Here is a 57,671-nt window from a genome sequence, read left to right as displayed (position 1 = left end):
TTCGCGGAGAACTTGGCGGGCTTCCAAACGACGAAATTTGGTTGGGTACAGAGTTATGGCTCTCGCTGTGTGAAACCAGCCATTGTGGTTGCCGACATTGAGCGTGAAAAGCCGATTACGGTGGAATGGTCGACGTACGCACAATCGCTAACCAGCAAGCAGATGAAAGGTATGCTGACGGGCCCGGTAACGATTTTATGTTGGACATTCCCGCGTGAAGACATTACTCGTCAAGAAATCGCCCAGCAACTGGCACTGGCACTGCGTGATGAGGTTTCTGATCTGCAAGATGCAGGCATCAATATCATTCAAATCGATGAGCCTGCGATTCGTGAAGGTCTGCCGTTGAAAAAGCGCGATCACAAAGCGTATTTAGAATGGGCGGTGGATGCATTTAAGATCTCGGCAGCGGGTGCAAAACCAGAGACTCAGATTCACACTCACATGTGTTACAGCGAGTTCAATGAAATCATCGATTCAGTCGCGGCGCTCGATGCGGATGTGATTACCATTGAAACGTCACGCTCAAATATGGAACTGCTTAAAGCGTTTGAAGAGTTCAATTACCCGAATGAAATCGGTCCAGGTGTTTATGACATTCACTCACCAAACATTCCGACGGAAGAGTGGATTGAAGGCTTAATCAAGAAAGCGGCAGAAAAGATTCCGGTACAACGTTTGTGGGTGAACCCAGACTGTGGTCTGAAAACACGTAACTGGGCAGAGACGGAAGCGGCATTGGCGAACCTCGTGTCAGCGGCGAAGAAACTTCGTGCTGAGCTTGCGTAAGGCACCTTTTTAGCAAATAAAAACGGAGACCGTGGTCTCCGTTTTTCTATTCTTAGCCGTTCATTTTCGTCGTTATACTATCCCGCAATAGCGGATGAATTGCTCGTATCGAAAACAACGCACTCACTGTGACTATTTCATTTGAGTACAAGTTTGCGCGGAAACCAACTCATCTGCCATCAACTGACCGCGAGAGTTACGCACTTTAATACGGTACATTAAGCCCATATCAATTTGCTTACGAATTTCCGGGTTACTGCAATAGGTGTAGATACTGGTATTCAGTACTTGATTTAACGGCTTTGCACCGAGTGCGTCATCGTTATAAATCATCATCATTTCAACAACATTTTTGTTGGATGAGACACGCATTATCTGCAGTGGACCGTATTCCAAAGGGAGACCTGCGGACAAGACTCCCGCTCGGTTTGATGCCAATAGCTCAAGCTGGCGTTGATTATCATCGGTAGATGAACAGCCCGCTAACGCACCAAATGCCAAGAAAAGACACAGTAATTTTTTCATAAATTAAAACACTTTTTTGAACGGTTTCACGATTACATTATCGTAAACACCAGCCGCTACGTAAGGATCGGCTTCTGCCCACGCTTTAGCGTCTTCTAGAGAGGCGAACTCAGCGATGACAGTCGAGCCCGTAAATCCAGCTTCTCCTGGGTTGTCAGAGTCTATCGCAGGCATAGGGCCAGCAGTAAGAAGGCGACCTTCGTCTTGAAGCTTTTGTAAGCGCTCCAAGTGTTGCGGGCGAACGCTCATGCGTTTTTCCAGCGAGTTCTCGACGTCCTGAGAAAAGATGACATACCACATAGCATAGTTCCTTAATTGGTAGGGTAAAGTGTTAATTTAACGCCTTTTTTGTGTCTATCACAAGTGAACAACAGAAAATGTGAGATCCTTTCTAACAGTTAGCGCTGTAGGTTGACTAATTCTGAACCGGGCGTGGTTTGCCTTCACTGTCAATGGCTACGTAGTTGAAAGTCGCATCACAAACCATGAAGCGCTCGCCGACACCGTGTGCTTTTACCGGCTTGACCCATACTTCCAGATCGACACTCATTGAGGTGCGACCAATCTTAGTGCATTCGCCATAGCAGCAAACGACATCGCCAACACCTACAGGCTTCTTGAAGGTAATGCTGGACACTGAAACGGTAACAACGCGACCAGAAGAGATCTCTTTGGCCAGAATCGCACCTGCTAGGTCGAGCTGAGACATAATCCAACCACCAAAAATATCGCCATTGGCATTAGTATCGGCAGGCATTGCAAGGGTACGAAGCAGCAGTTGACCTCTCGGAGAGCTAATTTCTTGACTCATTGTGACATCCTAAATCTTAAAGGCGCTCAAACTAAGCGCCAACATAGTAAATACCTAGAACCAAAGGTCCTTAAAAAAAACGCAGACACCGGACCAGAGAAAGTTGGTTTACAGCAGCAAGAATGGTCTGAATCCGGTATGTCGTTTGATCGGTTTAGTGATACATGGAGCAAAACAGCGACCCGAAGGTCGCTGCAAAGTGCGCGGATTATAGCAAAACTGAGTTTTTAATCATCAGTCGACACATCGGATGAGTTATTTTTTTGTTCTTTTGGCATGTGTTTGTAAATGTAGAAGCCAGTCGCAATCATGTAGGCAAATGTCGCAATCAACATTCCGAATACTTTGAAGTTGACCCAAACATCCAGTGGTAGCTCGTAAGCGATATAAATGTTCAGACCAGCAAAGAATGAGAAGAAGCCGACCCAAGCCCAGTTGATCTTCGCCCAAATAGCATCAGGTAGTGAAATTTCTTTGCCCAACATGCCTTTAATGGCCGATTTCCCCATTGCGTGACTCGCTGCTAAACCGATAGCTAGAATCACATAAATGATGGTGACTTTCCATTTTATGAAATTGTCGTCGTGGAAGAAAAGGGTCATGCTGCCAAATATCGTCACGATAACGAACGTAATTAGCTGCATTTTCTCGACTTTTTTATACAGAGCATAGGTGACGACAAGCTGAATTGCCGTTGCAACGATCAGCGCTCCTGTTGCTGCGTAGATGTCGTACATCTTGTACAAAGCGAAGAAGACGATGAGTGGGATAAAATCTAGGATTTGCTTCATGGTGGCAAAATCTACCTAATTAGTGAATTGAAGACAGTCTAACGGAATCTGACAAGATGTGAATACCGTCAAGGTTAGAGGTAAGAGAAGTAATCCCCTGACTGAATGATACAACAAGCAACATTTCGCAAAGATGAAGTAGCAAATCGAAGGCATAAAAATTGCCGCGATAAAGCGGCAATTGAGTTGATAGAATTTAAGATTCAAGCAACACGTTGATATTGAGAAATAAGCGTTTTGACATCTTCTAAATAGCCTTCACGTAACAGGTTATCAACGGTTGCTTCAAGCTCTTCGAGAGACATCGTAAAGCAAGTGGATTTGCCGGTCATTAGGCTCAAATACTGATGGTATTCTTCTTCTGTATAGTGGCCTAAGCGATCGAGTAGTAGTGCTTTGATTCCATGATGAATCAAGCCGTAGTATGTGTGTCGATGAAGTAACATGGCGATCTCCTTATCAAGCTCATCCGCTAACCATTTGCAGCTTGCTTGACCCTCTGGATAATTCGATTTACTTCAGTAATGCACATCTAGTGCCAGTTTTATCTTCGCAAATTAGAAAGTGTTGGAAGTAGCAAAACTCTCATGTTGCAACCAGCGCTTGATGACGGTTTGGAGCGCATTTAACGTGGTTGGCTTTTCAAGTCTGTCATCCATGAGTTTCGCAATGAGCTCCAGCTCTTTAGCTCCAGACTCTCCAGATAGTGCGATGATAGGAACGGAAGACGCAATTTGCTTAATTCGTTGGCTTGCGTCAAATCCATTCATCACTGGCATCTGTACATCCATAAGCACCAAATCAATCTTGTGCGACTGAAATAGCTCCACCGCAGAAGCGCCATTATTTGCTTGTAAGCTGTTGACTCCCAGCCTTTTTAAGTACATTTGAACCAAAGTACGCTGCACCTCTTTGTCATCAACAATGAGCACTGTTGGTGCATCGTTACTTACTTGTACGTGTTGGTCTGTGCGAGGTTCAGAATGTGGTGCATTTACTTTCCAGCCATTGAAGTCTGGTGTTCTCAACGTCTCTGGTTTGGGTGCGTTTGGGACGACCGGGAAATACAAGTAGAACTCAGTAAATTCGCCCAATTCAGACTGGCACTCAATTCGTCCGCCAAAAGAGCGCATAACGCGTTGACAGTAGCCCAAGCCAAGGCCGCTGCCGCCACTTTTTTGATACGAGAAGAAGTCGTCAAATATCTTGTGTAAGATACTGCTATCTATGCCAGGGCCACTATCTCGGAAGACCAGAATGTTTTCGTATGCCCCCGTTTGGCTACGAATCTCAATTTGACTATCGGGATAAGAATCAAAATAGTAGATAGCATTGCGAATCAAATTGAAAATGACAAAGTTAAATAGAGTTTCGTTTAATTTCGCGACAAAATCGTGCTCTTGGGGCAGATTGATCCTTTCAATTATTTGATCGTTTTCAAAGCCATAACGACTGACCGCTTGATCGACAGCTTTATGTATAGACGTAATAGTTAAGGGTTCGTGCTCAGGTGAGCTGTCGCTGACTTCTCGCAAAATAATGTCGATAAGTTGGCGACCACGCTGAATCGCTGCTTCTCCTTTATCAATCTCACTCTTTAACGTCTCAAGTGAAGCGTTTGATTCGATATGCTGTTTTAAAGCTTCAAATCGTAATTGCACTTGAGCGAGAGGGTTACGCATTTCATGCGCAATAGAGTTAGCGAGCGCACGGCTTTGGCGTACTTTTCTATCGGCCTCTATGGTGCTCTGGATGCGAACTAATAAGGTTTGCAATGCTGAAATTTCTTCATTAGAAAACAGCTTATTATCCATTTTGTGTGAAGAAATCAGTAAGTGCGTAACGGACTTTCCACGACCAAAAAGAGGCATTACGAGCGCCGTATTGCTGGATCGCATACGTTCGTAGAGCTTGCGCATTGAGCCTTTAGACGAGGAGGCATAATCAATTTCTTCAGACAGTTCATCAAGCACGAGAACAGACTTGCTTGACGGCAGATAATCTTCATAAAACGTTTCGGTGTAACTGCTGGTGACGAGCTGCAATTTATTATTTGGTATATTCAGTAACGCTGCTAACTGGCGCATTGCATCATCTATTGAGCGTTTAAATTCCTCTTCTAATCCAAGAATTTGTTGAACGGGTGTATGTCGTTTCCCATAAATAAAATAGGACGCGAAACGACTGACGCGTTTGTAAAGCAAGTGCCAAGTGATACCGATGAGTGCGCATAAAGGCACCGCTACAAGCCATTGGTTATCTTCCGAGATAGGAATAAATATTGCGCCCAGCGGGAGGACGAAAATGGCACAGACAAACAGCGCGCTAACGGTTAAGTATGTGAGGTATTTAGCGCTATAAAAGCGAGAGGTAAGCAGGGCATAGCCTACAAACAACATTTCACTAATTGAAAGTGCTGGTGGTAACCAGGTTAAGGAAAAGTCACCAAGGAAGTAAGTCATTCCAAGGTGTATCACTGCAGTTGATAACATGAAGACCAAAATGCCGGCTATCATATAGTTACTTTTTGCCAGCGTGAGTTTGCTGCTGTTCGCTCGCATGGTAATCAAGTTCAGCAGGGTTAATACCACAAATGTCAGCAAACTAATAAAGAAATATGAGGTATGGGGACCAAACTCGATCACGAACTGGCTTGGACCGCTAATGGTGACATTTTCGACAGTAAGGTTTGGCACTAAGTTGATGTAAAGCGAGTACGTTGCTAGTGCCACAAAGATGATTTTTTGCCAGGCTTTGACCGCAGTTTTTTTGATATCAGCCGCTAGCTGGCAAGAAAAATAGAACGCGAATGCAAAGGCAAAGAATGACGCCAAGTTCGCCAACTTAGCCATAAAAATACCGCCAGCGGAGCCCAACTCCGGCAATAAATCGGTATGGAAGTATGCATTGCTGCTGATCCAAACGATGATGCAACTAGAATAAGCAATATACGGCGCATGATGCGAGCCTAAAATCGTTTCACTCTTCTGTTTTAGGCGATAGCAGTAATATAACAACCAAGCGAACACCACCAGTACAGTAGCGTATAGCGTCATTGCTTTTGGATAAAAAAGGCCGTGAAGATGAATATCAAGCATGTTCATTCACCTTTTCATCAATTCTTTTTGTCCGTACGCGGTGTTTGTAGTCGCGAAACTGTATGTCTTGAAATGCTTCAACCATCATACCTAAATTCCAGAAACCGCGGTATGTCTTGGTACCGTCACCGTTAATGTCGCGGTATCCTGAGTGAAAGTAGGCCTCTAAATCAATAGATTGATAGAAATTTAACATAAATATTTGTTCAATAATGGTAAAGCTGAGCTTATAGCCTGCTTTATATAGCTCACTCATCAATGCTTTTTGTGCCAAATACAAAAAGTACAGTTTTTGTTGGATGTTGCCACCCACTGTTAGACGCAGCACTTCGCAAACCGCTTCAGTGTTTTTCAAGTGAGATTGGAACTGCGCATCAAATTCAGTAAGAGTCCGTTGGCGAGTTAGAGCGTTACCTCCCCAAAGGCCTAATTGATTAAGAGTAATGTAGCCATAATCAGGAAGGCAAAACTGCCATTGCTCACTACTAAATGGTAATGAATAGCTGAGCCAGGTATTTCTTTGGTGCCAGTTTTGCACCAAAGCGGAGGAGACCATGATTGGTGTAGATGACTGCTTGAACAATAGCACAAAGTGTTGACCTTTCTGCGAGAGTGATAGTAGAGGCAATATCTCAAACCATTGTTCAGTTTGGACGAAGAGCTCAAGGTTGCTCAGTGTGATTGCTTCGAAAATCGGCATTAATGCAGCGTGATTCGGCAGTGTTACCTTTAGGTCACATTCGGCAATATCTTCGATCAATATGCTTGAATAGTCGCGGTCGTCAAACGAGAGCTGAGTTGGTCTTGTCGCTTCATTTAAAGGGTGCTTTTGCTTGATCGCAGCAATCTCACATTCACACCAGAAAACCATCCAATGCGGGTAACAATCTGCGGCAATTTGTTCAATTAAGAGCGCCTCTTCGGAGAAAGGCGTTGGATACTGCTGTACTAAATCTCGATAATCTATTAATTCAAACAGTACGGACAGACTCTTAGATGCGTATTTAGGAAAGAGGGATTTAAGAAGCTTTATTCTATACAAAGCAACTTGTTGAAAAAGAGAAGACCTTTCTTGCGGTGTAAGAGTAAGAAGAACCGTGTCAACCAGCGCCTGTTGTTTTGACTCGATCGGCAAATCTGTACTGGCGAGGGGCTCCAAAGACAGCTTAAGACTCATGATATAACCTAGTTCTGACGTTTTTTATATTTTGTAATGGTTTATATCATTTTGATAAATTTATGCTATTGGTTTCTATTTATATAGTTACGTAATGCAAGAAAAGACAAAAAAACCGCTCATAGTGAGCGGTTTTTAGTTCATTCGAGAAAGGACTAAGCTTCTTGCTTTTTAAGCTCAGCTTCTGCCGCTTCCTCTTCAATTAGCGCATCAACGATAACTGCACATGCTGCATCACCTGTGATGTTTAGTGCTGTACGAATCATATCGAAAATACGGTCAAGAGCGAATAGCAGTGGTAAACCTTCGATTGGAATACCAGCGGCAAGAAGCACGGCAACCACTAGGAAAGAAGGACCAGGAACACCCGCTTGACCAACCGCACCCAATGTAGACGTTACGATAATTGCAATGTAAGCGCCCATACCTAAATCGATATTGAACAGTTGAGCAAAGAAGATAGCAACCAAGCCATAGTAAATCGCATTACCTGACATGTTGATCGTTGCGCCTAGAGGCAGAACAAATGACGCGGTTGAATTTTTTACGCCCAGTTCTTTTTCACAGGTGTCCATTGTGACAGGCAGTGTTGCCATAGAAGAGGCCGTTGAAAGCGCAACAGCTTGTGGTTTTTTCATTGAAGACAGGAACTTCTTCGCTGATGTCTTGGTGAAAATATGCACCATTGCTGGGTAAACAACGAAACCGAAGATTAGGATTGCGGCAACGTAAACAACGAACAGTTTGAATACCACCATTAGTGCGCCAAAACCGAATGTACCGACTGCTTCTGCCATCAGGCCGAACACACCGATAGGGGCAATGATCATCACTTTGTTGATCATCCAAACCATTGCGTCAACGATGCAGTTAACACCATTAATGATTGGCTCACGACGCTCTTTTGCTTGCTTAGAAATTGCAATACCAAAGAACATACAGAAAACGAGGATCTGTAGGATGTTTGCTTCATTTAGTGATTGGAAAACGTTGGTTGGGATCATACCAGTGATGGTTGCCCAGAAAGTAGGTAGTTCACCTTTTGAAGCGTATTCTGCTGAGAACATGCCTTCAACGCCAGAGACGTCGATCCCCATGCCTGGTTGGAATACTTCACCCATAAATAGTGCAAGCGCAACGGCTAGGGCGGATGTTAAACCAAAATAACCTAGAGTGACGATGCCAACTTTACCTGCTGACTGGCTGTTCCCAAGACCAGCTGCACCAGAAATCAAGGCTACAGCGACCAAAGGAATAACCAACATTTTGATTAAGTTGATAAAGATAGCACCTAAAGGAGCGAACACTGTCGCATCATGACCCATCATGGCACCAACGGCTGTGCCCACGATCATGGCGATTACGACTTGTACGCCAATGTTGTTTAGCAAACTCTTTTCTTTTAACACTTCCATAACCTCTGTGCTAATAAAATGTAAAATCCTAAAATTACCCACTAACCATAAATGGTTTTATGGATAATTATCTCGCCTTGCTTTTTACACTTATCGTTTACAATTGGCAATATGCAGCAAGGTATTATTGATGGATTAATCGATATTTTATTGATGAACGATAAAGTTTTGTTCAATAGCAAACGTTTGCTATTGATTTTTGTTATGCCTATTAGCTGTGTAATTGTTTTTATTTATTTCTTTTTCTTGTTTACTTTTTGTTAACTGAGATGGATTTTGTGTTTGCGTGCGTAGTCTGCGTCTTGCGTGACTTGGATTGATATTTATAACAATTAATTTCTTTCAAGCTCACACTTTTACCAATTAGCTTTGTGAAATGTTAATTGTTTTACATTCTTAGTTTTGATTGCATTGTAAACATAATGTTAATCAGAAATGGGCGAGACAAATATTAAGTACCAACATTTTAGTGTCGAGGAGTGCTCTCTCTGTTAATGCTCCCGAGCCGATAAAACGAAAATCAACAAGTAAGAGGTGAAGCGATTATGATGAATCTTGCTGCTGCATTACAAAGAAATGCTGCGAGTAAACCAGATAAGACGGCGTTGATATGTGGTGATGTCGAGATAACTTATGCGCAGTTTGATGCGATTACCGGAAAGATCGCGGCATCTTTGATCAACAAAGGGGTCGTTCCGGGCGATCGTATTGCGCTCTCATGCCCAAACATTCCTTTTTTCGCGTTTGTTTATTATGCGATACAAAAAGCTGGCGCGGTTGCTGTCCCATTAAATGTGCTTTTGAAAGCGCGAGAAATTAAGTATCACTTAGAAGATTCAAAAGCGAAGTTTTACTTCTGTTTTGAAGGGACAGCTGAACTGCCAATGGCAAAAGAGGGGGTTAAAGCGTTTGAGCAGGCTGATATATGTGAAAATATGGTCGTGATGACTCAATCTCAAAGTGAAAACGAATGGAATGGTGTGCCAACTCTCAATGCTTTTATAGCGAATGCAGAACCATTGTCAGATTATGTACCGCGTAATGCAGATGATACTTGTGTTATTTTGTATACATCAGGGACGACGGGCTTACCAAAAGGAGCTGAACTGACGCAGCAGAACATCATAATGAATGCTCTGGTGGCACAAAACATTATGGGCAGCCAGGCCGATGATGTTCACTTAGTAACTTTGCCCTTATTTCATACCTTTGGTCAAACCGTCCACTTAAATGCTAGTGTTTTGGGCGGGGCAACCTTGGTGTTAGTGCCTAGGTTTGAGCCTAAACATGTTCTTGAGCTGATGGAAAAACACAAAGTGACGTTGTTTGCTGGGGTGCCAACGATGTATATCGGTTTGCTTCATGTCCAGCACCAATTTGATACATCCTCACTACGTGTTGCTATCAGCGGTGGAGCCCCGTTGCCAACCGAAATCTTTAGATCCTTTGAGGAACAATTTAATGTCCCAATTCTTGAAGGATACGGGTTATCAGAAACAAGTCCTATTGCATGTTTTAATCATTTAGATCAGGAACGTATACCAGGATCGGTAGGTCAACCGATTCAAGGCGTTGAAGTAAAAGTTGTCGACATTGAAGGCAATGCGCTACCGATCGGTGAAGAAGGTGAGATTGTTGTGCGTGGGCATAATGTTATGAAGGGATACCTTGACCGCCCGGAAGTCACTGAATCCGCGCTACAAAATGGCTGGTTCCATACTGGTGATGTTGGCCGTTTTAACAGTACAGGTAATCTATTTATCGTCGATAGAATAAAAGATCTGATCATTCGAGGTGGATTTAACGTTTACCCTAGAGAAATTGAAGAAGTGTTTATGACTCATCCTGCAATCTCAATGGTAGCGGTGATAGGGATTCCAAATGAAGAGTATGGCGAAGAGATAAAGGCTTACGTTGTGCTTAAACCGGGAGAGTACATTGACGCGGAAACATTACAAAAGTGGGGCAAAGAGCAGTTAGCCTCTTTTAAATATCCTCGTTATGTTGAAATTCGTGAGCATCTCCCGATGAGTGCAACAGGAAAGATTTTAAAGCGTGAATTGAAATCTGAATTGAATGTGGCTTAGTCAATTCAATGAACTTCGGGTCACAGCGCCACTTGTTTGGAGCGAGTGGTGTTGTGCACGTTACTCAAGAATAGAAGATGGCAATCTCTCGCTAGCGTGTACACATGAACTATCTGTTTACTCTATTGTTCGAGTTGTTTTATGTGCGCTTCTAAGCGTTTTGGATTAGTAATGGTCACTGAACCATATTTCAGTTCTAGCATCCCAATACTCTCTAAGTTTTTTAGTACTTTATGAACACTTTGACGAGTTAGCCCCATCATGTTGGCGATATGTTCTCTAGTCACTCTCACGACACACGGCTGAGTATTGATAGCTTGGTTGTGTTGGTATTCAGCAAGCAACAGCAACCTTCTTGCAATCCGCTCTTCGATTCCTCTAATCGCATCATCTTCGATAACAGAAATGGCAGACCATAAGCGGCGGCTAAGTAAGTCGAGAATCGTAGGATAACTTTGAGGATATTTGGCGAGTAATTGGCGAAACTTATCACCAGGTAGTTCCAGTAAGGTCACGCCCGAATGCGCGGTTGCGCCAAAAATACGGGGCATGCCGGGAGAAAAAACATTGTCTCCAAACCAGCCTCCTGCCTCGAAAATCATTAATGTGACTTCTTTGCCTTTTGAACTCATCGAATTAATTCGTACGGCACCCTGTGCAATGACAATAAGAGAAGATTGAGGTTCCCCTTTATTGCAAATCAGTGCTTTTTCGTCGAAACAGCGAACTTTAGCTATTTGTGCTGCTTCACTAAGTCCTTTCTCGGGCAGCCCTGATAATACAGGACATTTGGCTAATAATGCTTTGACTTCTTCCATGTGCAACCTTACTGCATCCTGCTCTAGTTATTATTTGTGCTGGTTAAGTGGCAAAGTTTATCACTCTTTGATTGCTCTGCTTTAGATTGGTTTAGAAAGTGCGGGCGTTGAATAAAAAATGATATGGTATAAACGCCATACAAGAAAACGCCCGCTAAACAGAATGTTAAGCGGGCGCTATAGCGTTACATCAAATGGAAATTATTTCTGAGTGGCAGCTTTCATCGCTGACACAAAATCACCAAGTTTATCGAGCATAATTTGTGGCTGCTCGACATTCGCTTCAATGATTTTCACCACAGCTGAGCCGGAGATGGCCCCTGCTGCGCCAGACTCTATTGCTTGTTTCACCTGTGCTGGTTCAGAAATACCGAAGCCAAGCAGCGCTGGTGGTGCATCGAACTGGTTTAATCTATCTAACATGTGACCAACTGGCATGTTTGCTTTGGTTTCTGCACCAGTGACGCCAGCACGAGAAAGCAAGTAAGTGTAGCCACCACCCAGTTCTGATACTTGCTTCAGTGTTTCGTCACTTGCCGTTGGCGGTGCGATGAAGATTGGGTGAATACCAAACTTCTCTGCTGCTGCAACAAACTCTGCACTTTCATTGGTTGGTACGTCTGCAATCAAAACAGAATCGATGCCTGCTTTTGCACAGCGCTCGTAGAAGTTTTCGACACCGCGTGAGTAAACTAGGTTCGCGTACATCAGAAGGCCAATAGGCAGATCTGGGTATTTAGCACGAATCTTACCAATTTGTTCAAAGCAGATATCTGGTGTAGCGCCTGAATCTAGCGCACGAATGTTAGCGCCTTGGATGGTTGGGCCATCTGCAAGCGGATCTGAAAATGGAATACCAAGTTCAAGGGCGTCTGCGCCAGACTCAATAAGGGTTTCCATGATCTTGTAAGATTGTTCTGCGTCTGGATCGCAAACCGTTACGAACGGTACAAATGCGCCTTGGTTTTTTTCGTTTAGGCGCGCAAACATCTTCTCATAACGGCTCATTAAATCACTCCTTTTTCTTCTAGGATGGCGTGTACGGTGAAGATGTCTTTGTCACCACGACCAGATAGGTTTACGACCAATAGTTGTTCTTTCTCAGGATTCTCACGAGCCATGCGCAATGCATGAGCTAGAGCGTGAGAAGACTCTAGAGCTGGGATGATCCCTTCGCTGCGAGCCAATTCTTGGAATGCCTCGAGCGCTTCGTCGTCAGTTACGTTGTCATATTCTGCACGGCCAATTGCGTTTAGGTGTGCGTGCTGTGGACCAACTGAAGGGAAATCAAGACCCGCAGATACAGAGTAAGACTCCTCAACTTGGCCGTTAGGATCTTGCATCAATGGCGCTTTCATACCAAAGAAGATGCCCGTTTTGCCATGTTTAAGTGGTGCACCGTGTTGGTCAGTATCGATACCTTTACCTGCTGGCTCAACACCAATGAGGCGAACGCTTTCTTCTTCGATGAAGTCAGCAAACATACCAATCGCGTTTGAACCGCCGCCCACACACGCGATAACTGCATCAGGAAGACGACCTTCACGTGCCAAAATCTGATTCTTAGTTTCTTCACCGATCATTCGTTGGAAATCACGCACGATGGTTGGGAATGGGTGAGGACCAGCCGCTGTACCTAGTAGGTAGTGCGCGTCTTCATAAGTTGCAGACCAGTCGCGTAGCGCTTCGTTACATGCGTCTTTAAGTGTTGCTGAACCTGAGTGAACCGGAATTACTTCTGCACCCATGAGTTTCATACGGAATACGTTCGGGCTTTGGCGCTCAACGTCTTTTGCACCCATGTAAACGCGACACTTAAGGCCAAGCAGCGCACACGCTAGTGCAGTTGCTACGCCGTGTTGACCTGCGCCGGTTTCTGCGATGATTTCGTTTTTACCCATGCGTTTCGCAAGCAGAGCTTGACCTAACACTTGGTTGGTCTTGTGCGCGCCACCGTGAAGCAGATCTTCACGTTTTAGGTACAGTTTGGTTTTCGTACCTTTGGTTAGGTTACGAGTTAGAGTCAAAGCCGTTGGACGGCCCGCATACTCTTGAAGAAGTGTCATGAATTCGCTGCGGAATTCTGGATCTTCTTGCGCGTCGATAAACGCTTGCTCTAGTTGCTCCAGTGCTGGAACTAGAATTTGCGGAACGTACTGACCGCCGTATTCGCCAAAGTAGGCATTCAGTTTTGCCATCGTTATATTCCTTCTCGTATTTTTCGCTACGAATAGCTTTAAATTTTTTAGCTGATATCCAGCTTTAGTAGTTGCGAATGGCGGTGAATGCCGCGAGCAACTTCTGTGAATCTTTTTTGCCTGGCGCACTTTCTACACCAGAGTTTAAATCTAATCCCAAGCAACCTAGTGTCGCTGCTTGTTGAGCATTTTCTGGCGACAGTCCGCCTGCTAGCATAATTTGACTTGGGTCACCGATCAGTGACCAGTCGAACACTTGACCAGTTCCGCCAGTTTGGGTGCCAACTTGCGCATCTAATAGATGGCGGTCGATGTGGTCTGCAAGTAGTTCTGGCTTCGCATCAGTCACGCCGTAAGCTTTCCAAATTTCTACTGTTGTTGGCAGTTCGGCTTTGAGTTGGTTTACGTAAGCTTGGTCTTCTTGACCATGTAGTTGCACCGCTTTCAAACCCAGAGAGGTCACGACAGAAGCAACAAAATCGATATCGTGATTTTGGAACACGCCTACATAGTTCAGTGGAGCACCGCTCATGGTTAAGCGCGCACCTTCAAGGTCAACCGCACGCTTAGACTTCTCGACAAAAATCAGGCCACCAAATACCGCACCAGCTTGATAGGCTTTCGCTGCGTCATCTGGGTGCGTTAAGCCACACACTTTGTTTTCGCCTAACGTCACTTTACGTACAGCAAGTTCTAGGTTGTCTTCCGCCATCAGTGAACTACCAATCAAGAAGCCGTCTGCGTATTCCGCTAAATCACGAACTTGTTGATGCGTATAAATGCCAGACTCTGAAATCACGGTCGCGTTTGGTGCTAATTCGCGAATTGTCGGTGCCAGTTCTTTAGTACGATTCAAATCAGTACTTAGGTCGCGAAGGTTACGGTTATTGATGCCGATAACGCGAGCGCCCAGCTTAACGGCACGGTGAAGCTCTTCTTCGTTGCTGACTTCGGTCAGAATGCCCATGTTCAGGCTGTGTGCTGCTTCTTCTAGGGCTTTGTACTCTTCATCATTGAGGACAGACAGCATTAGCAAGACAGCATCAGCACTGTAATGACGCGCTAGGTAAACTTGGTAGGTATCTACCATGAAGTCTTTGCACAGAACTGGCTGTTTGACTTGACCACTCACTTGAGGAAGAAAGTCAAAGTTACCTTGGAAGTATTTCTCGTCTGTTAATACTGAAATTGCATCGGCATGGTTGTTGTAAACCGATGCAATGTAATCCAAGTCGAAGTGATCACGAATCAAACCTTTGGAAGGAGACGCCTTCTTACATTCGGTGATGAATGCTGTCTTTTCGCCACTCAGTGCATCGTAGAAGCTGCGGTCCGATGGCAGCAAATCAGACTGAAATGTGCTTAGCGGTTGAGACACCTTACGGTCTGCTACCCATTGATATTTGTCGCGGACAATTTTTGCCAGTACTTCTGCCATTTCTGCTTCTTTCTTAGAAACGTGTTCAGACAGGTTGTCAGCTTGCTGAGTGTTGAAGTCAGTCATCTTCTTCAATTCCTTAAGCGTGTGCGGCAAGTTGTTGTACCAATTGGTACGCCTTGCCTGAATTCATTGCCTCAATCGCTTGTTGCGTGTTGGCTTTTAAATCTTCGTGGCCGAATAGACGCATTAGCAGCGCAACGTTCACCGCCACTGCGCCCAATTGTGCGCCTGTGCCTTTACCCGTCAGGATATTGGTAATAATCGCTTTGTTTTCTTCAGGATCACCGCCTTTGATCGCTTCTAGCGGGTGCGCATCTAAACCGAAGTCTGCAGGCGTTAGTTTGTATTCTGTGATCTTACCGTCTTTGATCTCTGCAACGGTTGTTTCACCGTGAATCGCCACTTCGTCCAGACCGCTACCGTGTACTACAGCGGCGCGCTTCATACCCATTTGTAGCATGGTTTCTGCGATAGGACGAACCAGTTCTTCACTATAAACGCCCATCAATTCGATGTTAGGACGAGCAGGGTTAATCAGTGGGCCAAGAATGTTAAAGATGGTGCGTGTTTTCATGGTTTGACGCACTGGCATCGCATGACGCACACCACCGTGGTATTGAGGTGCAAATAGGAAAGCAACACCGATATCGTCGACCGCTTTGCGTGTATCTTCTGCGCTCATGGCTAGGTTGATACCAAATGAATCAAGAAGGTCAGAAGAGCCAGATTTGCTTGAAACGCTGCGGTTACCGTGTTTCGCTACTTTTAGCCCACATGCAGCAGCAACAAACGCCGCAGTGGTTGAAATGTTGATGGTGTTGTGGCCGTCACCGCCCGTACCTACGATATCTGCGAAATCGTAATCTGGGCGAGGGAATGGGTTTGCATTTGCCAGCAGTGCTTTTGCCGCACCCGCAATTTCATCCGGTGTTTCGCCTTTAATTTTTAGTGCAGTCAGTGCTGATGCCATCAAAATCGAATCGAGTTCACCACGGATGATGATGTCAAACAGCTGTTGGCTCTCTTCCTGAGTAAGCGATTCTTGCTCGTACAGTTTGGTAATAATAGGGTTGATGATTGCTTCCATATTTCCTCTCCTAAATTTCTTATGTGCCAAGTGCTCTTTAAGCAGTGAGTGGGTTCACTGAAGTTGATTCTTCAAGCGCCCATTCAATGGCATTGGCCAACAGTGTTGCTCCGTAGGTCGTCATAATAGATTCCGGGTGGAACTGGAACCCGCAAACTTTATCTTCTTCATGTACAACAGACATCACCAAGTCATCCGCTTCTGCTGTGATGGTTAGGCTCTCAGGAACCTTGGTTGCAACTAACGAGTGGTAACGTGCAATTGCAAGTGGTGATGGTAGGTTTTGGTAAATCGCATGGTTTAGGTGCTCCATCATAGAGACCTTACCGTGAATGATTTCGCCTGCACCAGCGACGGTGCCGCCGTACGCTTCAACAATTGCTTGGTGACCAAGACAAATGCCGATCATCGGAACTTTGCCTTTCATGCGTTGGATAAGCTCTGGCATTGACCCTGCTTCTGAAGGAGCACCAGGGCCTGGCGATAGCAGAACCACTGGGTTTTCAAGCTCGTTTACCGCTTGTTCGATGGTTTCTGCTGGGATGTTGTTTCGGTAAATCTTGACTGAGTGACCTAGCGAGCGGAATTGATCCACAAGGTTGTAGGTGAACGAGTCAAAGTTATCGATGAATACGATGTTCGCCATGTCTGCTACTCCTTGTTCGTAGGTTGAGAATGCGCTGCTTGAATAGCAGAGATTACCGCTTGTGCTTTACTGCGCGTTTCGTCTGCTTCCGCTTGTGGATCAGAGTCGAACACAACGCCTGCACCAGCTTGAACTTGAGCAATGCCGTTCTCAACGTACGCTGAGCGGATCACGATACAAGTATCTAATGTTCCTTCGCCTGTAAGGTAACCCACAGCACCGCCGTAGCTACCGCGTCGTGCGCCTTCTACATCGCGAATCAACTGCATTGCACGAATCTTTGGTGCGCCAGTGAGCGTGCCCATGTTCATACAAGCTTGGTATGCGTGCAGGGCGTCTAGGTCTTCACGCAGTTGACCAACCACACGAGATACTAAGTGCATTACGTGGCTGTAGCGGTCGACTTTTAGTAGGTCTGCTACGTGGCGAGTGCCAGCTTGAGCAATACGAGCGACGTCGTTACGTGCTAAGTCAACCAACATCATGTGTTCTGCGTTTTCTTTCATGTCGGTGCGCAGTTCAAGTTCGATGCGGCTATCTAGGTCGAAATCAATCTCGCCGTTAGGGCGCTTACCGCGGCGACGAGTGCCTGCGATTGGGTAGATTTCAATTTGGTTAGTGTCGGTTTCGTACTTAAGCGCGCTTTCTGGTGATGCACCAAACAGAGTGAACAGCTCATCTTGCATGTAGAACATGTAAGGGCTTGGATTACTTTGTTTCAGTTCTTTGTAAGCCGCGAGTGGAGCAGGGCAAGGTAGAGTGAATCGGCGAGATGGTACGACTTGGAATACATCGCCTTTCACTACGAACTCTTTTAAGTCGCGAACGATTTGACAGAAGTCATCATCAGATACGCTAGGTTCTACCGTTACGTCGGCGATTTTCTCTGCACTTGGAAGTAACTTTGGAGCCGCACATTGAGCACTGATTTCTGCGATGCGAGTCTCTAGCGCTAGTTTTTCAGAATCATCCACAAACAATGTAGCTTGAAGCTGGCAAGATTCCGTTTGATGGTCGACAACAAGCAATGTTTCCGCTACGTAGAAAACGTAATCTGGACATTGATTGGTTGCTCCTGCATTACCAAGCGGCTCGAAGTTTGCGACTAAGTCGTAGGCAAACAGACCGCCAAGGAAAATCGCGTGTTTGTCTTGCTGTGAAATATCGAAGCTGTGTTGCACTAAACGTAGAGCGTCAAAAGAAGAAGCTTCACGTAGTCGAGAGTCTTCATCTAACGTGTCGCATGGGTGGCTAAACTCCAAAGTCAGCGTTTCGCCATCGAACTTACTCTCAACGTCACCACGGATGTTCTGGTTTAGGTGAGACAGTAGGTTTTTACCGTTGTTGGTTAACGCCTGCATGTTTACAGTGTGGCCGTAACAAACGATGCGCACCGCTGAATCGACGATTAAAAGTGATTTTAGATTCTGTTTCGAATCAATTTCAGCGGATTCGAGAAGCAAGCTATCTCTTTTGTTCTCACAAATGGTATGGAACAAACGTGTTGGGTCTTGAGTGTAAGGAACCGAAGTCTTTAATACTTCTAGGCATCCAAGTTTCTTGATTTCTATGGCCTTATTCACAAGACCTCCTTGTAGCTGTCTAAATCTTCCTGCCGTACATAGTCGCATAAAGCAAACGTTCTCCCAATCTAGAGTTAGCCATATTCGATTAATGTTTAGGCAGTTGAATGTGAAATGAGCAACAAAACAAAAAAGCCCGCTTAAGTAGCGGGCTTTACAACGTTTGGTTCTATAAACTAGAAGTATACGTTTGCCCACCAAGAACTAGTCCAAGTGCGCCACCAAGCAAGATCTGATGAGTTTGTCTTATTAAGACAAACCGCAACTTTCGCTTTTTGGTTTTGGTTAAATTCTTGTAACATGGTGAACCTTAAATTACGTACTTTGTATTTGTGTACTAGTTAACTAGTGCGAGAGTAAAAAGTCAACCCCAAAACAGCATTAAAACGATAAAAATATGAGAATTGATTTACATAGTCACACCACTGCATCGGACGGTCGGTTAGAGCCTAAAGATTTAGTGGAAAGGGCGCTGAGTTTTGATATCGAGGTTTTGGCGATCACTGATCACGATACGGTTGACGGTTTGGCGTTAGCCAAGCAACACGTTCAAGACAATAATTTACCGATCAAAATCATCAACGGCATTGAGATATCGACTGTTTGGCAAAACAAAGACATTCATATTGTCGGTTTGAATATCGATCCGGAAAATGAACAATTATCCGCCCTCATCGAGCAGCAGAAGCAGCACCGCATCACAAGGTCAGAGTTGATTGCAGAGCGACTACAAAAAGCAACTCGGGAAGGCGTGCTCGAAGAGGTAAGGCAGATCGCCGGTGATGCGCCTGTTACGAGAGCGCACTTCGCGAAATGGCTGGTGGATAATGGTTACGCAAAAACCATGCAAATGGTGTTTAAAAAATACCTAACGCGTAATAACCCAGGTTATGTACCACCGAATTGGTGTTCGATGAAAGATGCGGTTGATGCTATCCATGCGGCTGGTGGGATGGCGGTATTGGCGCATCCTGGAAGATATAAGTTGACAGCGAAGTGGATTAAGCGTCTTCTAGCAGCGTTTGTAGAAGCAAACGGCGATGCGATGGAAGTTGCACAGCCACAGCAAGCGCAACAAGAAAGGCGCAACTTGGCTGATTATGCTATACAATACAAACTATTAGCGTCTCAAGGCAGTGATTTTCACTACCCATCCCCTTGGATGGAGCTAGGAAGGAACCTTTGGTTGCCCGCAGGCGTCGAACCAGTTTGGAAAGATTGGGGTATTGATCCTTCGTTGGATATATCAAAGTAACCTCAAAGCGTGGGTTTCAGTATCAAATAACTGGAAAGTGTATATTGGGTATTAATGTGGCTTTCCTTGTCGTTGGAACTGAACAACACTTTGAATCTTGAAGTCACTTGATAAAACACAACAAGGCGGCATTCAAGCTCCACATAAGAATATAGAGCCGAGAGGCTCGATAATGAGGAATTACAATGAGCCAGTTTTTTTACGTTCACCCAGAAAACCCACAGGCTCGCTTGATTAATCAAGCAGTAGCAATCATTCGTAACGGCGGCGTTGTGGTGTACCCTACCGATTCAGGGTACGCACTTGGCTGTCAGTTGGAGAACAAACAGGCACTGGAACGAATCTGTCAGATCCGTCGTCTGGATGATAAGCATAACTTTACATTACTGTGTCGTGATTTGTCGGAACTTTCTCTATATGCGCGAGTGGATAACTCTGCATTCCGACTACTGAAAAACAACACACCAGGTCCTTACACCTTCATCTTCAAAGGTACGAAAGAAGTGCCGCGTCGTTTGATGAACGCGAAACGTAAGACCATCGGTATCCGTGTTCCAGACAATCAAATTGCCTTGGACTTGTTGGAAGCATTAGGTGAACCGATGATGTCTACGTCGTTGATTCTACCTGGCAGTGACGTAACAGAGTCTGATCCGGAAGATATTCGCGATAAACTAGAACATGCGGTTGATGTGATTCTTAATGGCGGTTACTTAGGTGAACAGCCTACGACCGTCATTGATTTTAGCGAAGGTGAACCTGTTGTGGTGCGTTTGGGATCAGGTGACCCGGCACCATTCGAATAATTCGACGAATAGTCGTACACCACCGTCAAACAAAATAGGAGGCATCGCGCCTCCTATTTTAGTTGTCATATCGAATATCTCATTGAACTTAACTGTTTGAGATTAAGCGAAATCGAAAATGTCGATACCATTTTGTTCAGCATAGTTGATGTATGCAGAGCTCACGCCGTTTAATGTTACTTCGACATTGTATTCATCACTAGAGAATACTGCCCAGCCACACTCATTATAAGATAAAGTCAGATCATCCGCTGAATCCAAGAACGTATCTCGAATGCCATCATTGTCGGTGTCTCTGCCCATATCGAAGACAAGTTTGTCATGAAAAATATTAAAATCGACAATATCGGCTTTAATATCAATATCGTTGGAGGATACAGGTTGATCCGGTACACCAATAGCCAGGCGGTTTGTAAGCACGAAAGTGTCGTCTCCACAGCCGCCGCTCAGTACTGATTCACCATCGCCAACGACGAGCGTGTCGTTACCCCAACCCCCACTCAAGTAGTTGTTGCCTGAGTAATCAAAAATTGTATCATCGCCACAACCACCAAAGAGCTTGTCATTTCCTAATCCGCCCGATAGGAAGTCGTTGCCAAAGCCGCCAGAAACAAAGTCGTTCCCTCGGCCACCGAGCAAGGTATCGTCTCCCCAGCCCCCGAAGACAACATCATTGCCTCCGTATCCTACGAACTTATCATCACCACAGAAGCCGAAGAAAATATCGGTTGTTTCAGACCCTTTTGTACCGGTCATATCGTCATCTTGAGATGTCCCAAAAATCCAATTTAGGTCTAGATTTAGCATAGACATTGTTCTATTCCTTTTTGTCTGATTTATGCCAATCGCCGAAAATGCAGAGCTAATCTAGCTAGTTAAAATACACGATAACGTTAGTGTCATTTTTAATAGTAAATAGTGACTTACCGATGCTTCTTGTCTTGCTATGAGTGCTCATTTATCCACGATGATTGGTATTACTTAGCAGCAAACTGGGACTGTTTATTCTTCGTTGTTTTTAAAGCAACACGAACAGTAAACACACCCCAAGTGGTTATCGTTGTAACCCTGACAATTTTATCAGGTACTGCACGGTTAAAGTGGCTCGGGAAGACCGATATTAGTGGGATTCTCGCTGGGCAATATCAGCATTAAGTAGGAAAAAAGTTGCAGAATAGAGTAAATATTTTCGATGTTTTAAAGTGAATTTTTGGTGTGGAGAATGGCGCCGATTTAGCTTACATTAACTGAGAAAGTTACGTATAATGTCGGACCGAAAAATCCCACTGAAATGGGTAATTAGCAAAATACAGACCAATTCTGGTCTAGACGTCTGTGAAGACGACACATAGGTAGATAAATGAGCGAAAAGTTACAAAAAGTATTAGCACGTGCTGGTCACGGTTCTCGTCGTGAGATTGAATCGTTAATTAAATCTGGTCGCGTTAGCGTGAACGGTGTAGTCGCTAAGCTTGGTGAAAGACTTGAAGACGAGAGCAGCGTAGTTCGTATCGATGGTCACATTGTCTCTGCAAAGATTCAAGAAGAAGTGATTTGTCGTGTACTTGCGTACTACAAACCCGAGGGTGAACTGTGTACTCGTCACGATCCAGAAGGTCGTCGTACTGTTTTTGATCGTCTGCCAAAAATTCGTGGCTCTCGTTGGATTTCAGTTGGTCGTCTGGATGCGAACACTTCTGGTCTTCTGCTTTTCACAACGGATGGTGAACTGGCGAACCGCTTAATGCACCCAAGCCGCCAAGTTGAACGTGAATACCTAGTACGTGTGTTCGGTGAAGTAACTGAACAGAAAGTTCGTAATCTAGTAAAAGGTGTTGAACTGGAAGACGGTTTAGCTCGCTTTGAAGATGTTGTTTACGCGGGTGGTGAAGGCATGAACCACACGTTTTACGTTGTTATCAACGAAGGTCGTAACCGCGAAGTTCGTCGACTATGGGAATCGCAAGAGTGTACCGTTAGTCGTCTGAAACGTGTTCGTTACGGCGACATCTTCTTAGACAAGAAACTGCCTCGTGGTGGTTGGATGGAGCTTGACCTGAAAGAAGTAAACTACTTGCGTGAGCTTGTAGAGCTTCGTCCAGAAAAAGAAACCATGCTTGATCTGAACAAAGACAATACGTCACGCAAACGTGAGCGTGCACGCAGCCAAAAAATTCGTCGCGCAGTTAAGCGCCATGAAGAGCGTGTTAACACGCCAAAAGGCCGCAGCAACAACCCTTCTCGTCGTAAGCCGAAGAAGACTGCTGGTGACCAAGGCGCACGTAACAAGCATCGTTAATCGATAGCAAAACATCAGAAAGGCTTGCCAATTCGGCAAGCCTTTTTCTTATCTGTTACATAGCGAAAGGATCTAAAGCCGATATAGAGAAGGGTGTTTGGATAAACAAATATCGCAGCTAAACAAAAACAGCAGATAAAAAAATACCAGCACTAGGCTGGTATTTTTTATCATGATGAAGAAACGTTAATCGCGTTTCCAAAGCATATGGCAGAACTTATGTTCAGGGTCTCGGCTGATTAGCATACGAGCAAATACGTCATCAAGAACGTCATTTTCCTCATTTACTAGGCCGATACGAACCTCTGCATATACTTCTTTGTCGATCTCGAAGCCAACATGTTCAACCCAGTCATCACCAGTTTCAACAAGTTCTGCGGCACCACGATCTTCAAATTGCGCAGTAAACAGAATCACGTCAGCAGGCTCTAGATTATCTGGAGCCATCTCAAGGAAAATGTCGTACGCTGCGTCGATGACGTCGTCGTAAGAAATCAAATCAGACATGCTTATGCTCGGCTCATGTATTTACGTTCAGCTGTGTTAATGATAACACGGTCACCAGTTGCAATGTACTCAGGAACCTGGATGACAAGACCTGAAGCGAAGCGTGCTGGTTTAGTACGAGCAGATGCAGAAGCACCTTTGATTGAAGGGTCAGTTTCTTCAATCACTAGCTCAACAGAAGATGGTAGTTCAATACCCACAGCAGCACCGTTAACAAGGATAATGTGGATACCTTGTGTATCTTCGTTGATGAACAGCATGTCGTCTTCAACTTCATTGTGCTTGAATGTGTATTGTGAGTAGTCTTCGTTATCCATGAAGATGTGCTCATCGCCGTCAGCGTATGAGTACACAACTGCACGTTTGTTCATTTCTACCGTTTCAACAACGTCATCAGACTTGTAACGCTCATCTACACGTGCGCCCGTGTTTAGATCTGTACAACGCATTTTGTAGATTTTAGCGCCGCCACGACCGCCAGGAGTCGTTACTTCGATGTCTTTAACTAGAAGAGTTTTACCATTAGACTCGATTGCGAAGCCTTTTTTGATTTCACTTGCCTTTGGCATTGTATATTCCTATTCATACTTATTAAGCAAAACTCGGTGATTATAGCGCTAAGTTAACCGCCTAGCATTAAAATTCATTGCAGAAATTTGTTGTTACTCCCATGACTAAACACCTGAATGGACTTGATTCAGTGAGTCGGCTAAGAGAACATATAGTCCAACTTCTTGAACCATCTGAGAACACGTTTTAAGTCATGTCTCTGCCTGTTATCGATCCTAAACAACCATTTCAACCAGAGTTTGCGCCTTTAATTAGGGAAGTCACCGCTTGTCTCAAAGGTGGATTGGGGCAAAACTTACACAGCGTTTATGTATACGGTAGTGTTGCTCGTAAAACAGCGATCGCAGGAAGGTCGAACTTAGACCTGGTTGTCGTTACTCAATCATCCTTTGAGCACAATCGCGCGACTTTGCTCAACACAATTAAGTGGCGTGCGCAGCAGAGTTACCCTCACGTTAATGGTGTATCGGTCCGTACAGCCTTAGTGAGCGAAGTAGCTAATTTAGACAGTATTTTCACTTGGGGCTTTATGCTTAAGCATTGCTGTGTCTGTGTTTATGGTGATGATCTAGCAGACTGTTTTGGTGATTACGTCCCAAGTTGGGAAATTGCTAAGCACTGGAATATGGATGTGGAAGATTGGATTACGGTGTATCGCAAAAAAATCGTCCAAGCGAAGACGATAGAAGAGCAGGTGGCCGCTCAACGCGTGATTGCTAAAAAGCTACTAAGGGCGTCATACTCTTTGGTGATGTATCGAGATAAACGTTGGTTTGATGACCCTATACAATGTGGCAAGGTATTCTTAACTTATCATCCTGAAAAGCAGCTTGAGATCGAGCGGCTAGAAATTTTACTTTCTGGCCGGGGTATTCCCAAGCGTTCTGTTATCGGGCTAATTGATGCGTTTGGTGATTGGTTAGTCAAACAGTACCAGAAAACAGAGTTTCGTATCGGTTAAAACAACCCCATTTGAGGCGCTGAAAGCCTGTCAAAATCCGTCCCAATGAAAGGGAGAATCGCATCTGCAACGGGTTTGAGTTGTTTATCAATGTAATGTTGATAATCAATCGGGCTATTGAGGTACTCATAAGGTTCAGGACCGTTCACGGTAATAATGTATTCAATTCGTCCTTTGTTTTGATACTGTAATGGGCGGCCAAGCTTGGCATTTATCTCATCCGCTAAACGAGCTGCACGCACTTGTGGTGGGACGTTCTTCTGATACTCATGCAGTTTTCTGCGCAGTCGCTTTTGATACACCAACTGTTCATCAAATTCACCGTTGTTAGTTTTCTCAACCATCTCTCGGACATAGTCGCTTGGATCTTCACCATGGAAAATCATGCTATAGAGTGTATTTTGAAATTTCTGTGCTAACGAGGTCCAGTCAGTACGGGCACTTTCTAACCCTTTAAATACAATCCGTTCTTGCTCTCCTTCACCGATTAAACCCGCATAGCGCTTTTTCGAGCCAGTTTCTGCGCCACGAATCGTTGGCATAAGGAATCTGCGATAATGGGTTTCATACTCGATTTCCAACATAGATGTTAGGTTGTACTCAGAACGCAGGTGTTCTTGCCACCAAGAGTTGATGTAATCAACTAATTGATTTCCAACAGCGTCGGCTTCTACTTGACTGTATGGTCGATTCAACGACACGAATGTGGAATCCGTATCGCCGTAAATCACTTGATATCCTTGCTCCTCAATCAGCACCTTAGTTTGCTTCATGATTTCATGTCCGCGCATGGTAATACTAGAAGCTAACCGAGTATCAAAGAAACGACATCCCGATGAGCCCAGTACGCCATAAAAGGAGTTCATGATGATTTTGATTGCCTGAGAAAAAGCTTTTTCATTGTTCTTTTTCGCGACATCACGTGCCGCCCAAAGCTTTTCAATCATTTCTGGTAAAAAGTGTTTCGTACGATGGAACTGACCACCGCGAAAGCCAGGTACTGCCTGCTCATCTTCTTTACCAATATCGAGTAATAACCCCTCAACCAAACCCATAGGATCAATCAAGAAAGAGCGAATAATCGATGGGTATAGACTCTTAAAGTCCAACACTAAAACGGAATCATATAGGTTAGGGATGGAGTCCATCACGTAACCGCCGGGGCTCGCAATCCAATTTTCTGGGTGTAGGTTCGGGGCAACATAGCCTGCGCGGTGTATTTGCGGCATGTATAAATTAGTGAATGCCGCTACCGAGCCACCGACACGATCCAGTTCTACACCAGTGAGGCGAGAGCGTTCAATTGCAAAGTCGAGCAGGTGAGTGTGATTGAAAATCTTGTTCACCAACACGCAGTCTTGTAAGTTATATTTAGCCAGCGATGGTTTGTCGGAGCGGTACATACGATTGATCTCATCCATACGGTCATGAACGTTGTGGATTTCTTTACCTTCCCCCAAGAGTTCTTGAGATACAGACTCTAATGACCAAGACCGAAAGTGATAAGTCGCCGTTTTTAACGTATCGATACCGTCCATTACAACTCGCCCGGGAATGGAAATAAACCCTTGTTGGCTTTGAGATGAGCTTCTGAAAAAACCGGCTTGGTCTGCTCTGCCAAGCATGAGTTTCATGTTGTGCCATTCTGCTCGTTTGTGTAACAGACGAAAGTCAAAATCAATGACATTCCAACCGACAATGACATCGGGGTCGAATTTTTTAAACCAATCGATGAGTGCTTCTAGAAGCGCCTTTTCATCCTGGACCCATTGTATCGGTGTATCCGAAGGTTCTGGTTCTCCGATCATGATAACGCGGGAATCCATGACGCTGTCTAATCCGATGGAGTAAAGAATGCCTTTCTCAGAGCATTCTAGATCTAACGAGACAACGTTTAACTTCGGCTCATATTGCCCCGTACGGCATTTTGCGTTCTGGACGCGTTGGTAGCCATTGGTACGAGTCACATTGCCTGTAAACTCAATACTGCCTTTAATAAAACGCTCCATGAGGTAGCGATCGGCGAGGCGAATATCACTTTCGTAAGTGGTGATATCATTTTGAGCGAACGTGTCTTTAAGTGTGAGAGCGTCTCTGGTTACGTTGGTATAGCATGCAGAAAGAGGCGTATGTTCAAACGTTTTGAGATCCAAAAGGCGGATGTCGACGGGTATGTTTTTTTCTCGCGCGAGTGTTTTTGCTTGCTCTGAGTGTTTCTGAGCGATGAAAAATACTGGCTTCTCACCATTAATAATTAACTGAGTAGGACCTGCTTCTGTCGAAAGCCACAGCTCGATTTGAGTTTGACCTTTGATGTCTCGTGCCTGTCGAGTAAGCAGAAAGCCTTGTTGGATATTCAAATGTGAGAAACCTTAGAAAACTTGAAGAACGCTAGTTTAACATTAAGAACTGTAAAAATAACCAGTAAAGAAAACGGTTCAAATTTTTGCTGGAATTAGTGATTACAAGTTAGCCTTTGGTGCAAGAGGGATAGTGTCATTTTAAGTTATAGCGTGTTTCTCTGGGCAATATGAAACCTAGTTACTTGATTTATTGTACTTAATGTTGTTAATTGTCTTTCCTTAGATTTCGGTTCTGCTCATCACGCTCTAAAATAATAGAGTGGTTTATGAATAAGTTCTTGCTAAAGTTTGCGTTTCAGCACATATTCATAGAAAGCAATTTTTTGTCGATTACGTTAGTATATAGGCAGTCATACTGATATCCACATTTAACAAATAATGGTTATGTGGGTGCAGAACCAATACAAAGTGTGGAGATACAAGTTTGATAAATGTTTTCCTTGTAGATGATCACGAGCTGGTTCGCACAGGGATACGACGTATTATTGAAGACGTCCGTGGAATGAACGTAGCAGGAGAAGCTGACAGCGGTGAAGATGCAGTAAAATGGTGTCGCAGTAATCATGCTGACGTCGTTTTAATGGACATGAACATGCCAGGAATTGGTGGCTTGGAAGCCACTAAAAAAATTCTTCGCGTGAATCCTGATGTGAAAATCATCGTACTTACCGTTCATACAGAAAACCCGTTTCCAACCAAGGTGATGCAGGCAGGTGCGTCTGGTTATTTAACCAAAGGTGCTGGCCCTGATGAAATGGTGAATGCGATTCGTGTAGTTAATAGTGGGCAGCGTTACATCTCACCAGAGATTGCGCAGCAGATGGCATTGAGTCAATTTTCTCCAGCCTCTGAGAACCCTTTTAAAGACTTATCCGAACGTGAATTGCAGATCATGCTTATGATCACCAAAGGCCAAAAGGTAACGGATATTTCTGAGCAACTTAATTTAAGTCCAAAGACAGTCAACAGCTATCGCTACCGACTCTTTAGTAAATTGGACATTAATGGTGACGTTGAGTTAACTCACTTAGCGATTCGCCACGGAATGCTGGACACCGAGACCCTTTAGCGTGAATCCTCCCTTCGATTCGGCTTCCTTTCTCAAGACAGTAACTCATCAGCCCGGCGTTTACAGAATGTACAACGCCGAAGCTGTTGTCATCTATGTAGGTAAAGCCAAAGACCTAAAAAAGCGCCTTTCAAGCTACTTTCGAAAAAAAGTAGACAGTGAGAAAACTCGCGCGCTTGTCAGTAATATCGCCAAAATTGACGTCACAGTGACTCACACTGAGACAGAAGCGCTCATCTTAGAGCATAACTACATCAAGCAGTATTTACCGAAATACAATGTTTTGCTGCGAGATGATAAGTCTTACCCTTATATCTTTATTAGCGGTCATAAGCACCCACGGCTTTCTATCCACCGTGGCGCCAAGAAGCGCAAAGGTGAATATTTTGGCCCCTACCCAGATTCTGGTGCAGTAAGAGAAACATTGCATTTGCTGCAAAAGATATTTCCTGTGCGCCAGTGTGAAGACACTGTCTATTCCAACCGAACGCGTCCATGTTTGATGTACCAAATTGGCCGTTGTGCAGGGCCATGCGTTGATACCATCATTTCTGATGAAGAATACGCAGAGTTGGTTAGCTTTGTGCGTATGTTTTTGCAAGGCAAAGACCAGCAAGTACTCAAACAACTGATCGAGAAAATGGAAGTTGCCAGTCAGCAATTGCGCTTTGAAGATGCCGCTAAATTTCGCGATCAAATCCAAGCGATTAGACGTGTTCAAGAGCAGCAGTACGTCTCAGAAGACAGCATGGATGATATGGATGTACTAGGGTTTGCTCAGGAGAATGGTATTGCGTGTATTCATATCCTGATGATACGCCAAGGTAAAGTGCTTGGTAGCCGTAGCCATTTTCCGAAAATCCCACAAAATACAAGCCAGCAGGAAGTGTTCGATAGTTTTCTGACTCAATACTATTTGAGCCATAACGAAGCGCGCACGACTCCTTCTCGTATTATTTTGAATCAAGAGTTGGCAGAAGATATTGCGCCAATACAGAAAGCGTTAAGTGAAGTGGCAGGTCGTAAGGTTCATTTCCATACCTCGCCAACTGGCTCTCGAGCAAGGTATCTCAAGCTTTCGAACACGAATGCACTAACGGCGATTACCACCAAAATCAATCACAAGATGACGATTAATCAGCGTTTTCATGCGCTTCGCGAAACATTGAAGTTGGAGTCTATTGCTCGAATGGAGTGTTTTGATATCTCCCATACCATGGGGGAAAGTACGATTGCATCGTGTGTGGTGTTCAATAATGAAGGCCCCGTTAAGCAGGAGTATCGTCGCTATAACATCACTGGGATTACCGGTGGTGACGATTACGCTGCAATGGGACAAGCGTTGGAGCGCCGTTATTCGAAGCAATTGGACGTAGAGAAAATTCCCGACATCATCTTTATCGATGGTGGTAAAGGTCAGTTAAATCGTGCGCATGATATTATTTCGCAATATTGGGGTGATTGGCCAAAGCGTCCCATCATGATTGGTATTGCGAAAGGGGTCACTCGCAAACCAGGCTTAGAAACGCTGATTACAGTCGATGGGGACGAGTTTCATTTATCAAGCGATGCTCCAGCGCTGCACCTTATTCAACATATTCGTGATGAAAGCCATAACCATGCTATAGCGGGGCATCGTGCTAAGCGAGGTAAAACCAGACGTACTAGTGCACTTGAAGGGATTGAGGGAATTGGCCCTAAACGACGTCAGGCGTTACTCAAGTACATGGGTGGGTTACAAGAACTTAAACGTGCAAGTGTCGAAGAAATCGCCAAAGTACCGGGAATAAGTCACTCTTTAGCAGAAATTATTTTCCAAGCATTGAAACAATAAGGAAAATCGCGCAACATTAAGCCGCAATGTGTAAGAGAATAATAAAATGCGTTTGAATATCCCGAACATTCTGTCTCTTCTTAGACTGTTCCTAATCCCTGTTTTTGTGGTTGTCTTTTATCTACCTTATTCATGGGCACCGTTTGCAGCAGCAATGGTGTTTTGGGTAGCGGGTTTTACTGACTGGCTTGACGGTATGTTGGCCCGTAAACTTGGCCAAACTTCTCGTTTTGGTGCGTTTATTGATCCTGTTGCTGATAAAGTGCTAGTGGCAACGGCATTGATTTTAATCACGGAACATTACCATTCAATTTGGGTGACCATTCCTGCGGTAACGATGATCGCGCGAGAAATCATTATCTCAGCATTGCGAGAATGGATGGCTGAAATCGGTAAGCGAGCCAGTGTTGCGGTATCTTGGGTTGGCAAAGTAAAAACTGTTTCGCAAATGTTCGCCTTATGGGTGTTGATATGGCGTTACGATGAATGGATGGTTTGGCTAGGCTTTGCAGCATTGTATGTGGCAACTTTCTTGACGTACTGGTCAATGATTCAATATTTAGCAGCTGCGAAAGACGATCTGTTGAATGAAGAGCATCATTAAATTCTGATATTAGAAAGCAGGCTTAATAGCCTGCTTTTTTGTATCTAAGATAATCTACAGCATTTCTTTGCTTCTCACGTTTTTCAATGCTTGCTAACGGTCATGCTTGAAATTTGTATCTGGGGCTTTTGCTTCGATAGAGTTCCATATGTGATCTAAGTCTTGTTTTCGCCCTTGGAGAGTCTCAGAGAAGCGAGCCTCCTGATTATTAACGCTTCAATACACGTAACGCACGGCCATCAGTGTAAGGCGTAGCCAAAGTTTTATGATAAACAAGTGTATTTAAGCGATTTTTAGTATTAAAACTAAGCAATCTACCGTCTTTCGCACAAATTCTAGTCAAACGATTTAAAAAAATAAAAATAGTATTGACTCGATCGCTCGAATCCGTAGAATGCATCCCGTACCCAAGAGAGCGCAGCTCAAAAGGGTGGTGAAAAAGCTTAGCTTTATTCACAAATGAGGCGCCTTGGCAGAGTGGCTATGCAGCGGATTGCAAATCCGTGGACCTCGGTTCGACTCCGGGAGGCGCCTCCATTATTCTTTTGAGAGTGAATGGCTTTCGAGAATAAATGCGACACTAGCTCAGTTGGTAGAGCGCAACCTTGCCAAGGTTGAGGTCACGAGTTCGAACCTCGTGTGTCGCTCCAAATTTTATTGATATGGCGTTGGCGGTATCAGATGGTGTTTTACTTTTCTGTAAAGGCATCACAAAGAATATTTGTGTGCCCTGGTGGTGGAATTGGTAGACACAAGGGATTTAAAATCCCTCGACGTTCGCGTTGTGCCGGTTCAAGTCCGGCCCGGGGCACCATCTCATATTAAACGCGACACTAGCTCAGTTGGTAGAGCGCAACCTTGCCAAGGTTGAGGTCACGAGTTCGAACCTCGTGTGTCGCTCCAGGTTTAAGGCCCAGCATCAAAATGCTGGGCCTTTTTTGTATTTCTTAAAATCTTAAATTTCTTCTTCGCGATGTATTTCTTTAAGCACTGAGCTCCTTCAGCTTACTAACTTAACTCCTTGTTAATTTTAGCCATAGCAACGTCACTTCATGGCCATACCTATCCGACTAGTTTAAGTTTAGTCAATCAAAGTTCTGTGAATAAAGACTCATCGATTTAGGCTGAGCAGTAACGTAAATACTAGCTCTGTTAAATGCCTTGGATACTGAAAATAATGTTCTACGATTAAAGAGTGGTATGTTCATAAACCGTTTTGGTTCATGGCGCTGATATTGTAAGGATATTTGTTTAAATAACAGGTATTTGAGAAAAGAAGAAAAGCGTTGTAGATGAGTATGAATGTACAAATATCACTAGGGGGAACTTTGTTGTGATTTGCGTCACTGTTACTAATATGAAAAATCGTTGCCAGAAGATTTTATTTTGTGATAAATTCGCGCGCAATCTCGGAGCGTAATTAACAACGTTTGATCTCTGGGGGATACGCGTAGTGACCATTCAAGCTGATTGTGACACTGCGTAGGGTAGGTATCGGCAAAGCCTTTTGTCGATAGACGGGATACTAATGCTGTAAAAGCGGCATATTAATGGGAAACCCAACATTGAAACCTTTGAATAAACACACACTAATCAGCTTCATACTGCCGAAATGTCCTGTTTTACAAAACGGGTGCATTACGGAACCTTGATTAATCCCTTTTACATATAAAGTCACGAATATCGTGGCAGATGATCTGTATTTGTCATTTTGCACTGACAAATGCGGAGGGGTATACACACCTCCTGTAACTTCATTCCAATGATTATTAATACAGGATATAGAATTATTATAATTCAAGGGATTATGTAGTATGAGCACTGCCTTTGAAGTCGATAGCAATATCGCAAACATTTTTTCGTCTCAGGTTCCTATCGTTGAGGGAACGTATGACTTAACGCCAGATCAAGTATTGATTGATCAGGCTGAGCATGAATCTGAAGTGCGTTCTTATCCACGTCGCTTGCCAATCGCAATCAAACAAGCTTTTGGTTGCTTGGTTGAAGATACACGTGGACAGATCTTTTTAGACTGCCTTGCGGGGGCGGGCACTCTAGCTTTGGGGTATAACCATCCTGAAATAAACCAAGCTCTGAAAGAGCAATTAGATTCGGGTCTGCCATATCAGACGCTAGATATTGCAACATCAGCAAAAACGACGTTTATTCAATCTGTTAAATCTTTTCTTCCTCAAGAGTTAAGTGAGAACAGCGTTATCCAATTTTGTGGTCCGTCTGGAGCCGATGCAGTTGAAGCCGCGATCAAGCTCGCGAAGCAGACTACTGGTCGCAACACCATGTTTGCTTTTCGTGGCGCATATCATGGTATGACTAACGGCACAATGGGAATGATGGGCAACCTAGGTACGAAAGCGCGTCGAACTGGTTTAATGTCAGACGTGCACTTTATGCCTTTCCCATACAATTTGCGTTGTCCATTTGGACTTGGCGGTGATGAAGGTGCGAAAGCAAGCATTCGCTATATCGATCGTCTTTTAAACGATGATGAATCGGGCATTATGAAGCCTGCTGCGATCATCGTTGAGCCAGTGCAAGGTGAGGGTGGTGTTGTTCCTGCGCCAGCATTCTGGCTGCGAGAGTTACGTCGTATTTGTGATGAACACGGTATCTTACTGATCTTCGATGAGATCCAGTGTGGTGTTGGTAAAACTGGCTACAATTTCGCATTTGAAGAGTCGGGCATTGTTCCAGATATCCTGTGTTTATCAAAAGCTATTGGCGGTGGCTTACCAATGTCGCTATTGGTTATCAACAAGCAGCATGATACTTGGAAGCCGGGCGAACACACAGGTACGTTTCGTGGCAATCAGTTAGCCATGGTCTCTGGTGCGAAAGCATTAGAAATCATCCAGCGTGACAATCTGGTTGAGCATGCCAATATTGCGGGTCAGTATTTGCGCTATGGTCTTGAAAGCATTCAAAAGCGCGTGAACTGTATCGCAGAAGTACGTGGCAAAGGTTTGATGCTTGGTGTGGAGATTAAAAATCCAAACGGCGAGCTCAATAAATTTGGCGAACCTCAAGCGGATAGTGAACTCACTCTTTCCATTCAACGCGCAGCACTTGAGCGTGGCTTGATCGTTGAGAAAGGCGGACGTGAAGGTGCAGTAATTCGCTTCCTTCCTCCTCTTATCATCTCGTTTGAGCAAATCGACTTTGCTTTACGTGTATTTGAAGACGCGATTTTAGCAGCCGGCGGTAGTCACATCGAAACTCAGCCACAAGATGAATGGAAGAAGCATTTCATCCACACTGGAGAGTTGGGCAGCAATGAGTTTGCTTCGGTGATGAATCACACTACGACAGCAATGAAATCAGTGTTTGAACAGGTTGCTGCACCATACTCAGGTATGGATCCAAAAGCATTGGAAGCAGCGATCCATGCTGTTGATCTTGACAATAAAAATGCGCCTCTCAAAACGGTTATTGATGATGCAGCCGAGTTGGTCGCGAAAAACGCGATTTTTACTCAACATCCAGATTGTATCGCTCACCTTCATACTCCACCGTTGATGCCTGCTATTGCCGCAGAGGCAATGATTGCGGCTTTGAACCAATCAATGGACTCATGGGATCAAGCTTCATCAGCGACTTATGTTGAACAGAAAGTTGTGAACTGGCTATGCGATAAATACGAGTTAGGTGAAAAAGCGGACGGTATCTTCACGAGCGGCGGCACGCAAAGTAATCAAATGGGTTTGATGCTTGCGCGTGATTGGATTGCTGACAAACTCAKTGCACACTCAATTCAAAAGCTTGGCCTTCCTGAATACGCAGACAAGCTGCGTATTGTATGTTCGAAAAAAACCCACTTCACGGTTCAAAAATCAGCGTCTTGGATGGGATTGGGTGAAAAAGCGGTCATGGCCGTCGATGCGAATGCCGATGGAACGATGGATGTCACTAAGTTAGACGAAGTTCTAAATCAGGCAAAAGCAGAAGGTTTGCTCCCATTTGCAATTGTCGGCACAGCGGGCACAACGGATCACGGTGCTATTGATGACCTAGACTTTATCGCCGATATGGCAGCGAAACATGACATGTGGATGCACGTCGACGGTGCATACGGTGGAGCTCTGATTCTAAGTAGCCAAAAAGCCCGTCTGAAAGGTTGTGAGCGTGCACACTCCATCAGCGTAGACTTCCACAAGTTGTTTTACCAAACCATCAGTTGTGGCGCGCTGTTGGTGAATGACAAGTCTAACTTTAAATTCCTGCTTCATCATGCAGACTACTTGAACCGCGAACACGACGAACTACCGAACTTGGTGGATAAGTCTATTGCTACAACTAAGCGTTTTGATGCGCTAAAAGTGTTTATGACGATGCAAAGCGTGGGGCCAAAAGCCCTAGGCGATATGTACGATCATTTACTTGATCAGACGCTTGAAGTTGCGGACATGATTCGAGATAACAAACACTTTGAGTTGTTGGCTGAACCATCACTATCTACGGTTCTGTTCCGCGCGACACATGAATCAGCAGATCTTGACGAACTGAACAAAACGTTGCGCTTAGAAGCGTTAACACGCGGTATCGCGGTATTGGGTGAAACCATTGTCGACGATAAAACCGCGCTTAAATTTACGATTTTGAACCCGTGTCTGACGACGGCGGACTTTGAATCTTTGCTCTCAAAAATCAATACGCTAGCGGCAGAGCTAGTTTAACAAAGGTAACGGAAAACTATGGCAATTCTACAGATTGGTGCAGGCGGCGTTGGCTGGGTAGTTGCACATAAAGCAGCACAAAACAACGACGTTCTGGGTGATATCACAATCGCATCACGTACCGTAGGTAAGTGTGAGAAAATCATCGAATCGATTCAGAAGAAAAACAATCTGAAAGATTCAACTAAGAAACTAGAAGCTCGTGCGGTAAACGCGGACGACGTAGATTCTTTAGTTGCTTTAATTAAAGAAGTGCAGCCTGACTTAGTGATCAATGCGGGTCCTCCTTGGGTGAACATGTCTATTATGGAAGCATGTTACAAAGCTAAAGTGTCATACCTTGATACATCTGTTGCGGTTGACTTGTGCTCTGAAGGCCAACAAGTACCTCAAGCTTACGATTGGCAGTGGGGCTACCGTGAGAAGTTTGAAGAGGCGGGTATCACAGGTATTCTTGGTGCCGGTTTCGATCCGGGCGTAGTATCGGTGTTTGCTGCATACGCGGTGAAACATCTGTTCGATGAAATCGATACTATCGACGTAATGGATGTAAACGCAGGTGACCACGGTAAGAAGTTCGCAACTAACTTTGACCCAGAAACGAACATGCTTGAGATTCAAGGTGATTCCTTCTACTGGGAAAACGGCGAGTGGAAACAAGTACCTTGTCACTCACGTATGCTTGAGTTTGAATTCCCGAACTGTGGTTCACATAAAGTGTACTCAATGGCGCACGACGAAGTTCGATCTATGCAAGAGTTCATCCCGGCGAAACGTATCGAATTCTGGATGGGCTTTGGTGACCGTTACCTAAATTACTTCAATGTAATGCGTGACATCGGTCTACTCAGCCCAGATCCACTAACGCTTCACGACGGCACGGTTGTTCAACCTTTGCACGTGCTTAAAGCGTTGCTGCCAGATCCAACATCACTAGCTCCTGGTTACACTGGCCTAACGTGTATCGGTACTTGGGTTCAAGGTAAAAAAGACGGTAAAGAGCGTAGTGTGTTCATCTACAACAACGCAGATCACGAAGTTGCATACGAAGATGTTGAACACCAAGCGATCTCATACACCACTGGCGTACCTGCGATCACCGCGGCTTTGCAGTTTTTCCGTGGTAAGTGGGCAGACAAAGGCGTGTTCAACATGGAGCAGCTAGATCCAGACCCATTCCTAGAAACCATGCCATCGATTGGTCTAGATTGGCATGTTCAAGAACTGGAGCCAGGACAACCTGTTATCCATAAATTGAAGTAAGAATTTAGCGACTCCTATTTGTACGTTTAAGCCGATGCACTTGCGTCGGCTTTGTTCGATTTTATAGTGCCTTTGCTAAGGCGAAGGGACGTAAGGTATCAAAATGCAACAAAACGAACTAAAAACGCCATACTTCATGATCAATGAAGACAAGCTGATTGAGAACCTAGAGAAAGCAAAACAGCTAAAAGACATCTCTGGTGTGAAGCTTGTATTAGCACTGAAGTGCTTCTCAACATGGGGTGTATTCGACATCATCAAGCCTTACCTAGACGGAACAACAAGTTCTGGCCCGTTTGAAGTGAAGCTTGGCTACGAAACGTTCGGTGGTGAGACACACGCATACAGTGTGGGTTACAGCGAAGATGACGTTCGCGACGTGGCGGACATCTGTGACAAGATGATCTTTAACTCTCAGTCACAGCTAGCGGCTTATCGTCATATTGTCGAAGGTAAAGCATCGATTGGCTTGCGACTAAACCCAGGTGTGAGCTACGCAGGGCAAGACTTAGCAAACCCAGCTCGTCAATTCTCTCGTCTTGGTGTTCAGGCTGATCACATCAAACCGGAAATTTTTGATGGTATTGATGGCGTAATGTTCCACATGAACTGTGAGAACAAAGACGTGGATGCGTTTATCGGCTTACTCGATGCTATTTCAGAGCAGTTTGGCGAGTACCTAGATAAGCTGGACTGGGTAAGCATGGGTGGCGGCGTTTTCTTCACATGGCCGGGGTACGACATCGAGAAGTTGGGTTTAGCGCTTAAAGCATTCTCAGAGAAACACGGCGTACAAATGTATCTAGAGCCGGGTGAAGCGATCATCACTAAGACAACCGATCTTGTTGTAACAGTGGTTGATATTGTGGAGAACGTGAAGAAGACGGCGATTGTCGATTCAGCAACAGAAGCTCACCGTTTGGATACGCTTATCTACAACGAGCCAGCGTCCATTCTTGAAGCATCTGAAAACGGTGAACATGAATACGTGATTGGATCGTGCTCTTGTTTAGCTGGTGACCAGTTTTGCGTGGCGAACTTCGAACAGCCTCTCGAGATCGGACAGCGTCTGCACATTCTAGATAGTGCAGGTTACACCATGGTGAAACTGAACTGGTTTAACGGTCTACGTATGCCTTCGGTTTACTGTGAACGCTCGAATGGTGACATTCAAAAACTGAATGAATTTGACTACTCTGATTTCAAACGTTCACTGTCTCAGTGGTCAGTGAAATAAAACGTATCGAGTATTAGAACGACAAAGAGCAGCTGAATTGCTGCTCTTTTTTATTGGGGAAGCGTTAAAGGTATGCAGTTAGCTTTCTACAATTACACGAGTGTCTTCACTCAGAGATTCTAACTCATTAGCCACGTCCTCAATCTCTAGCTCGCTAGGCAGTTTAATCGCCATTTTTGCGCTGAATAAGCTGGAGCTTACCCCACCGCCGCCTGCAATGAATACGCGTTGGCAATCCATATCTAGAATTGAAATGCCTTGATTATCGAGAACGTGAGTAATTTCATTCACAATACCTGCTCTATCGTTGGCATCTAAGCGAAGCTGAAAGATGGTGTCTTCACGATGCGAGTGAGGATCTGAGTCAACGAACCTAACCACAAGAGTTTGACATGAAGAGAACGCCTCTTTAACGATGTCGGCATTTTCTCTTGGAAGCTCTACTTTGATGACACCAGCAACTTGATCTTCGATAAAGTTTACTTTGCTTATCAGCCATTTACCGCCATTTTCATGAGTAATTGCTGCAAGCTCTTTGATAGTTGCGGGTGACGCTTGTCCGACAAAATTAACAATAAATACGGTGTTCATAATGTCCCCTCCTGGAATAAGGTTTGGACGCAGTACGAATAAACGTGCTACTTAAGTTATTGGAATAAATCCTTTTATTTAGTGTAGGTGCTAGGAGAGGGTTATGTTTGATGAAAGTCAATTTTTGACACTAATTCGTGAAGCAAATAATTAAAACGATGTTTAGGGCACAAAAAAGCAGCCATCATAAGGCTGCTTTTCTACTGAGTATCAACTCAAGTCAAGGCTAAAATGTTACTTTTAGTTCGACACCGTAAAATTGGCTGTCGTAGTTGGCGCCTGCGTCCATTGCGAATTTTGCGACGTCTTGATTACCAAACCAAGGTGATGAATTAAATTGTAGCTCTGCACTACCGCCCCATGCATCGGTTACCCAATAATGGATATGCCCAACAGGGTTTAGGAAGAAGAGTGATACATCACCGACGGTTTCAGAGCCCATGACTTCGCCGCCGTTTGCTACAATATCTTGCTCAGCAGTGAGCATCATTTCGCCAACCACAGCACCAAAGAATGGTGTGATAAAAATATCCTGCCAAGATGGCACTTCTGCAAATGCCTCTACTCCGTACTCCCAAAAGAACGTTGACATGGTTGCGGAGTACAAGAATGACTGAAACTCGTTATAGCCAGCGTGGCGTGCGGCTGTGTAGTAAACGCCGCCAAAATAAGGATGCATGATGTAGTTGAGGACATGTTCATCACGATCCCAAACAGGCCCGTCAGAGACATTATCTTTCCATTTTTGACCCAGCTTACTCATGTCTCGGTCTTCTTCGTCCCACTTAGTGATGCTTTCTGGAAGGAAAGTCATCATACCAACGGTTGCGATACTCAGGCCAAGAATGGTGTAGGTTTGACCCATGAGGTAATCCCAGTCTTTATCTTGAGGGATAATGAGATGTTTAGGCTGAAGCCCTGCATCAAGATTTAATGAATCATCATTATTCTGTTCAAACATAAGACCGCGATTTTGAGACTCGAAGGTGTACAGAGTCGTCGTTTCGCAGTAACCTGACAAGCAATCAGGTGTGTAAGAAAACTCCGTATGACTGGTCATATCGTACTGACTTGCTTGCGCAAGCGCTGACGAAGTCAAGCAAAGGCCAGTTAGAGTTTTCTTGAACATGGATGATTTTGACACAAAGGTCTCCGAGTTGATGGTGTGATGATCGGGCTCGCAATTATCCCTCAAAACATCAACCATTTAAATACTTGATCCTTATTTAGTCCCAATATATCTCGTCGAGATTCGTCCAAATAAAAAGAAAAATAAGCACTATAACGAATAATAGGATTGTGCTTATGTTCAGGAGTCAGTTGTGAAAATAGCAATGCTTAGTACCGGTGAGGAAGTGCTCCACGGTGATATTGTTGATACTAATGCGGCATGGTTGTCTAGCCTGTTTTATCAACATGGATTTGGCTTAACAAAGCGTTCAACGGTTGGTGATAGCCTGTCGAGCTTGGTTGAAGAGTTTTTAATGTTGAGCTTCAACAATGACGTGGTGATCGTGAATGGTGGTTTAGGGCCAACAACCGATGATATGAGTGCGGCGGCTGCCGCGAGAGCTGCTGAGTGTAAACTCGTGCTTTTCAAAGAGTGGTTGCAGCATCTAGAAAGTTTGTATGCTCGACGTGGCATCCCAATGCCAGACAGTAATTTAAAACAAGCCATGCTACCAGAAACGGCTGAGATTCTGGACAACCCGATAGGCACGGCCTGTGGTTTCAAGATGCTGATTAATGATGCCATTTTTTATTTTACGCCGGGTGTGCCAAGTGAATTTAAGCTTATGGCAGAGACGCAAATTTTGCCTGATCTGAGAAGAGCTTTTCCAGAGGTGCAAGGTTCATGTTGTAGTCGAATCTATACGTTTGGCCTTTCCGAATCCGGCATCTCGGACAAGCTTGATCAGCTAAAACTTCCTCAAGGGTATGAGCTTGGTTATCGCTCTTACTTACCTTTTATTGAAGTGAAACTCTTTGGCCCTTCTGACCAGCTTGAACAGCGTTTGAAGTTGGTACAGATGATCAATAAGCATCTTGAAAGCAATACCGTTAGTATTGATTTACCTATGGTTGAAAATGTCGGCCAGTTGTTGGTCGATAAAGGACTAACGGTGTCTATCTCCGAAAAAAGCAGCGGGGGATACTTAACTTATTGGTTAAATAGTGATGAAAACGCTGAAAGGCAACTTGGACATGGTTGGGTACTACCAAGCCAGACTCAAGCGATGAGCAACAGCGGAGACCCATTAGCAGAAACGTTTGCTCTGGCAGGAGCGACGCGAGAGAAGTGTGGGACGGATTTATCACTCGTCACTGGCGATATTGAAGAGGGTGTTTTTTCCGTCGCTTTATCGACACCGTCAGGCGAGTGGGGAGCGTTATATAAACTCTCGAAAAAGTATCCGCGCAATGATCAAGTTAAAGTGATCAGCACGGCAGCACTAGACTTGTTGCGTCGTTACCTAGAACGTAAACCGATGTTTGCACATTATGCATTTTTAGAGAAAGTTAAAGAGATGCATCTCCCAGGTAGTGCTTTATAACCAGAGACCTATAACAGCCTGAGAGATAAAACACGTAGATACAAAAAAGCCAAGGTRATYACCTTGGCTTTTGCGTTTTATACCGTCGAGTCACGTTATGCGCGCTGCTTTTCTTTCATCGCGTAGTTAACGCCACTGAGTGACAAATCCGATTTTGCTTTACAGATACAAGGTAATATCTCATCACTTTGCGTGTAAGCCATGGCAAAACCAACATACTCCACTTCACCAGATTCCAACTTGCAGCGACAAGCGCCACAGTGCCCATCACGACAGTTGTATTCTGGTAATAAGCCAGCTTGCTCCATTGTTTCCAAAATTGTATTGGAAGGGTTGGATTCAATACTGATGAGTTTGTTGATTTTGAGTGTTGCCATTACAGCTCGAATCCTTCGAAGTCGTCTGCGCGAACTTCATTGTCAATTTGACCCACAAGGTAAGAAGAAATTTCCGCTTCTTGAGGCGCAACTTGAACATTATCTGAAGACAACCAAGCGTTAATCCATGGGATTGGGTTGGTTGTTGCCTCTGGATAAGCTGCAGGTAGACCTACTGCTTGCATACGGATGTTGGTGATGTATTCAACATATTGGCTTAGGATGTCTTTGTTTAGACCGATCATCGAGCCATCTTTGAATAGATACTCTGCCCACTCTTTTTCTTGCTCAGCCGCTTCTTTGAATAGGTCAAAACAGTCTTGTTTTGCTTCTTCTGCGATTTGCATGAAAGTGAAATCATCCTGACCGTTACGTAGCAGGTTGATCATGTGTTGCGTACCGTTCAGGTGAAGCGCTTCATCACGTGCAATCAGTTTGATGATTTTCGCGTTACCTTCCATTAGTTCGCGTTCTGCGAAAGCGAAAGAACATGCGAAACTTACGTAAAAACGAATCGCTTCTAGAGCGTTCACAGACATCAGACAGATGTACAGTTTCTTCTTAAGGTCGTACAGACTAACCTTAACCGTTTCACCGTTAAGGACATGCTCACCTTCACCGTAGCGATGGTAATCATTCGTCGCTTGAATCAAATCGTCGTAGTAGTGCGCGATGTCTTTTGCACGCTTCAGGATGTGCTCGTTCTCAACGATATCATCAAATACCACAGCAGGGTCGTTCACGATGTTACGAATAATGTGCGTGTAAGAACGAGAGTGAATCGTTTCAGAGAAAGACCAAGTCTCAATCCAAGTCTCTAGTTCCGGCAGAGATACAAGCGGCAGCAGTGCCACGTTAGGGCTACGACCTTGGATAGAGTCTAGAAGCGTTTGGTACTTCAAGTTAGAGATGAAGATGTGCTTCTCGTGATCTGGCAGTTTGTTGTAATCGATACGGTCGCTAGATACGTCTACTTCTTCTGGACGCCAGAAGAAAGAAAGTTGTTTCTCGATAAGCTTTTCGAAAATCTCAAACTTTTGTTGGTCGTAGCGTGCAACGTTTACTGATTGACCTAGGAACATTGGTTCCTTCAACTGGTCATTCTTTTTTTGGTTAAAAGTACTGTAAGCCATAATGCCTCAATTCCTTTTAAACCTCCCCATAAGGGGAGGTTATCGATAGTCTGTCTTTACGGAGTGTTGGGTGCGGGTAGATTAAATCTTACAACCGCCGCCAGCACAATCGTCATCTTGTGGTTGAACAGCGTCTTTCTGTTCATCTTTTGCGCCATCACGAGTGTTATGGTAGTAAAGCGTTTTCACACCAAACTTGTACGCTGTTAGCAGGTCTTGAAGTAGTTTCTTCATTGGTACCTTGCCAGTCTCGTAGCGTGACGGATCGTAGTTAGTATTAGCAGAGATAGCTTGGTCAACAAACTTCTGCATAATACCCACAAGATGTAGGTAACCGTCGTTCGAACCGATGTTCCAAAGCAGTTCATAGTTGTCTTTAAGTTCAGTGAACTCAGGTACAACTTGCTTCAGAATACCGTCTTTCGAAGCTTTTACTGAAACATAACCACGTGGTGGCTCAATACCGTTAGTTGCGTTTGAAATCTGAGAAGAGGTCTCAGAAGGCATTAGCGCAGTCAGTGTTGAGTTACGTAGGCCGTGCTCCATAATTTCTTTACGTAGGCTGTCCCAGTCGTAGTGCAGCGCTTCGTCACAAATTAGGTCGATATCTTTCTTGTACGTATCAATCGGCAGTAAGCCTTTCGCGTAGTTCGTTTCGTCGAATGAAGGGCACTTGCCTTGCTCTTTCGCCAGTTCTACCGATGCTTTTAGTAGGTAGTACTGCATTGCTTCGAACGTACGGTGAGTCAGGCCATTTGCGCTACCGTCAGAGTATTTCACGCCATGTTTCGCTAAGTAATAAGCGAAGTTGATCACACCAACACCTAGCGTACGACGGTTCATCGTCGATTTGTATGCCGCTGGTAGAGGGTAATCTTGATAATCAAGCAGTGCATCTAGCGCACGAACAACAAGATCAGATAGCTCTTCGAAATCATCTAGAGACTTGATAGCACCAAGGTTGAAGGCAGAAAGCGTACATAGTGCGATCTCGCCCGAGTCATCTTCAACGTTAGTTAATGGCTTCGTTGGCAGTGCGATTTCTAGACATAGGTTCGATTGACGAACTGGCGCTACTTCAGAATCAAATGGGCTGTGAGTATTACAGTGGTCCACGTTCTGAATGTAGATACGACCTGTTGATGCACGCTCTTGCATTAGCAGAGTGAACATTTCAATCGCTTTAACCGTTTCTTTCTTGATTGAAGGATCGTTCTCGTACTTCACGTATAGACGCTCAAACTCTTCTTGGTTTTCGAAGAATGCGTCGTATAGACCCGGTACGTCTGAAGGTGAGAATAGTGTGATGTTGCCACCCTCAACTAAACGTTGGTACATCAGTTTGTTTAACTGAACACCGTAGTCCATGTGACGAACACGGTTCTCTTCAACACCACGGTTGTTTTTAAGCACCATTAGAGAGCGAGCTTCGCCGTGCCACATTGGGTAGAATACAGTCGCTGCGCCACCACGAACACCACCTTGCGAACAACATTTTACTGCGGTTTGGAAGTATTTGTAGAACGGGATACAGCCAGTGTGGAATGCTTCACCACCGCGAATCTCTGAACCTAATGCACGGATACGACCAGCGTTGATACCAATACCAGCGCGCTGAGATACGTAACGAACAATCGAGCTTGCTGTTGCGTTGATAGAATCAAGACTGTCGCCACACTCAATCAGAACACATGAGCTGAACTGGCGAGTAGGGGTTCGCACGCCAGACATAATTGGCGTAGGTAGAGAAATCTTAAATGTCGATGTCGCATCGTAGAAACGTTTGATGTAATCAAGACGCGTTGCTTTTGGATATTTTGCAAATAGGCACGCTGCTACAAGGATGTATAAGAACTGAGCACTTTCGTAAATTTGGCCCGTTACACGGTTTTGTACGAAGTACTTGCCCTCTAGCTGCTTAACTGCCGCGTATGAGAAGTTTAGGTCGCGTTTATGGTCGATGTACGCATCAAGTTCGTCGAGTTCTGTTTTTGTGTAGTCTTCTAGAATATGTTGATCGTACTTACCCATATCGACGAGGCGAGACACGTGATCATAAAGCGTTGGTGGCTCGTATTGGCCATACGCTTTTTTACGCAGATGGAATACCGCTAGGCGAGCAGCTAGGTATTGGTAATCCGGAGTCTCTTCAGAGATCAGGTCTGCCGCAGACTTGATGATTGTCTCGTGAATATCTGTCGTTGTGATGCCGTCGTAAAACTGGATGTGAGCGCGAAGTTCTACTTGAGAAACCGAAACATTATCTAGACCTTCTGCAGCCCAAGTGATAACGCGGTGGATTTTATCCAGATCGATACTTTCTTTACGGCCATCACGCTTGGTGACGGTAAGTTGTTGGTTCATTCTGCTTTATTTCCCTAAGAAAACTGATAAAAGCCGTATTTTTGTTTGTTTATGTGCAATATGAGTAAAGCTTGCGGCGGCTTTGTGATCAAAGTCTATCTATATATTGTCGCTTAAACACAACATATAGGGGTTCATTTGTTTGCGGGTTACAAGATAGTGCTATTACACTGATTTATCAAGGTACAGATCGGGGATGACTTGTGGATAACTGACAAAATGAAAAAAATCAGTAAGTGAACACTAACCGATGAGAAAAGGGCAGACTTGAATGGTTAAAAGCACGGTTTTGAGATCGGTTTAGAAATAACCGCATGCAAAAATATTTTCCTTGATCTTTGGCCGTTTTTATCTACGAAAAATAGGTTGGTTAAAATGGAATCTAGAGCACGAATTTTAGGCATAAAAAGACAAAAAAAGCGGCAACTTTGTGCTACCGCTTTCGATTCATTTTCTACAAAAAATGTCAATCACAAAACGCATTTTTTAACATAACGGCGTTCAGTATTTTTTAGTATGAACGATGTAGTTTACATCTACATTACGGCCGAGTTTGTAACTGTCATTAAGAGGGTTGTAATGCAGGCCTGTAATGCCCATTTCTGTTAGGTCTGTTTGGTCTATCATCTTCATCATTTCGGCAGGCTTGATAAACTTCTCGTGCTCGTGAGTCCCCTCAGGAACAATCTTAAGAAGCTTCTCTGCACCGACAATAGCAAACAAGTATGACTTGATGTTGCGGTTCAAGGTTGAGAAAAACACGTGACCACCAGGTTTTACTAGCGCAGCACAAGAGCGGATAACGGAGAGAGGATCTGGAACGTGTTCAAGCATCTCCATACAAGTCACGACATCGTAAGTCCCTGCGTTTTCTATCGCGTGGTCTTCTATTGTGCTCTGAATGTAGGTCAGTTGAGTACCTGTTTCTAATGCATGTAGTCGTGCGACTTCTAAAGGTTCTTTGCCCATATCAAGTCCAGTAACAATAGCGCCTTCTTTCGCCATGCTTTCAGCAAGAATGCCACCACCACAGCCGACATCAAGTGCACGCTTGCCAAACAAGCCATTTGCTTTTTCAAGTACATAGTTCAAACGAAGTGGGTTAATTTGGTGAAGCGGCTTAAACTCGCCTTCTAAATCCCACCATCGAGAAGCCATGTCCTCGAATTTCTTAATTTCACTTGGGTCGACGTTTTGTGCTTTAGTCATAATTGGTTTTATTGCATTCAATCTGAGTCCTTTAGAGGACGTCAGTATACTCCAACGTTTTATAACCAAACAACCTCGATGTGCTTAGTGAAGGGACATGACAGAGCTCACTGGCGCGGCAACAACAGGTTTCTGTAACTTTGAAAACGCTTGCATTATTTTCGGTTCACCCTTGAACTAGTGCCAGTGACAATACTCTAAAACCTGCATTTTTGACGTTGTGTGGATATATTGGGATTAACGATTTCACCTCGGTTTTATACGTACAGAGTCCGATTTTGCTCAATGTTGACCGAAATATAACCACTAATCAGAAAGATATGGGATGAGTGTGCAAATTCTCGACATTTGATTCATAACCAAGCTCACAACCTGATAAAAGGAGAGGGAAAGTGATGCCGAAGTGATGAATTGTGTGTTATATTTTTGCACCTTACACGTATCGTAATTACGATCAGATAATAGAGGGATAATGGCTCTATGAGCGATTTAGCTAAAGAGATCACGCCCGTAAACATTGAAGATGAGCTTAGAGGTTCATATCTAGACTATGCGATGTCAGTCATCGTAGGTCGTGCTCTTCCAGATGTGCGTGATGGCCTAAAACCAGTACACCGCCGCGTTTTATTCGCGATGAACGTACTAGGCAACGATTGGAACAAACCATATAAAAAATCAGCCCGTGTTGTCGGCGACGTAATCGGTAAATATCACCCACACGGTGATAGTGCTGTGTACGACACAATCGTACGTATGGCTCAACCGTTCTCGCTTCGTTACATGCTGGTCGATGGTCAAGGTAACTTTGGCTCGATTGATGGCGACTCTGCTGCGGCAATGCGTTACACCGAAGTTCGAATGGCAAAAATTGCCCACGAACTATTGGCTGACCTAGACAAAGAAACCGTAGACTACGTACCAAACTACGACGGTACTGAGCAGATCCCAGCGGTTCTTCCAACTAAAATTCCAAACCTATTGGTTAACGGTGCTTCTGGTATCGCAGTAGGTATGGCAACCAACATTCCGCCTCATAACCTTGGCGAAGTGATTGATGGCTGTCTTGCATACATCAATAACGAAGAAATCACTATTGATGAACTAATGGATTACATTCCTGGTCCTGATTTCCCAACGGCGGCGCTGATCAGCGGTCGTAAAGGCATTGTAGACGCGTACAAAACAGGTCGCGGCAAAATCTACATGCGTTCGAAAGCGGACATCGAAGTGGAGAAGAATGGTAAAGAAACCATCATCGTCACTGAGATCCCATACCAGGTAAACAAAGCTCGCTTGATCGAAAAGATCGCTGAGCTAGTTAAAGATAAGAAAGTTGAAGGCATCAGTGCACTACGCGACGAGTCAGATAAAGACGGTATGCGTATTGTTATTGAATGTAAGCGCGACGCTGTGGGCGAAGTGGTTCTAAACAACCTATACGCTCAGACTCAGTTGCAAACCACTTTCGGTATCAACATGGTGGCCCTAAACAATGGGCAACCACAGCTATTCAACCTGAAAGATATGTTGAAGTGCTTCGTTGATCACCGTCGTGAAGTTGTGACTCGTCGTACTATTTTCGAACTACGTAAAGCGCGTGAACGTGCCCACATCCTTGAAGGTTTAGCGCTAGCGCTTGCCAACATTGATGAAATCATTGAGCTTATCCGTAAGGCGCCAACACCGGCTGAAGCAAAAGCGGGTCTTATCGCTCGTGGTTGGGATTTAGGCAACGTTTCAGCAATGCTAGAGCGTGCTGGTACAGATGCAGCACGCCCTGAATGGCTAGAACCTCAATACGGCATTCGCGATGGTCAGTACTTCCTGACTGAGCAACAAGCACAAGCTATCCTAGATCTTCGTCTACACAAACTAACAGGTCTAGAACACGAGAAGATTCTTGGCGAATACAAAACACTTCTAGAAGAAATCGCTGAGCTCATGCATATCCTTGCAAGCACTGAGCGTTTGATGGAAGTGATCCGCGAAGAACTTGAAGCGGTTCGTGACGGCTTTGGTGATGCTCGTCGTACAGAAATCACAGCTGCGAGCCATGATATCGACATGGAAGAGCTGATCGCACGTGAAGACGTTGTGGTTACTCTATCGCACGGTGGTTACGTTAAGTACCAAGTACTGAGCGACTACGAGTCACAGCGCCGTGGTGGTAAAGGTAAGAGTGCGACCAAGATGAAAGATGAAGACCATATCGAGCGTCTTCTAGTGGCGAATACCCACGATAACATCTTGTGTTTCTCTACTCGCGGTAAAACATACCGTCTGAAAGTTTACCAATTGCCTCTAGCGAGCCGCACTGCTCGTGGTAAGCCAATTGTGAACATCCTTCCACTAGAAGAAGGTGAGCGCATTACCGCGATTCTGCGTGTTGATGAATTCTCTGAAGACAAATTCATCTTCATGGCAACAGGTGACGGTACGGTTAAGAAAACGCCGTTGAACCAATTTGCAAATGTTCGTTCAAATGGCCTGATTGCGGTAAACCTACGTGAAGACGATTCGTTAATCGGTGTGGATATCACTAACGGCGAAAACGAAATCATGCTGTTCTCTAAAGCGGGTAAAGTGGTTCGCTTTAAAGAAGCAGAAGAAATTCCAGTACTTGACGAAAATGGTAAGCCAGTTCTTGATGAGAATGGTCAGCCAGAGATCAAGTTTAAAGGTGTTCGTCCTATGGGTCGTACTGCCTCTGGTGTTCGTGGTATGAAACTGGCTGAAAATGACCAAGTTGTATCACTTATCGTTCCTTCGCACGAAGGCGACATCCTAACGGTTACAGAAAACGGTTATGGTAAACGTACAGCGCTGAGCGAGTACCCGACAAAAGGTCGAGGCACTCAAGGTGTCGTTTCTATCAAAGTTTCTGAGCGAAACGGCCCGGTAGTTGGTGCTATCCAGGTTGTTGAAGGTGATGAAATGATGATGATCACCGACGCTGGTACACTAGTACGTACTCGTGTGGGTGAAGTTAGCCAGGTTGGTCGTAACACGCAAGGTGTAACGCTTATCCGTACTGCGGAAGACGAATCTGTTGTTGGTTTGCAACGTATTGAAGAAGTTGATGACGAAGAGCTGCCTGCTGGTGAAGAAGCAGAAGCGTTAGAGTCAACAGACGAAAATACGCAGCAAGATACTCCAGAAGCGCCAGCCGCTGATGATGCAGAGGAAGGTAACGAAGAGTAATCTTTCGTTACTATTCTAATGTAAAAAGCCGAGCCTCAGTTGCTCGGCTTTTTTGTACCTGTATCAACGCAATACAAGCATTAAACCAGTACACTAATACTCAGTTTGTCTAGGGAGCGCGTTATGTCTGTTTGGTTTTTCATTGCCATCACTTTGATGGGATTATTCGTCGTCGTATTATCGCTCAGCGCTTCAAGAGTAAGAGCGGCACAATGGTTCGGTTTTTGTGCTTTGGTACTAGTGTTAACCAGCGCTAGCTTCTTATTGTTGCGTCAATCTCCTCCACAACCTATTCAAGCTGAAGTCTCTCGAATGATGACTGCTCGCGATATCATGCAGGAAATTCAAGACCAATTACGTGAAGACCCAAACAATGCCGAATTGTGGTTTCAGTTAGGGCAGGGCTACCTGCTAGAGGGAGAACTGGATGGCGCACTGATTTGTTTTGATTACGCCATCCAACTAACTGAGCCAGTCGGTGCCACGCAACTTGCTGCGAAAGCAACGACCTTATACTACATTCACCAGCAATCAATGACGCAAGAAGTCAGTTTGCTTCTAGAACAAGCTTTGCAGATAGAACCGCATAATGAAGCGGCTTTGTCGTTGATTGCCAATGATCATTTTCTGTCATTCCGCTTTCAGGAAGCCATTGATACTTGGGTGCTATTACTCGACTCGAACGATCCAAGCTTAGATCGAGTACAAATTATTAACTCGATCAATAAAGCGAAAGAGCTGTTGTAGGCGTAGACTCTAATAAGTAGTAGAAGAAAGGTGGGGGACGAATGAAGAATAAAGCGTTCGGAATATTTGTGGTGCTGTGCGGCTCCGTGTTAGTGGGTTGTAGCTCTTCCGAACATTCTGGCACCTCATCTACGGTTTATTACTCTTCCGGTTATTACGACCCTTGGTGGTACGATCATGACGACTACTGGATTTATTACTATCCGGGTTGTTGCGACAACGACGATGAATACAAAGAGAAACTAGAAGAGTGGTGGAATGGCTTGGATGAAGAGCAACAGCAATCCATCAAAGACAAAGTCGAAGATTGGAAAGACGATGATATGTCCGCCAATATCGATAACATGAAGCGACAGCTTGACGATCATTGGCAATCGCTGCCTGACGAGCAAAAGCAGGAGATTCAAACCAAGTGGGAGAACCGCCCCGAGCGCATCGAGCCTACGGCTTTACAAGACAAAGCCGTGGCAGAAAAGCTTCAACAAAGAAAAGCATTGCCGGAAACGAAGATCCAGCGCCCAGTTACACGCCCAAATGTGCAGATGCCTAAAACACGTCCACATATTCAGCCTAGGCCGAGACTTCCTCGTCGCTAATCTGTTTTCCTCTGCCTTCTATCAAACAAAAAGGGCGCAACGTGCGCCCTTCGTTTTATCCATTTAACCTAGTGTAATCGATACTGATCAGTACGTTGCTTCGCGCTCAGCAGCTGCTTTATCCCATTCTGGTGCCACCGTTTCTAGGAAGTGTTTCTTGTCTGCGTTCATCTTTTCCATATCCATACCTAGTGCTTGTTGCGCTTTTGCTTTGGTCGAGATATCTGGAATTTGAACTGGGTCAGTAATACCTTTTGTTGCCAGTAAACGAACTAACTTAGTACGAGCGTCAGCAGCGCGATCAACTGCGGTACCGAGTACTTCAAGTGCTACCTCAGGAGCATGCATGTGAACACCGTGAGAAGCAATCGCGTAGTCCCAACGCCATTGTGCATGGCGAATATCTTGTAGGATAGGTTGCATCTCTTCTTCTGTTGCCCCTGCTTCCCATGCTGCACCAGCTTCAAAGTGCGCTGCCACAATTTGCTTCTCGGCGGTTAGCTTCATGTTTAGTACTTGCGCTTTGCGAGTCGAAACGATGCCTTGTAGCTGCTCTTTGGTTTGAGTATGGCATTGCGCACAGGTGTCTTCAAAACGATCAAACGGGTTACCCACTTTGTGGTCAGTGTATACCGTACCGTCTTCTTTGGTTACTTTAGGCATGTGACAGTCCACACACACCACTTTGTTTTTGCCATGAATACCCGCTCTCCAAGTTTCGAAACCTGGGTGTTGTGCCTTGAGCATTGGTGCTTTAGAAACGGCGTGCGTCCAATCTTTAAAGTTCAACGCGTCGTAGTATTTCTCCATATCAGCGACGTTGGTCCCCATGTCCCATGGGAATTTGACTGCTTTAGTCGGACCTGTGAAGTAGTACTCGACATGACATTGAGCGCAGACTGACGCTTGTTTATCTAAGCGAGATTGTTGGTCAAAATTTTTGCCGATGGTGTCAAAAGCGCGCTCGACGTATGGGCGAGTCAGTGCCAGTGCGGGTTTGCCCTTCTTGAAGGCTTCAGAACCCGTATTGTGACAGTCGGAACAACCGATAGGGTTGACGATTTCTGAGCCCAAGCGCGCCCATTTACCTTCGAAATAACCGTCTTCACCGCGCACTTCAATTACGCGGGCGACATCTGGGCTTTTACAACTCCAACAAGCCATCGGCATTGGCCCGGAGTTTTCGTCTGCTGGTGCGCCAGTTCTGAGGGTTTGCCTCACATCATCAAGCGCGTAAAAGTGACCGCGCGCTTTGTTGTAGTCTTTAGCAAAACCATAACCAGCCCACAAGATCACCATGTTTGGGTCTTCACTTAAGGCATCTTCAATATGCTCGCTTTCCGATGTGGCTTTCCAAGAGTGATATTGGTCAGGGTGGTTTTGTTCAAAGGTATCATTGCGAGGCTCTATGAGACCAGTATCCTCTGCCGCCAAAGGAGCACCAACCAAAAATAATTGGCTGGCGAATAAGGTCGCAACCGCGATAGGTGCGCTCATCCAGTGTTTTATGCTCACGGTGTTATCTCCATATTCGTTTTTATTAGCAGCGTTGTGAGGAGCTATTCCAAATAAGAATCGGAGATCTATCGTTAATATTAATAGTGAATTGAATAGATGAAATAGTGACCGAAATTGGCCTTGTTTTAGATCAATTTATGCTAGTGATCTTAATCATGTTTAAGTTCAAATACCCCTAAAGTGGTATGTTGTAATCCCCTTTAATCACAGCGTGTTATGGGTATAACCATTCTAAAAATAAGGTGATTAAGGTCGCTTTTTGAACATGTGATTCTACCTCTTAGGAATTATAGAGGTATTATAAATACAGGTTTAGCGTTGTGGCTTTCCAAAATAAGAATTGATGTCATTTGAAGGTGTAAAAATATCTTCAGAGGAAATTAATTGTTGCTCAAATAATAGTTGATAAGAGTTATCAATTATTATCGAGCTAAGGAAAGAAAAATATGGGCAATATAAAATTGACCATAGAGACAATGCTGAAATTTCTCTTCATCTTTGCCATCTATGGTTTTTTCACCGCCGCCCATGCGACTTCTTCAGAGCCAGTTGAAGGTGCTCAAGCTGAGCGTCATCAAGTCGAGTTGATCCGTGACCGAGACTATAAATGTCTTCAATGTCATAAGGATGCTAAAGATACTCTGAATCTATCGCATGATTCGCAAGCGTTATTGAGTCAAGGTAAGCAGCTCAATTGCACTAACTGTCACAGCAACATCGGCCCTGATCACCGTGAAGGTGCACCCGATGTGATTAAGTTTTCTGCTGCGCAATCGAAAGCGGTGCACGACAAAGTGTCCCTTGACCCAAGCTTGATTCTCAAAGCTAATAGCCAGTGTGTGGATTGTCACGCGCCACTTAAGTTAAGAGAAAAGCATTGGACGCACGATGTGCACGCCAAGAATCTCACTTGTTCAAACTGTCATGATGTTCATGCCGCAAAAACCAAAGCTTTGTCTTATGACAGAAAACAGCTGATTAAGCAGTGTGTGGATTGTCACTCTGAATTTGCCGTCGAACCTGAACTTGCCAAAGAAGAGGAGAGATAGCATGAAATGTTCGAGAAGAAACTTTTTAGCTAGCAGCGGTGCGTTGATTTTAACTACAGGCGTTGCGGGCACTTCCGTTGTTAGCTCCTCTCTTTATGCCAGCAACAGTGAACAAGCGAAGCGCATGGGTATGGTTCATGATGAAAATGCCTGCATTGGCTGTACCGCTTGTACCGATGCTTGTCGCGAAGTAAATAAAGTCCCTGAAGGCGTGACGCGACTTAAAATTCATCGCAGTGAACCGATTGGCGAATTCCCAGATGTGGAATACCAGTTTACTCGCGAATCCTGTCAGCACTGTGATAATCCACCATGTGTCTATGTGTGCCCAACAGGCGCAGCATACAAAGATGAAGCGACGGGCATTGTGGATGTACACAAAGAGAAATGTGTCGGATGTGGTTATTGCCTTGCTGCTTGTCCTTATCAAGTGCGCTTCTTTAATCCAGTCGATCACTCTGCGGATAAATGTAACTTCTGCCGCGATACCAACCTGGCGCAAGGTAAGCAGCCAGCTTGCGTGGAATCTTGCCCAACAAAAGCACTCATCTTTGGTGATTTAAATGACCCAGCTAGCGAGGTGAGCAAAGCTATCGAAAGCCATGTTGTCTATCGCGATAAATCGCATTTAGGTACGCAGCCTAAACTGTACAAAATTCCGCATAGTAAAGGGGAGGTGTCATCATGAACGGCTTCGAAAGTGCATTCCACTTTGACTCGTTAGTCTGGGATTGGATTATTGCGATTTACTTATTCCTCGCTGGGATGTCAGCAGGTGCGGTGATGATTTCTATCTATTTAAAACGCAAAGTGATTGAAGGTGATCCCGCAAACAACGGCATCATGAAAGCGATGGCTTGGCTCGCACCATTTGGCATCATTGCTGGGTTGGTAATTTTGATTTTCCATTTAACCAAGCCTTTAGAGTTTTGGAAGATCATGATCTACTACAACCCAACGTCGGTAATGTCGATGGGCGTGATCTTGTTCCAAGTGTACATGCTAGTGCTGTTTGTTTGGATCGGCGTTATCTTCCGCCATCAAATCATCAGCTTTTGTGAAGGGAAGTTACCAAGCAAACTGCTGGATTTTGCTGATGGCATTTTGATTAAGGCGGGGAAAGCCAACAACGCAATTGAATTATTCTTGGGCTTCTTAGCCATCGTGCTTGCGGCATACACCGGCTTTTTATTGTCTGCATTGAAGACTTACCCAATGCTAAACAATCCAGTACTGCCAATCTTATTCCTATTCTCTAGTTTGTCATCTGGCGCAGCAGCATGTTTGATGTTCGGCATCTTGGCGTTTAAAGAGTCGACCAGCAGCCCTAGTGTGTCTTGGGTGCACGGATTTGAACGCCCAGTGGTATTGTTTGAGCTGTTTGTCTTAGTGACATTCTTTACTGGGCTTATCTTTAGTGGCGGGCAAAATGAAGCCGCGGCTTGGAATGCCATTTCGAGTGGGTTCTGGGCTCAGTGGTTCTGGGTTGGGGTGGTGCTCATCGGCATGATAACGCCTTTGACTCTTAATTGGTTGACGCCTTCTGAAGTTCGTCATAGGGGAAGTTACGTTTTTGCGGTCACAACGTTGAGTTTGGTTGGCGTACTCATGCTGCGTACTTTCATTCTCTATGCCGGTCAAATGACCATCGTGTAAGGAGGCAAAATGGAGGCTGAGCTCGGTTTCTTTTTGTTGATATTGGTGGCTGTCGCATCGACATGTGCGACGCTGCTGCATTGGGTTTGCTTTACGCTGCGGAAGAAGGGAGTGTTGCCACACCAAACCGCAACGTCTCATATTATCAGCTTAGCCTCCTTAGTTTGTTTGGCGCTTTTGATAGTCTGTTTTATTCAGGATAATTTTGCGCTTGAGTATGTGGTTACACACTCGAACAGCCAGTTACCTATCGCGTTTAAGATTGCAGCTGCTTGGGGCGGCCATCAAGGGTCTATGTTGTTTTGGGTGGTTACGTTGAGCTTATGGGCGTCTTTTATTGCTATCAAGTCGCCAGTTTGCACTCAATATACAGGCGATTGCTTGGGTATCATGAACTTACTTATTGCTATTTTCGCTTGGTTTACCCTCACCACGTCCAATCCTTTTGAGTATGCTCAGACACTAGCGTTGGAGGGACGAGATCTCAATCCGATGTTGCAAGATATCGGGCTTATTATTCATCCACCGCTGTTGTATTTGGGTTACGTTGGTTATGCCGCGATACTGGCGTTCGCCTTAGCTGCGTTATTAGCGAAACGACCTATAAATGAATGGTATGGTGTTGCCCGTAGTGCCGCTTTCTTTGCTTGGGGTACGCTAACAATTGGAATTTTGATCGGTTCTTGGTGGGCATACAATGAATTAGGTTGGGGCGGGTGGTGGTTTTGGGACCCGGTAGAAAACGCGTCTTTGCTGCCTTGGTTAATGGGTACCGCACTACTGCATAGCGGTGTGTTGTCGAAGCGTAATAAAGGAGCAATTTGGAGCACCTACGCATTGGCTTTTGCGACGTTCAGTTTGAGTATTCTCGGCACATTTGTGGTGAGATCGGGTGTATTAACCTCAGTACACGCGTTTGCGGTTGATCCAACCAAAGGTGTAGTACTTCTTGCTGTTCTTAGCGTTTTGGTGATTGTTACCTTTGGTGTGCTCATTATGCGAGGGCTACATATTCCTCGTTTTACGCTCGATTCGTTAATAAGTCGTGCCTACATGGTATACATCGCTATTGGACTTCTCGTTGTTTGTATGGCGATTGTTTTCCTCGGTACCTTTTACCCAATGCTTTATCAACTGCTTGGCTTGGGTAATATATCCGTTGGGGCACCTTACTTTAAAAGCCTCGTTTTTCCCCTTACATTACTTGCTCTGACCTTTCTCGCCTTTATGCCCGTGTTGAAGTGGACGAAAGGAGCCAGTCCTCATGCCGTTAAAACCATTGGGTTTGTCGGTATTCATGTTATTGCGGTTAGCGCTATTTTCGTTTTTGCTACTAAAGAGCTTCATATAACGACTTTGATTACTCTGGTATTAGCGACGTGGGTAGTGGTTTCTCATGTGCTATTGCTGTTTTGTGCAGAAAACAAGAGCAAATTAATGCCTATGTTTCTTGCTCATGTTGGCTTTGCGTTGGGGGCAAGCGGGGCAGTATTTAATAGTGACTATTCGTATGAATACAACTTACGGGCAGAGCCTGGTAGCTCGTATCAAAAAGCGGGTATCACCGTTGATTACCATGGGATTGAATGGTTAGTTGGGCCGAACTACACCGCAGAACAGGGAAGTGTTGATCTTTATTTGGAGAGCGGTAAGGCGCTGAACTTTCAACCCGAGAAACGGCATTACCCTGTACGCGTGATGAATATGACCGAGCCCGCTATTCGATCACTGTGGCATGGAGACTACTACATCACTTTGGGTGACAAGATCGACAACAGCGCCTACGCAATTAAAGTGCAATATCGGGCGGGTATCTGGTGGATATGGTTTGGTGGCGCTTTAATCGTAATAAGTGCTTTGGGGAGTATGATGAATCTAAGGGGAAAAGGTAATGAGATCGAAAAATACGCTTAAACTGATCGTTCTCATATTGCTAGTTGCGATTTTTTTTGTCACCGCGACAATGGCATTATCCGATAGACCAAACGTAGAAATACAACAAAATCGTATGTTATCTATCCCAGATTTTACCGCTTACTCACTCATTTCAGGCAATCGAATCACCGATGCAGTACTAGAAAATCAAGGTTATGTGCTATTGAATGTTTGGGCGTCTTGGTGCGGGGTTTGTAAACAAGAACATGATGATTTGCTCAACTTAGCTCGACAAGGTGTGCCCATCGTTGGTCTTAACTATCGAGATAAAGAAAGCGCGGCTAAACGCTATTTGAGCTCTTCACACAATCCATATACCGAAGTTATATCCGATCCTAATGGGCAACTGGCGGTTGAACTTGGTGTAATAGGAACACCTGAAACTTACTTAATTGATCAAAATGGCAATGTTTTGATCAAATATAGAGGTAAGTTAACAATAGACAAATGGAACTCGTTATTTTCGGGGTATTTTAATGTCTCACTTTAAATATGCTTACTTCATTATTGTTTTGTTTTCTTTGTGTTCTTCTTGGGTCAAAGCAGAGCAAATTACGCAGCATGTTGATCTGTTTGAATTTCATTCCGTTGAACTGCAACAAAGAGCAAATGCATTAGCCAAGGCTTTGCGATGCCCACAATGTCAAAACCAAAACCTTGTTGAATCTAATGCACAAGCCGCTAAAGATTTAAGATTGAAAGTGTACTCGATGGTAAACGAAGGAAGTACGGATCAAGAGGTAAAAGATTATTTGGTTCAGAGATATGGGAATATCGTTTTGTATCAGCCACCATTTAATTATTCGACAGCAGCG

Annotated in this window: 49 protein-coding genes, 4 tRNA genes and 1 other annotated feature (2 of these 54 cut by a window edge); of the genes, 26 read left to right on the top strand and 27 right to left on the bottom strand. The window is 44.6% G+C overall.

The features are described from left to right. On the top strand, window positions 1-789 hold the end of the coding sequence (gene metE, locus R2S67_RS08145) for a 5-methyltetrahydropteroyltriglutamate--homocysteine S-methyltransferase (protein ID WP_317343180.1). 1,494 nt of this gene lie to the left of the window's left edge; the window shows 789 of its 2,283 coding nt (coding positions 1,495-2,283); its start codon lies beyond the left edge, outside the window; the stop codon is at window positions 787-789. Between the two features lie 132 nt (window positions 790-921). Here metE and gspS2 read toward each other — a convergent pair whose 3' ends face one another. From gspS2 to R2S67_RS08105, 8 genes are all read right to left on the bottom strand, one after another. Then, window positions 922-1,314 carry a GspS/AspS pilotin family protein gene (gene gspS2, locus R2S67_RS08140; RefSeq protein ID WP_005392846.1) on the bottom strand — a complete coding sequence of 131 codons (393 nt, stop codon included), beginning with the start codon at window positions 1,312-1,314 and terminating at the stop codon, window positions 922-924. Between the two features lie 3 nt (window positions 1,315-1,317). Beyond that, window positions 1,318-1,614: a YciI family protein gene (locus R2S67_RS08135; RefSeq protein ID WP_005392847.1), complete on the bottom strand. Its 297-nt coding sequence runs from the start codon at window positions 1,612-1,614 to the stop codon at window positions 1,318-1,320. Window positions 1,615-1,729: 115 nt separating this feature from the next. Next, the gene (gene yciA / locus R2S67_RS08130) at window positions 1,730-2,125 is read right to left on the bottom strand and encodes an acyl-CoA thioester hydrolase YciA (protein WP_005392848.1); all 396 of its coding nucleotides are present in this window, start codon (window positions 2,123-2,125) and stop codon (window positions 1,730-1,732) included. A 227-nt stretch (window positions 2,126-2,352) separates the two neighbouring features. Continuing rightward, entirely contained in the window at window positions 2,353-2,916 is a 564-nt protein-coding gene (locus R2S67_RS08125; protein ID WP_005392849.1) for a septation protein A, read from the bottom strand. Between the two features lie 203 nt (window positions 2,917-3,119). After that, window positions 3,120-3,362 carry a hypothetical protein gene (locus R2S67_RS08120; protein WP_005392851.1) on the bottom strand — a complete coding sequence of 81 codons (243 nt, stop codon included), beginning with the start codon at window positions 3,360-3,362 and terminating at the stop codon, window positions 3,120-3,122. Window positions 3,363-3,473: 111 nt separating this feature from the next. Further along, a complete protein-coding gene (locus R2S67_RS08115; protein ID WP_005392853.1) occupies window positions 3,474-6,014 on the bottom strand; it encodes a hybrid sensor histidine kinase/response regulator in 2,541 nt (846 codons plus the stop codon). Continuing rightward, window positions 6,007-7,191, bottom strand: coding sequence for an acyl-homoserine-lactone synthase (locus R2S67_RS08110; RefSeq protein WP_317343176.1), 1,185 nt, complete (start codon window positions 7,189-7,191; stop codon window positions 6,007-6,009). Before R2S67_RS08110 ends, R2S67_RS08115 begins: the two co-directional genes overlap by 8 nt. Window positions 7,192-7,346: 155 nt before the next feature. Beyond that, window positions 7,347-8,606: a dicarboxylate/amino acid:cation symporter gene (locus R2S67_RS08105; RefSeq protein ID WP_012841620.1), complete on the bottom strand. Its 1,260-nt coding sequence runs from the start codon at window positions 8,604-8,606 to the stop codon at window positions 7,347-7,349. Between the two features lie 545 nt (window positions 8,607-9,151). On the opposite strand from R2S67_RS08105, the gene R2S67_RS08100 reads away from it, so the two are divergent. Next, window positions 9,152-10,693 carry a long-chain fatty acid--CoA ligase gene (locus tag R2S67_RS08100; protein WP_317343174.1) on the top strand — a complete coding sequence of 514 codons (1,542 nt, stop codon included), beginning with the start codon at window positions 9,152-9,154 and terminating at the stop codon, window positions 10,691-10,693. Between the two features lie 122 nt (window positions 10,694-10,815). On the opposite strand, the gene R2S67_RS08095 is transcribed toward R2S67_RS08100, so the two are convergent. The 8 genes from R2S67_RS08095 to R2S67_RS08060 form a co-directional block, all read right to left on the bottom strand. Next, a complete protein-coding gene (locus R2S67_RS08095; RefSeq protein ID WP_176319997.1) occupies window positions 10,816-11,511 on the bottom strand; it encodes a Crp/Fnr family transcriptional regulator in 696 nt (231 codons plus the stop codon). Window positions 11,512-11,712: 201 nt separating this feature from the next. After that, window positions 11,713-12,519 carry a tryptophan synthase subunit alpha gene (gene trpA / locus R2S67_RS08090; RefSeq protein WP_256949190.1) on the bottom strand — a complete coding sequence of 269 codons (807 nt, stop codon included), beginning with the start codon at window positions 12,517-12,519 and terminating at the stop codon, window positions 11,713-11,715. Beyond that, a complete protein-coding gene (gene trpB, locus R2S67_RS08085) occupies window positions 12,519-13,709 on the bottom strand; it encodes a tryptophan synthase subunit beta (protein WP_005394827.1) in 1,191 nt (396 codons plus the stop codon). Before trpB ends, trpA begins: the two co-directional genes overlap by 1 nt. 64 nt (window positions 13,710-13,773) lie before the next feature. After that, entirely contained in the window at window positions 13,774-15,213 is a 1,440-nt protein-coding gene (gene trpCF / locus R2S67_RS08080) for a bifunctional indole-3-glycerol-phosphate synthase TrpC/phosphoribosylanthranilate isomerase TrpF (protein ID WP_317343172.1), read from the bottom strand. A gap of 13 nt (window positions 15,214-15,226) precedes the next feature. Next, window positions 15,227-16,237 carry an anthranilate phosphoribosyltransferase gene (gene trpD / locus R2S67_RS08075; RefSeq protein WP_317343171.1) on the bottom strand — a complete coding sequence of 337 codons (1,011 nt, stop codon included), beginning with the start codon at window positions 16,235-16,237 and terminating at the stop codon, window positions 15,227-15,229. Between the two features lie 37 nt (window positions 16,238-16,274). Further along, window positions 16,275-16,883 (bottom strand): aminodeoxychorismate/anthranilate synthase component II, encoded by a 609-nt coding sequence (locus R2S67_RS08070; protein WP_164666471.1) that lies wholly within the window; start codon window positions 16,881-16,883, stop codon window positions 16,275-16,277. A gap of 5 nt (window positions 16,884-16,888) precedes the next feature. Beyond that, a complete protein-coding gene (locus tag R2S67_RS08065) occupies window positions 16,889-18,466 on the bottom strand; it encodes an anthranilate synthase component 1 (RefSeq protein ID WP_317343168.1) in 1,578 nt (525 codons plus the stop codon). Between the two features lie 126 nt (window positions 18,467-18,592). Then, window positions 18,593-18,696 (bottom strand) — a sequence feature (Trp leader region). Next, the gene (locus R2S67_RS08060) at window positions 18,643-18,768 is read right to left on the bottom strand and encodes a trp operon leader peptide (protein WP_005394819.1); all 126 of its coding nucleotides are present in this window, start codon (window positions 18,766-18,768) and stop codon (window positions 18,643-18,645) included. Its footprint overlaps the feature before it by 54 nt. A 95-nt stretch (window positions 18,769-18,863) precedes the next feature. On the opposite strand from R2S67_RS08060, the gene rnm reads away from it, so the two are divergent. Both rnm and R2S67_RS08050 read left to right on the top strand, forming a co-directional pair. Next, window positions 18,864-19,721 carry an RNase RNM gene (gene rnm, locus R2S67_RS08055; RefSeq protein WP_150919071.1) on the top strand — a complete coding sequence of 286 codons (858 nt, stop codon included), beginning with the start codon at window positions 18,864-18,866 and terminating at the stop codon, window positions 19,719-19,721. A gap of 185 nt (window positions 19,722-19,906) precedes the next feature. Then, entirely contained in the window at window positions 19,907-20,527 is a 621-nt protein-coding gene (locus tag R2S67_RS08050; RefSeq protein ID WP_005376791.1) for an L-threonylcarbamoyladenylate synthase, read from the top strand. 102 nt (window positions 20,528-20,629) lie between these two features. Here the strand turns inward: R2S67_RS08050 and R2S67_RS08045 are convergent, their stop codons facing one another. Next, the gene (locus tag R2S67_RS08045; protein ID WP_005394815.1) at window positions 20,630-21,340 is read right to left on the bottom strand and encodes a calcium-binding protein; all 711 of its coding nucleotides are present in this window, start codon (window positions 21,338-21,340) and stop codon (window positions 20,630-20,632) included. Between the two features lie 547 nt (window positions 21,341-21,887). Here R2S67_RS08045 and rluB point away from each other — a divergent pair. Next, window positions 21,888-22,826 carry a 23S rRNA pseudouridine(2605) synthase RluB gene (gene rluB, locus R2S67_RS08040; RefSeq protein ID WP_005376798.1) on the top strand — a complete coding sequence of 313 codons (939 nt, stop codon included), beginning with the start codon at window positions 21,888-21,890 and terminating at the stop codon, window positions 22,824-22,826. 186 nt (window positions 22,827-23,012) lie between these two features. Here rluB and R2S67_RS08035 read toward each other — a convergent pair whose 3' ends face one another. Beyond that, window positions 23,013-23,333, bottom strand: a complete 321-nt coding sequence (locus R2S67_RS08035; protein ID WP_005376800.1) for an HI1450 family dsDNA-mimic protein — start codon at window positions 23,331-23,333, stop codon at window positions 23,013-23,015. Window positions 23,334-23,335: 2 nt separating this feature from the next. Continuing rightward, window positions 23,336-23,902, bottom strand: a complete 567-nt coding sequence (gene yeiP / locus R2S67_RS08030) for an elongation factor P-like protein YeiP (RefSeq protein WP_005376801.1) — start codon at window positions 23,900-23,902, stop codon at window positions 23,336-23,338. A gap of 194 nt (window positions 23,903-24,096) precedes the next feature. Here yeiP and R2S67_RS08025 point away from each other — a divergent pair, with 194 nt between their 5' ends. After that, window positions 24,097-24,864: a nucleotidyltransferase domain-containing protein gene (locus R2S67_RS08025; RefSeq protein ID WP_182019859.1), complete on the top strand. Its 768-nt coding sequence runs from the start codon at window positions 24,097-24,099 to the stop codon at window positions 24,862-24,864. Here the strand turns inward: R2S67_RS08025 and R2S67_RS08020 are convergent. Next, window positions 24,861-27,224: a DNA polymerase II gene (locus tag R2S67_RS08020; RefSeq protein ID WP_317343164.1), complete on the bottom strand. Its 2,364-nt coding sequence runs from the start codon at window positions 27,222-27,224 to the stop codon at window positions 24,861-24,863. The genes R2S67_RS08025 and R2S67_RS08020 overlap by 4 nt on opposite strands. Before the next feature lie 427 nt (window positions 27,225-27,651). On the opposite strand from R2S67_RS08020, the gene uvrY reads away from it, so the two are divergent. The 10 genes from uvrY (at window position 27,652) to nspC (ending at window position 37,925) form a co-directional block, all read left to right on the top strand. Beyond that, window positions 27,652-28,296: a UvrY/SirA/GacA family response regulator transcription factor gene (gene uvrY / locus R2S67_RS08015; RefSeq protein WP_005386783.1), complete on the top strand. Its 645-nt coding sequence runs from the start codon at window positions 27,652-27,654 to the stop codon at window positions 28,294-28,296. 1 nt (window position 28,297) lies between these two features. Next, complete coding sequence (gene uvrC, locus R2S67_RS08010) at window positions 28,298-30,130, top strand: excinuclease ABC subunit UvrC (protein WP_317343125.1); 1,833 nt, start codon at window positions 28,298-28,300, stop codon at window positions 30,128-30,130. 46 nt (window positions 30,131-30,176) lie between these two features. Beyond that, window positions 30,177-30,734: a CDP-diacylglycerol--glycerol-3-phosphate 3-phosphatidyltransferase gene (gene pgsA / locus R2S67_RS08005; RefSeq protein WP_005394805.1), complete on the top strand. Its 558-nt coding sequence runs from the start codon at window positions 30,177-30,179 to the stop codon at window positions 30,732-30,734. Window positions 30,735-31,197: 463 nt separating this feature from the next. Continuing rightward, a tRNA-Cys gene (locus tag R2S67_RS08000) sits at window positions 31,198-31,271 on the top strand. Window positions 31,272-31,308: 37 nt separating this feature from the next. Then, window positions 31,309-31,384 (top strand) — tRNA-Gly (locus R2S67_RS07995). A gap of 77 nt (window positions 31,385-31,461) precedes the next feature. Beyond that, window positions 31,462-31,548, top strand: a tRNA-Leu gene (locus R2S67_RS07990). 13 nt (window positions 31,549-31,561) lie between these two features. Continuing rightward, window positions 31,562-31,637, top strand: a tRNA-Gly gene (locus R2S67_RS07985). A gap of 911 nt (window positions 31,638-32,548) precedes the next feature. After that, complete coding sequence (locus tag R2S67_RS07980) at window positions 32,549-35,425, top strand: pyridoxal phosphate-dependent class III aminotransferase (protein WP_317343122.1); 2,877 nt, start codon at window positions 32,549-32,551, stop codon at window positions 35,423-35,425. A gap of 18 nt (window positions 35,426-35,443) precedes the next feature. Then, window positions 35,444-36,688, top strand: a complete 1,245-nt coding sequence (locus R2S67_RS07975) for a carboxynorspermidine synthase (protein WP_317343120.1) — start codon at window positions 35,444-35,446, stop codon at window positions 36,686-36,688. 103 nt (window positions 36,689-36,791) lie between these two features. Then, window positions 36,792-37,925, top strand: coding sequence for a carboxynorspermidine decarboxylase (gene nspC / locus R2S67_RS07970; RefSeq protein WP_005394797.1), 1,134 nt, complete (start codon window positions 36,792-36,794; stop codon window positions 37,923-37,925). A gap of 78 nt (window positions 37,926-38,003) precedes the next feature. On the opposite strand, the gene R2S67_RS07965 is transcribed toward nspC, so the two are convergent. Then, on the bottom strand, window positions 38,004-38,516 hold the full coding sequence (locus R2S67_RS07965; protein WP_005394795.1) for a glycine cleavage system protein R: 513 nt from the start codon (window positions 38,514-38,516) through the stop codon (window positions 38,004-38,006). A 226-nt stretch (window positions 38,517-38,742) separates the two neighbouring features. After that, window positions 38,743-39,645, bottom strand: a complete 903-nt coding sequence (locus R2S67_RS07960) for a DUF3943 domain-containing protein (protein WP_074191814.1) — start codon at window positions 39,643-39,645, stop codon at window positions 38,743-38,745. A 193-nt stretch (window positions 39,646-39,838) separates the two neighbouring features. Here R2S67_RS07960 and R2S67_RS07955 point away from each other — a divergent pair, with 193 nt between their 5' ends. Continuing rightward, on the top strand, window positions 39,839-41,071 hold the full coding sequence (locus tag R2S67_RS07955) for a CinA family nicotinamide mononucleotide deamidase-related protein (RefSeq protein WP_074191531.1): 1,233 nt from the start codon (window positions 39,839-39,841) through the stop codon (window positions 41,069-41,071). A 95-nt stretch (window positions 41,072-41,166) separates the two neighbouring features. Here the strand turns inward: R2S67_RS07955 and yfaE are convergent, their stop codons facing one another. From yfaE to ubiG, 4 genes are all read right to left on the bottom strand, one after another. Continuing rightward, entirely contained in the window at window positions 41,167-41,448 is a 282-nt protein-coding gene (gene yfaE / locus R2S67_RS07950; protein ID WP_005376817.1) for a class I ribonucleotide reductase maintenance protein YfaE, read from the bottom strand. Next, a complete protein-coding gene (nrdB, locus tag R2S67_RS07945) occupies window positions 41,448-42,581 on the bottom strand; it encodes a class Ia ribonucleoside-diphosphate reductase subunit beta (RefSeq protein WP_005376818.1) in 1,134 nt (377 codons plus the stop codon). The genes yfaE and nrdB overlap by 1 nt, the downstream gene beginning before the upstream one ends. A gap of 81 nt (window positions 42,582-42,662) precedes the next feature. Then, window positions 42,663-44,945 carry a class 1a ribonucleoside-diphosphate reductase subunit alpha gene (gene nrdA, locus R2S67_RS07940; RefSeq protein ID WP_317343118.1) on the bottom strand — a complete coding sequence of 761 codons (2,283 nt, stop codon included), beginning with the start codon at window positions 44,943-44,945 and terminating at the stop codon, window positions 42,663-42,665. Between the two features lie 501 nt (window positions 44,946-45,446). Further along, complete coding sequence (ubiG, locus tag R2S67_RS07935) at window positions 45,447-46,154, bottom strand: bifunctional 2-polyprenyl-6-hydroxyphenol methylase/3-demethylubiquinol 3-O-methyltransferase UbiG (protein ID WP_031780424.1); 708 nt, start codon at window positions 46,152-46,154, stop codon at window positions 45,447-45,449. A gap of 480 nt (window positions 46,155-46,634) precedes the next feature. Here ubiG and gyrA point away from each other — a divergent pair, with 480 nt between their 5' ends. The 3 genes from gyrA to R2S67_RS07920 all read left to right on the top strand — a co-directional run bounded on the left by gyrA (window position 46,635) and on the right by R2S67_RS07920 (window position 50,698). After that, complete coding sequence (gyrA, locus tag R2S67_RS07930) at window positions 46,635-49,355, top strand: DNA topoisomerase (ATP-hydrolyzing) subunit A (protein ID WP_005394780.1); 2,721 nt, start codon at window positions 46,635-46,637, stop codon at window positions 49,353-49,355. 123 nt (window positions 49,356-49,478) lie between these two features. Further along, entirely contained in the window at window positions 49,479-50,102 is a 624-nt protein-coding gene (locus R2S67_RS07925) for a cytochrome c (RefSeq protein ID WP_006743142.1), read from the top strand. 41 nt (window positions 50,103-50,143) lie between these two features. Further along, on the top strand, window positions 50,144-50,698 hold the full coding sequence (locus R2S67_RS07920) for a hypothetical protein (protein ID WP_104971905.1): 555 nt from the start codon (window positions 50,144-50,146) through the stop codon (window positions 50,696-50,698). Window positions 50,699-50,785: 87 nt separating this feature from the next. Here the strand turns inward: R2S67_RS07920 and nrfA are convergent, their stop codons facing one another. Next, a complete protein-coding gene (nrfA, locus tag R2S67_RS07915; RefSeq protein WP_411057358.1) occupies window positions 50,786-52,195 on the bottom strand; it encodes an ammonia-forming nitrite reductase cytochrome c552 subunit in 1,410 nt (469 codons plus the stop codon). Window positions 52,196-52,662: 467 nt separating this feature from the next. On the opposite strand from nrfA, the gene nrfB reads away from it, so the two are divergent. The 6 genes in view from nrfB to nrfF are tightly spaced (at most 9 nt apart) and all read left to right on the top strand, a layout consistent with a single transcriptional unit that may run on beyond the window. After that, on the top strand, window positions 52,663-53,265 hold the full coding sequence (gene nrfB / locus R2S67_RS07910) for a cytochrome c nitrite reductase pentaheme subunit (RefSeq protein WP_012841633.1): 603 nt from the start codon (window positions 52,663-52,665) through the stop codon (window positions 53,263-53,265). 1 nt (window position 53,266) lies between these two features. Beyond that, complete coding sequence (gene nrfC, locus R2S67_RS07905) at window positions 53,267-53,953, top strand: cytochrome c nitrite reductase Fe-S protein (protein WP_012841634.1); 687 nt, start codon at window positions 53,267-53,269, stop codon at window positions 53,951-53,953. Beyond that, window positions 53,950-54,921: a cytochrome c nitrite reductase subunit NrfD gene (gene nrfD, locus R2S67_RS07900; protein ID WP_317343114.1), complete on the top strand. Its 972-nt coding sequence runs from the start codon at window positions 53,950-53,952 to the stop codon at window positions 54,919-54,921. Before nrfC ends, nrfD begins: the two co-directional genes overlap by 4 nt. A 9-nt stretch (window positions 54,922-54,930) precedes the next feature. After that, window positions 54,931-56,835 carry a heme lyase NrfEFG subunit NrfE gene (locus R2S67_RS07895; RefSeq protein ID WP_317343112.1) on the top strand — a complete coding sequence of 635 codons (1,905 nt, stop codon included), beginning with the start codon at window positions 54,931-54,933 and terminating at the stop codon, window positions 56,833-56,835. After that, window positions 56,813-57,346 carry a DsbE family thiol:disulfide interchange protein gene (locus R2S67_RS07890; RefSeq protein ID WP_041852916.1) on the top strand — a complete coding sequence of 178 codons (534 nt, stop codon included), beginning with the start codon at window positions 56,813-56,815 and terminating at the stop codon, window positions 57,344-57,346. The genes R2S67_RS07895 and R2S67_RS07890 overlap by 23 nt, the downstream gene beginning before the upstream one ends. Beyond that, on the top strand, window positions 57,333-57,671 hold the 5' portion of the coding sequence (gene nrfF / locus R2S67_RS07885) for a heme lyase NrfEFG subunit NrfF (RefSeq protein ID WP_005394762.1). The gene runs 72 nt beyond the window's last position; only the first 339 of its 411 coding nucleotides appear in the window; its start codon is at window positions 57,333-57,335; its stop codon lies beyond the right edge, outside the window. Before R2S67_RS07890 ends, nrfF begins: the two co-directional genes overlap by 14 nt.

Source organism: Vibrio sp. T13N (assembly GCF_032970445.1).
GTDB classification, from domain to species: Bacteria; Pseudomonadota; Gammaproteobacteria; order Enterobacterales; family Vibrionaceae; genus Vibrio; species Vibrio diabolicus.
This window is presented reverse-complemented; position numbering and strand designations above follow the sequence as displayed.

Coding starts and splice junctions, on each gene's coding strand:
- R2S67_RS07975 (WP_317343120.1), top strand. CDS start 35,444: ATGGCAATTCTACAGATTGGTGCAGGCGGCGTTGGCTGGGTAGTTGCA.
- pgsA (WP_005394805.1), top strand. CDS start 30,177: ATGCGTTTGAATATCCCGAACATTCTGTCTCTTCTTAGACTGTTCCTA.
- nrfC (WP_012841634.1), top strand. CDS start 53,267: ATGAAATGTTCGAGAAGAAACTTTTTAGCTAGCAGCGGTGCGTTGATT.
- R2S67_RS08110 (WP_317343176.1), bottom strand. CDS start 7,191: ATGAGTCTTAAGCTGTCTTTGGAGCCCCTCGCCAGTACAGATTTGCCG.
- R2S67_RS07925 (WP_006743142.1), top strand. CDS start 49,479: ATGTCTGTTTGGTTTTTCATTGCCATCACTTTGATGGGATTATTCGTC.
- nrfA (WP_411057358.1), bottom strand. CDS start 52,195: ATGAGCGCACCTATCGCGGTTGCGACCTTATTCGCCAGCCAATTATTT.
- yfaE (WP_005376817.1), bottom strand. CDS start 41,448: ATGGCAACACTCAAAATCAACAAACTCATCAGTATTGAATCCAACCCT.
- R2S67_RS08115 (WP_005392853.1), bottom strand. CDS start 6,014: ATGCTTGATATTCATCTTCACGGCCTTTTTTATCCAAAAGCAATGACG.
- R2S67_RS07920 (WP_104971905.1), top strand. CDS start 50,144: ATGAAGAATAAAGCGTTCGGAATATTTGTGGTGCTGTGCGGCTCCGTG.
- nrfB (WP_012841633.1), top strand. CDS start 52,663: ATGGGCAATATAAAATTGACCATAGAGACAATGCTGAAATTTCTCTTC.
- R2S67_RS08060 (WP_005394819.1), bottom strand. CDS start 18,768: ATGTTACAAGAATTTAACCAAAACCAAAAAGCGAAAGTTGCGGTTTGT.
- R2S67_RS07895 (WP_317343112.1), top strand. CDS start 54,931: ATGGAGGCTGAGCTCGGTTTCTTTTTGTTGATATTGGTGGCTGTCGCA.
- nrdB (WP_005376818.1), bottom strand. CDS start 42,581: ATGGCTTACAGTACTTTTAACCAAAAAAAGAATGACCAGTTGAAGGAA.
- trpB (WP_005394827.1), bottom strand. CDS start 13,709: ATGGCAAAACTGAATGCCTACTTTGGCGAATACGGCGGTCAGTACGTT.
- R2S67_RS08125 (WP_005392849.1), bottom strand. CDS start 2,916: ATGAAGCAAATCCTAGATTTTATCCCACTCATCGTCTTCTTCGCTTTG.
- yeiP (WP_005376801.1), bottom strand. CDS start 23,902: ATGCCAAAGGCAAGTGAAATCAAAAAAGGCTTCGCAATCGAGTCTAAT.
- R2S67_RS08045 (WP_005394815.1), bottom strand. CDS start 21,340: ATGTCTATGCTAAATCTAGACCTAAATTGGATTTTTGGGACATCTCAA.
- R2S67_RS08095 (WP_176319997.1), bottom strand. CDS start 11,511: ATGGAAGAAGTCAAAGCATTATTAGCCAAATGTCCTGTATTATCAGGG.
- R2S67_RS08050 (WP_005376791.1), top strand. CDS start 19,907: ATGAGCCAGTTTTTTTACGTTCACCCAGAAAACCCACAGGCTCGCTTG.
- R2S67_RS07960 (WP_074191814.1), bottom strand. CDS start 39,645: ATGTTCAAGAAAACTCTAACTGGCCTTTGCTTGACTTCGTCAGCGCTT.
- rnm (WP_150919071.1), top strand. CDS start 18,864: ATGAGAATTGATTTACATAGTCACACCACTGCATCGGACGGTCGGTTA.
- trpCF (WP_317343172.1), bottom strand. CDS start 15,213: ATGACTGACTTCAACACTCAGCAAGCTGACAACCTGTCTGAACACGTT.
- R2S67_RS08100 (WP_317343174.1), top strand. CDS start 9,152: ATGATGAATCTTGCTGCTGCATTACAAAGAAATGCTGCGAGTAAACCA.
- R2S67_RS07890 (WP_041852916.1), top strand. CDS start 56,813: ATGAGATCGAAAAATACGCTTAAACTGATCGTTCTCATATTGCTAGTT.
- gspS2 (WP_005392846.1), bottom strand. CDS start 1,314: ATGAAAAAATTACTGTGTCTTTTCTTGGCATTTGGTGCGTTAGCGGGC.
- R2S67_RS07965 (WP_005394795.1), bottom strand. CDS start 38,516: ATGAACACCGTATTTATTGTTAATTTTGTCGGACAAGCGTCACCCGCA.
- R2S67_RS08120 (WP_005392851.1), bottom strand. CDS start 3,362: ATGTTACTTCATCGACACACATACTACGGCTTGATTCATCATGGAATC.
- rluB (WP_005376798.1), top strand. CDS start 21,888: ATGAGCGAAAAGTTACAAAAAGTATTAGCACGTGCTGGTCACGGTTCT.
- nrfD (WP_317343114.1), top strand. CDS start 53,950: ATGAACGGCTTCGAAAGTGCATTCCACTTTGACTCGTTAGTCTGGGAT.
- gyrA (WP_005394780.1), top strand. CDS start 46,635: ATGAGCGATTTAGCTAAAGAGATCACGCCCGTAAACATTGAAGATGAG.
- ubiG (WP_031780424.1), bottom strand. CDS start 46,154: ATGACTAAAGCACAAAACGTCGACCCAAGTGAAATTAAGAAATTCGAG.
- yciA (WP_005392848.1), bottom strand. CDS start 2,125: ATGAGTCAAGAAATTAGCTCTCCGAGAGGTCAACTGCTGCTTCGTACC.
- R2S67_RS08135 (WP_005392847.1), bottom strand. CDS start 1,614: ATGTGGTATGTCATCTTTTCTCAGGACGTCGAGAACTCGCTGGAAAAA.
- nspC (WP_005394797.1), top strand. CDS start 36,792: ATGCAACAAAACGAACTAAAAACGCCATACTTCATGATCAATGAAGAC.
- trpA (WP_256949190.1), bottom strand. CDS start 12,519: ATGAGCCGTTATGAGAAGATGTTTGCGCGCCTAAACGAAAAAAACCAA.
- trpD (WP_317343171.1), bottom strand. CDS start 16,237: ATGGAAGCAATCATCAACCCTATTATTACCAAACTGTACGAGCAAGAA.
- R2S67_RS08025 (WP_182019859.1), top strand. CDS start 24,097: ATGTCTCTGCCTGTTATCGATCCTAAACAACCATTTCAACCAGAGTTT.
- R2S67_RS08105 (WP_012841620.1), bottom strand. CDS start 8,606: ATGGAAGTGTTAAAAGAAAAGAGTTTGCTAAACAACATTGGCGTACAA.
- nrdA (WP_317343118.1), bottom strand. CDS start 44,945: ATGAACCAACAACTTACCGTCACCAAGCGTGATGGCCGTAAAGAAAGT.
- R2S67_RS08035 (WP_005376800.1), bottom strand. CDS start 23,333: ATGTCTGATTTGATTTCTTACGACGACGTCATCGACGCAGCGTACGAC.
- R2S67_RS08070 (WP_164666471.1), bottom strand. CDS start 16,883: ATGGCGAACATCGTATTCATCGATAACTTTGACTCGTTCACCTACAAC.